This window comes from Paenibacillus sp. tmac-D7 (assembly GCF_006519665.1).
Classification (GTDB): domain Bacteria; phylum Bacillota; class Bacilli; order Paenibacillales; family NBRC-103111; genus Paenibacillus_G; species Paenibacillus_G validus.
This window is the reverse complement of record NZ_VIDW01000003.1, coordinates 1-57671: the sequence shown is the minus strand read 5'-3', so window position 1 is coordinate 57671 and position 57671 is coordinate 1. Positions and strand designations below refer to the sequence as shown.

Sequence of the window (57671 nt, the reverse complement as noted above, 5' to 3'; positions counted from 1 at the left end):
CGTCGGTAATATTCGTCAATTGCTGGATATTATACGGAATCCGCTCGTGCGGGTCGATGAACGTGGCAAACCGGCCGATCTCCTTGCCTTCCTTCATCTTGACGCCGGCAAGCTCGATAATCTTGTTGTTCGTAACGGAAAGCCCCGTTGTCTCGACGTCGAAAATGACATACTCGGCATCGGCTAACGCGATATCGGTGGCGTTCATCGCCACTTTCACGGAGTCGTCAATGATATTGGCTTCAACGCCGTAGATAACTTTAATACCATTCTTCTTCGAGGCTTTGTAAGCCTCCGGGAAGCTTTGCACACCGCCGTGATCGGTCACGGCAATCGCTTTATGGCCCCATTTGGCGGCCATTTTGATATATTGATCCACGGGCGTAATGCCGTCCATCGTGCTCATCGCCGTATGTAGATGAAATTCGACCCGCTTCTCTGCCGCGTCGTCCTTCCGGTCAGGGGGAGCTACGATTTCATTAACGTCGGACGGGATCATCACAAGCTCCGGAATTTGCATAAATCGGTCATACTCGACACGGCCGCGAAGCTTCAGCCAAGTACCGTTTTTGATCAGGCTGTAAATCTTCACGTCTTCCTTCGTTTTCGCGAACGATTTCACCATGATCGAGTCTGAGAAATCGGTAATATTGAACGTAAACAACGTGCTTCCGTTCCGCAATTCCTTCATATCCAGACCGAACACGGTACCTTGCACCGTTACTTTCTTCTCCTCGTCCTTCACATCTTGAATCGGTACGGCCGGTTCTTTAATATCGTAGCCGACCATCAGCTTGACTTCGCCATCAGGCACAGCCGCTTGCGCCGCCTCTTCCGCTTCCACGGCGGTCATAATGACGCTTGTAACTTCTTTCTCTTCGATCTCCCGCTGCTTCGTAAATTTCTCAAGCTCTTCTTCGCGAGAGTCGCTCAAAGCGTATTTCACTTGATAATCGACGCCAAAAAAACCGTTAAAATATTGGCGGATCCAGTCGTTAATATTTTTCTTCTTCGCGAGTTCCAAACCGAAGCTATCCAGCAAATGCAACGTCAGCACCTTGCCGTGAACCTCGATCTTGGCTTTGGTCATCCAGCCGTTGATGGACGCCGCTTCCCGCTGCACCCACTCGAGAAACATGCTCCAGTATTCGTGGGCCACGCTTTCCGGGTTCACGTCAGAAGTGTATTGCAGAACGAAACGGATCGTCGCGATATGCGCGAATTTGTCACGGATCATTTTACAAAACGAACGATAAATGTCTCCGGGCACGACCTGCGTCTTGACGATATAGAACGTCCATTCGCGGTTTTTACGGCTCGTTTCCACCTTGTCGATGTACCCGTCCGCGAAAAACGTCTGCACGACATCCGCCGGAACGTTCGCCTGCTGCATCAGCATCTCAAACCGATCCCGTTTTAAAGCCGTACTGCTACTGCTCATGATGCTCCTCCCCCATAAACAATCAAAGGGCAAAAGGAATTGAACTCCATCCCGTTTTGCCCTTATGTACCCCTATCTTAGTTCATGCTTTCCTGGTTAACCGCTTCTTAATAAGCTCGACCGAATACGACTGTATGCTTCGCATCTTCCCCGCACACGAGACATTTGGTCTTCCGTACAGCCGGTTCAAATGGAATGTTCCGGCTTGTAGCGCCCGTCTCTTCCTTCACGGTCGCCTCGCAAGCGTCGGAACCGCACCAGCCGGACAGCGTAAAACCGCGCTTCTGCTGCAGGAACGCCTTCAGCTCGTCCAATGTATCGGCTGCGGTCATGTTCTCATCGCGGAACTTCTTGGCTCGATCATACATTTCCTGCTGCGTTTCCGTCAACAGTTTTTGCACTTCTTCTACAAATTGGCTTTGCGCGACGACGCGCTTCTCCCCGGTGATGCGGGAGACGAGCACGACTTGTCCGTTCTCCATATCGCGCGGGCCAAGCTCGACGCGAACCGGGACGCCGCGCATCTCGTATTCGTTGAACTTCCAGCCCGGGCTTTGATCCTGACGGTCGTCCACCTTCACACGCACGCCGGCTTGCTTCAATTGATCGTACAGACCGTCTACGCAAGCGATCACTTGGTCGCGCGTCTTCGGAGGCCCGATCGGGATCATGACAACTTGCGTCGGCGCGACTTTCGGCGGCAGCGCGAGTCCCCGGTCGTCGCCGTGCACCATAATCAGCGCCCCGATCAAACGGGTGCTGACGCCCCACGAAGTTGTATGGCAGAACGTATGCTGATTGTCCCGATCCAAGTATTTAATATCGAAGGCGACGGCGAAATTCGTGCCGAGGTAATGCGACGTCCCCGCCTGCACGGCCTTCCCGTCTTTCATCATCGCTTCTATAGAGAATGTATCGACGGCGCCGGCAAACTTCTCCGAAGGCGTTTTTTGGCCCATGATAACCGGCATCGCCAAGAAATTTTCCACGAAATCGCGGTAAATTTCCAGCATTTGCATCGTTTCTCTCCGGGCATCGGCTTCGTCCTCGTGCGCCGTATGGCCTTCCTGCCAAAGAAATTCGCTGGTGCGCAGGAACGGCTGTGTTTTCTTCTCCCAACGTACCACGTTGGCCCACTGGTTGATAAGCAGCGGCAAATCGCGGTACGAGTTGATCCACTCCGAGTACATATGACCGATCATCGTTTCTGAAGTCGGGCGGATCGCCAGACGTTCTTCCAGCTTCTCGCCGCCGGCTTCGGTTACCCATGGAAGCTCCGGATTGAAGCCCTCGACGTGTTCCTTCTCCTTCTGAAAGAAGCTTTCGGGAATGAATAGCGGGAAATAGGCGTTGCGGTGACCCGTTTCTTTGAAACGACGGTCCAGTTCGCGCTGAATGTTTTCCCAGATTTCATAGCCGTCGGGCTTGAACACGATACAACCGCGAACCGGTGAGTAACTCATCAGGTCCGCTTTCTTGATCGTATCGATGTACCAGCGCGAGAAATCTTCACTTTGCGGCGTAATTTCTTTGACGAATTGTTTATCCTGTTTATCCTTCGACATGGTTCGAATGCTCCCCCTACAGACGGCGATTCATTTATCCTTTAATCAGCCTTAATATATCGTTGTATGTGACGGCGATCATCAGCAGCATCAGCATGGCAAAGCCGACGAAATGCACCATGCTCTCCCGGCTCGGATCGACCGGTTTGCCGCGCACCGCTTCTAACCCGAGGAAAACAAGGCGGCTGCCGTCCAGCGCCGGAATCGGCAGTAAATTGAACAAGCCCAGGTACAAGCTCATCACAGCCATCCAGTTGATGTACTGGGCCGGTCCGGCGCTTGCCTGCTCGCTTGTGAACTCGACAATCCGGATCGGACCGCCGAGATCGTCCATCTTCACCTGCAGGGTCGCCAGCTTGCCGAAGCCGTCCAAGATGAGCGTCGTAGCGGAAACCATGCTGCGCCACCCGTTGCTGATTCCTTCCCCGATCGTAGCCGGCCGGGTATCCGGGCCGAGCGAGACGCCGACACGAATCACGCGGTCTTTCTCATCCAGTTCCGGCTTCACTTCTTTGGTAACGAGCTGCTTGTTGCGCTCAACCACCCAGGTCATCGTCTTGTTCGGCGAATTTTGAATCAGCGTCGTCAGCTTTTTGCTGTCGCCGCCGATCTTCTCGCCGTTCACTTCAACGATAACGTCCCCGCCCATCAAGCCGGCGCGCTCCGCGGCCGAACCGGGCTTGGTGTCGGAGATGCGCACCCGATCAGGCAAAGGCATACCGGCCACGAAAACAACCGTGACGAACAAGATGAACGCGAGAATGAAGTTCATTAACGGACCCGCGAATATGGCCATCGCCCGCTGTCCCACCGTCTTGCTGCCAAACTGGCGTTCCCATGGCGCGATCTGCGTCTCCTTCTCCTTGCTGACGATAAGCGCGCGAGGGTGAACGGCAAAGCGCTGTGCCGCGCCGTCGACATCCATACGGACAAACAGCTGACGCTCCAAATCGATATCTTCCACGACACCTTCCAAAGCGCCGCGGCGGCTGTCGAAATCGTTCAAATAAATATGCGTAACCGTTTCATTCTCCAAGGCAACGGCTATCCGTTGTCCCGGATTGATCTGTACGATTTCGGGATCTTCGCCGGCCATCCGCACGAACCCGCCGATGGGCAGAAGCCTCAGCGTATACCGGGTTTCACCGCGAACGAACGAAAGCACCTTCGGACCGAAGCCGATCGCGAACTCGCGCGTCAAGATCCCCGCCCGCTTGGCGAAATAAAAATGCCCCCACTCGTGCACCGTCACGAGTACGAAAAACAAGAGCACATTCAGCACGATGATTTGAAGTACGTCCACCTAGTTCACGGCCTCCTTAAATACATCAATGTTCACATCTGCTAGCATGGGAAGGGCGCTATTCCATGTCCTTAGATTAACATTAATGACAAACGGAACACAAGCCGAGCCCTTGATATGAACATATTACCGGACGCGAACAAACATGCTTGCCAACCGTCCCGGGCAAGGACTTCAGCTTCGGCGGATTTGCGCCGCCGCCGACCGCGCCCAAGCGTCGCTCGCGACAATCGTATCCAGGTCAGGCCCGTCTATCGCCTCATGCTTCGCCATCACCTCGGCGATAATGCGCTCGATGGCGAGGAAGGAGATGTCCCCCTTCAAGAAACGTTCGACCGCGACCTCATTCGCCGCATTATATACCGTCGGCATCGTGCCGCCCTTTCGGCCGCTCTCAAATGCCATCGCCAAGCAAGGGTATCGGGCAAAGTCCATTTCCCGAAAATGCAGCTTGCCGATGTCGGCCAGCCTCAGACGCTTCGAAGGCGTTACCATCCGATTCGGATACGTTAAAGCGTATTGGATCGGCACCCGCATATCAGGCAAGCCCATCTGTGCAATAATGCTACAGTCGACGAACTCGACGAACGAATGAACGATACTTTCCGGATGGATCACCACCTCGATTTGGTCGTAGGATAACCCGAACAACCAATGCGCTTCGATCACCTCGAGCCCTTTGTTCACCATGGTTGCGGAGTCGATCGTAATCTTCGCGCCCATCGACCAATTCGGATGTTTAAGCGCATCCTCCACGGAAACCGAGGCCAGTTCTTCGCGTGTACGATCGCGAAACGATCCGCCTGACGCGGTCAGCGTAATGTTATGTATATGATCTTTATTCTCGCCGTTCAAGCACTGGAAAATTGCGGAATGCTCGCTGTCGATCGGCAACAGCGAAACCTGCTTCCGTTCCGCGAGCGCCGTTACCAAATGCCCTGCGCTTACTAACGTTTCTTTGTTGGCCAGGCCAATGTGCTTGCCCGCTTCGATGGCCGCCAGCGTCGGCTTTAAGCCCTGACTGCCGACAAGCGCCGTCACGAGCAGCTCGGCGTCCGTCCCCGCAGCGACTTCGAGCAGCCCTTCTTCGCCATAGAACACTTCGGTTCCCGCCGGCACATCGATTCTCAGCCTCTCGGCCAAATCACGCGTCGCCACCGCTACCTTCTTCGGGCGAAAGCGCCTGACCTGCTCCCCGAGCAAGCCGATATTATAACCGCCGGCCAAGCCTTCGACTTCGTAAGCTTCCGGATCATGCGAGATGACATCCAGCGTCTGCGTGCCGATGGAGCCCGTCGATCCGAGAATGCTGATCTTTTTCACTGCGGCCTACCCCCAGCACTCATAATTAAACATGCGGAATTAAGGAAACCACATGCAGAAACGGGAAGACGATCAGCCAGCTGTCCGTCCGATCGAGCACCCCGCCGTGACCCGGCAAAATCATGCCGGAATCTTTAATTCCCTTCACCCGCTTGTAAGCCGACTGCACCAAATCGCCAACCTGCCCGACGACTGCGATAACGAGGCCGATCCATACAGCCTGCGCGTACCCGAGCAGATCCGGCCGGCACCAGGCGAAACCGATCGCCACGATGACGGATAATACCGTTCCGCCTATGGCGCCCTCGACCGACTTCTTCGGACTGATCGTAGGCCAGAGCGGCGTCTTCCCGATCATCGAACCGGTGAAGTAAGCGCCCGAATCCGTTGTCCAGATGCACAAAAATACGAGCAGCGTCAAAAACAGCCCGTGATCCGGAATGGTGCGGGTTTCGATCATATAATGAAAGCCGAGTCCGACGTATGCCATGCCGAGGAAAGCCGTCGCTACGTGATCGATCGTCGTTTTGTTCTTCGTGATCACGGTGGCGGCCAAGAACAGAAACAGGAACAACCATATGCCCTGCGCCGACGACATGAAGCCAAACTGCCACGGCAGCGTCAACACGACGACTCCGATGTAACCGATGACCTGGATCACCCGGTTTCGATTCAAGCCGTTCATTCTCAAAAATTCGTCATACCCGATCAGCGCGAGCGCAACAATGAGTCCGGCAAACCAGTAGCCGCCCAAGTACAACATGATGAAAAATCCGAGCCCCGCCACTAATCCAGTAACGATCCGCTGCTTCAAGTCGATTCCTCCAATTGCCGCTACAATCCGCCGTATCTCCGGGCTCGCCGCTGATATTCTTGTATCGCTTCATAAAAGTGCGGCTCGGTGAACTCCGGCCAGCACAAATCCGTAAACCACAGCTCCGAATACGCCAGCTGCCACAGCATGAAGTTGCTGATCCGCAGCTCCCCGCTCGTCCGGATAAGCAAATCGGGGTCCGGCAACGGATCGGTCAGCAAATATCGCGAGAACAGATGCTCATTGATTTCTGCCGGGTTCACTTTCCCGTCTTTTGCGTCTTGAGCAAGCCTCTGAATACCGGAAAGCATCTCTTTGCGACTCCCGTAATTTAAAGCAAAATTCAAGATAAGGCCCGTATTGTGTTTCGTTTTGTCGATCGCGTCCTGAACGGTTTTCAACGTATAGTCAGGCAACCCTTCAGGCCAGCCGGTCATACGTATTCGGACGTTGTTCGCAATCAGTTCTTCGATTTCTTTAGGAAAAAACTCCAGCGGCAATTTCATCAAGTACTCAACTTCTTCCTTCGGCCTCTTCCAATTTTCTGTGGAAAAAGCATACATCGTCAGCACTTTCACCCCGATATGATTCGCCGCCATCGTTATTTTTTTCACGTTTTTCATCCCCGAATGGTGACCCGCAACCCGCGGCAGCCCGCGTTTCTGCGCCCATCGGCCGTTGCCGTCCATGATGACGGCGACATGATTCGGTATATTATCGGAATCGAGCGCGCTTGCAGCCTCTTCCCCTTCCGACTTTCCTCCGAACCACTTTCTGAATGGTTTCATTGCCAATCCCCCGTCAGGAAAGACTAAAAGACTAAAAACCCCTCAATTAAGGGGGTCTTTACCCGTTACACTTCCATAATTTCTTTCTCTTTCGCCTGCAGCACTTTATCGACTTCACCGATAAATTTATCCGTAAACTTTTGAATATCTTCTTGATGGCGGCGGGACTCATCTTCCGAGAGGCCGGCCGACTTCTCAAGCTTCTTGATCTCGTCGTTCGCATCGCGGCGGACGTTGCGGATCGCAACTTTCGCTTCTTCCCCGAACTTGCGCGTCATTTTCACCAATTCCGCGCGGCGTTCTTCCGTTAGCGCCGGAATGATGATGCGAATGCTGCTGCCGTCGTTGGAAGGCGTCAAGCCAAGGTCGGATTTCATGATCGCTTTTTCGATCGCGGATACCGAGCTTTTATCCCAAGGTTGAATCATCAAGGTGCGGGAATCCGGTGTATTGATGTTCGCCAATTGGTTCACCGGCGTCATCGCCCCGTAATATTCCACCTGCACGCGGTCCAGAAGCGCTGGCGTCGCGCGGCCTGCCCGCAAGGTCAGAAGCTCTTTCTTCAAAGAACCGATAGCTTTTTCCATCCGGTCTTCAGCGTTTTTCTTAATGGATTGAGGCATGTTTTATACACTCCCTTTTACAATCGTGCCGATCTTCTCCCCAAGCACGACGCGCTTGATGTTGCCGCTCTCCGTAATGGAGAATACGATCAGCGGGATATTGTTGTCCATACACAAGGAAGATGCGGTGGAGTCCATGACGCCGAGGTTTTTGTTCAACACCTCGAGATAAGTCAGCGTTTCGAACTTTTGCGCGGTCGCATCCTTGAACGGATCGGCGGAGTATACGCCGTCGACTTTGTTCTTGGCCATCAGGATGACTTCCGCTTCGATTTCCGCCGCTCTTAGCGCCGCCGTCGTGTCTGTGGAGAAGAACGGATTGCCCGTACCTGCAGCGAAAATGACGACTCGGCCCTTTTCCAGATGGCGCATCGCTCTTCGGCGGATATACGGCTCCGCTACCTGCTGCATCGTAATCGAAGATTGCACGCGGGTAGGTACGCCGATCGTTTCGAGCGCGTCTTGAAGCGCCAGCGAATTCATGACGGTTGCAAGCATACCCATGTAGTCGGCTGTGGCCCGATCGATACCCTTGGCGCTGCCTGCGATACCTCTCCAAATGTTGCCGCCGCCAACGACGATGGCGACTTCGACTTGAAGATCGACCACTTCTTTCACCTGTTGTGCAATGGAAGCGATGATGTCGGCTTCGATTCCGTATCCTTGCTGTCCGGCTAAAGCTTCTCCGCTTAATTTCAGTACGACTCTTTTAAATATCGGACGTTCCAAGCTGCATACCTCCGTTTCATCACTTACGCATTTCCTTCTCTATTTACAAAAGAGGGAACACATCGTGTTCCCGCCTTTGGAATTCCGTATAGGTCTTACAGTTTCACTTGGCTCATGACTTCTTCTGCGAAGTTTTCTTGTTTCTTCTCCAAGCCTTCGCCGAGCTCGTAACGAACAAAGCGGCGGATCGACAAGTTTTCGCCGATCGTAGCGATTTTCTCTTTCAACACTTCTTCAACCGTTTTGTCCGGATCTTTAATGAACGGCTGCTCCAGCAAGCAGTATTCTTCGTAGAATTTAGCAAGACGGCCTTCTACGATTTTCTCCACGATTTTCTCCGGTTTGCCTTCGTTCAAGGCTTGGTTCGTCAAGATTTCACGTTCTTTATCGAGCGCATCTTGAGGAACTTCGTCACGGCGAAGGTATTTCGGGTTCGAAGCAGCAATATGAAGAGCTACGTCGCGAACGAAAGTTTTGAACGTATCGTTCTTGGCAACGAAGTCGGTTTCGCTGTTGACTTCAACCAATACGCCAATTTTACCGCCAGCGTGGATGTAGGACTCAATCATACCTTCCGTCGCAATACGATCGGATTTTTTGGCTGCCGCGGCCAATCCTTTTTCACGCAAAATTTCGGAAGCTTTCGTCAAATCACCGTTTGCTTCTTCCAGCGCTTTCTTGCAATCGAGCATGCCCGCTCCTGTTTTCTCACGCAATTCTTTAACTGCTGCTGCACTTACTGCCATGGTAGGGCCTCCTTAGGTTTAGGGATATGTACCTTAAAAAAAGGGCGGTGAAAGGATTTTGCACCTTTAAACCACCCTTTTTTGTATTCGCCTGCTTAAGCTGTCGTTTGCTCGCCTTGATGCGCTTCGATCACAGCGTCGGCCATTTTGGCTGTCAGCAATTTCACGGCGCGGATCGCATCGTCGTTACCTGGAATGACGTAGTCGATTTCGTCCGGATCGCAGTTCGTGTCAACGATACCGACGATCGGGATACCGAGCTTACGAGCTTCGGCAACAGCAATGCGCTCTTTACGAGGATCGATGACGAACAATGCGCTCGGCAGACCCTTCATATGTTTGATACCGCCCAGGAATTTCTCCAGACGATCTTTTTCTTTGCGAAGAATAATAACTTCTTTCTTGGGAAGAACTTCGAACGTACCGTCGTTTTCCCATTTCTCCAACTCATGCAGACGGTTAATCCGTTGTTGGATGGTGGAGAAGTTCGTGAGCGTTCCGCCCAACCAACGTTGGTTGATGTAGAACATGCCGCTGCGTTCCGCTTCTTCTTTCACGGAATCTTGCGCTTGTTTTTTCGTGCCGACGAACAAGATTGTACCGTTCTCTTCGGCTACGGATTTGACGAAGTTGTACGCTTCCTCAACTTTTTTGACCGTTTTTTGCAGGTCGATAATATAAATGCCGTTTCTTTCGGTGAAGATGTAACGATCCATTTTCGGGTTCCAACGACGGGTTTGATGACCGAAGTGTACCCCAGCTTCAAGCAGCTGTTTCATGGAGATTACTGCCATCCTCACGCACCTCCTCAAAATTAGTTGTTTTGGTACCTCCGCGCGATATCATCTTCTCGGTGAAACTCCCAGATTATTGTCAGCCGCTGCAAACTTTGTCGCAGCCCGCTGCAACGCGGAAGCACGCTCACCGGAATTCATCGGCGTGTGGATTTTTACACCGAGAATTACTATACCATAAGTAACATGAGGTTGCAACTAGCGCCCCTTTTCGCCATAATCAAACAAAATCAGACCCCGGAACCCCGGAGTCTGTTCGGTTACTTCTCGGTCAAGCCGGTAATGACCTGTTCGAGCGTTTGCGGACCTTTAAATACGTGTACGCCAGTATTTATGCTGCCGGCAAGCCGACGTTTTCTCATTTCTTCCTCAAACGTCTTCTTATCGGCAATGACCCCGCTCTGATACAGCAAGTCCGAAACTTGCCAAAGCACAAGGCCGCTGGTTACGTTGATATAAACTTCTCGGACAGGTTCTACCGGTTTGGCCCTCTCTTTCTCCAGCTCTTCGTTCACGCGCTGCTGGACTAAGGCGTCAACCTGCGGCTGCAAATATACTTTAACATCCTTCTCATACACGTTGAAATATACGGAGGCCTTTTCTTTGATTTGTTCCCGGGTCATCGTTTCCGCTGCCGGCTGCTGTAAGTCTTCTTTGGACAGCCCCTGGTTTGCGGCGGGAGCGAAACTCATCAGCTGGAGCAGCACGGAACCGGCGATCATCCCCGAGCCCAGTCCGTACAAGAGCGATTTTTTGTTGGACATCAGGGGCGCTCCTCCTGTTTCGCAAGCAGCAGGATCAAGCTGATCTCGCCTTTATTCATCCCGAGCTTCTTGGCGATGAAGTCCATCGACTTGCCGAGCTCGTACAACTCGAACAATTCGGCGTACCGCTGCTTGATATTCATTAATGCAACAGGTTCGTTCGGCTGCTCGCGCGTTGCCGCCGGCTCCTGATCCGCAACAGGGACAGCTTGAAGCGGCGATTCGGAACGGGCAGGATCCGCATTCGTTGACAAGGAGCCGGGCGCAGACGCCGGGGCAGGCTCTGCCTGAATCACGGGCGCAGACGGAGCCTGGTGCTTCTGAATTTGTTCGGCGACAAAACCGACCCGGTGAAGCTCGGATTGGAGCTGCTGATTATGCTTCTCAAGCGTTTCGACACGGGAAGCAAGCTTGGCGGCATGAACCTCGTAATCTTTTTTGGTTTCCGTAAAGAGCTGAATGATCGTTTTATTCTGCTCTTCCAGCTCGACGGCAAAGTGATCCATCGCGCTTTCCACATCTTTCATCGTGGTCGGAATTTCCGCGCTATGCTCGGCTTTTTTCGGCAAAAGCTTGGCGTAGACGATGATCACCAAGCCGAACAAGACGATATATACCCAAGGTTGGTTCAACGCGTTCACCTTTTTCACAGCTTAATGTCAAAGCGATAAATCGATATGATGCCCTTTAAACGGATGATCATGGCGGGAGATCGGCGCTTTCTCCGGTTCTTTGGCTTCGGCCGATCGCTTCGGGGTTCCGGATGTCCCCCGCTTCGAAGAACGTTCGCCGTTATCCTTGACGGATGCGCGGGCAGATTCCTCGGTTTTCGTGCTCTTATGGCGTTCCTCAACCACTTGCTTGGCCGCCGCTTCCGAAAGCGAAGCTTGGTCGGATAACGGTTTCTGGGTCAGCTGCTGCTGTTTGACTCCGACCTCTTCGTTCTTGTGCAATGCAAACTGCAATTCGACCGCCTTCAAACTCATTGAACTTCCCCTCCCGTAACAGGCTGTTGCCTTGCGTTATTGAATCGGAAGCATCGCAATATCGCCGTCCACCAATTGAAACTTTACGCGCTGGGAAGTGTCCTTGATGAATTTCGTGTAACGACCGAGGACGATTTTCGTACCGCTGTACACGCTCGAGATGACCTCGACCTTCGCCCGCTCCGAATCTTCAAGCGACTTCTCAATCTCCAGTGCACGTTCCTTCAATGAAGAGATCTCTTCCATAACCTGCTTCTTCGTATGGTTCAGCTTGATCCGCATCGCCACTTTATCCGGTCCGAGCTGTCCGGCCGCAGCCAATTGGTCGAGCAGCACGAGCGCTTTCTCCGTCTTGTCGAAATTCTCGATCAACGTCTTTAGATTCGTACGCAGCTGCTGCAGCTCGTTGCGCAGCTCCGGCAGCACGCCTACCTCGATGACGGTTGCCGTCGACATCGAGTTTCCGATCGTTCGCCCAATGACGCATTCGCCCGCTTGAATCATTCCTCCGACGATCAATCCTTTGGTTCCCTTGCAGGCGACCAGTTTACCGGCGCGAATTTGACAATGCATGATGCTTTGTCCCACGAGCACTTCTTCCCCGGCTTCGACCGTCGCATCCTGAATGAACGAGCATTTGACCCGTTTGCCTGCGCGAATGATCGCTTTATTGTGCCCCAGGATACCGACGGTGATCTCGATCGAGCCCCCCGCTTCGAGATCCGCGCCGTCGACATTACCGGTAATCCGTATATCGCCCGCGGCCTTGATCCGGAATCCCGGAAGCACGCTGCCGCGAATAACGACCGACCCGACAAAATCAATATTGCCGATATTATAGTCTACGTCGCCGTTCACTTCAAATATCGGGAAGACGTTGATTTTTTCGCGGTCCGTCTTCGTCACCATCCCATCGATAGCGGCGTAAAGGGCAAGCTGATCCGGATCGGAGACGACATTTTTCCCGGGCTTGAAGCGAGCTTCCTTCCCGTCCTTGGCGAATATGGTTTCCCCGGTGACCGCACGTCCATCCGTTCCTTTACCTGCCGGTATGCGTTCTGCGATCAACTGTCCTTTACGGACATTGTTGATGGCCGTCACTTCTTTATAGTCAACTTTGCCGTCTTCCATTTCCAGCGGACGCTTGGATTGACCGTCCAAATCGAACAATAAACGTATTTGACCGTCCTGTCCATGCGCCGGGGGTTGACCGGTTGCAATCGCGGTTTTCGTAAAGAAAAACGATTTCGGATCTCTCACGATCGCAAGGAGCTTGTCCTCGTCGATACCGTGCACGATATGATGCGATTTGATCAGTTCGTCCAGCTGTTCTTTAGTTACGGCAAATTTATCGTCGCAGTTCATAAACTGCAGGTAGGCGGTCAGTTTATCATCGGATAAGGTAAGGTCCAAATAATAACTTAACGGCATCGCCAGGTCGCCCATATTCATAACCCCGCTTTCGTAGCTTAGTCTTGAAATAGATGCGACTTATGCCGGCTTAACGAACCCCTTAAGCGCAAAATCGCCTTGGAATGCAGCTGTGAAATTCTGGAAGGGGATAAACTCATAACTTCAGCAATCTCGCTAAGTGAAAGTTCTTCGTAATAAAACAACGAGACGACGGTGCGTTCTTTTTCAGTAAGCCGTTCAATCGCTTGCGCGAGCGTATCTTTCAAGTACACTTCTTTTACTTTCGATTCCGGATTTTTTGCCTTTTCGTCAATCAATAACGAAAGACGGGTCTCCGCTTCTTCTTCACGGATAGGATCGTCGATCGAACATACCGTGGTGACCGCAATATCTTGAACCATCTGTTGAAAATCGCCTTCGCTTACCTGCAAATAAGCGCTCATCTCCGCATCCGTGACGGAACGCAGGTATTGCTGCTCCAGCTTCTGGTAAGCTTCCTCGATTTTCTTCGCCTTCTCGCGTACGGAACGAGGAACCCAGTCCCCTTGCCGGAGTCCGTCGATCATCGCTCCGCGAATGCGCCATGAGGCGTACGTTTCGAACTGCAGTCCGCGTTCGTAGTCAAATTTCTCGATAGCGTCGATTAACCCCATCACCCCGTAACTGATGAGGTCTTCCCTGGATACGTTTTTGGGAAGTCCAATGGAAAGTCGGCCGGATACGTAGTCCACAAGCGGCAAATAGGTTTCGATCAGCGTTTGCTTGGCTACAGTATCGTGTTCTTCTCTCCACCTCTTCCACATCTCGATGTTCGCTAAATGAGATTTTTGCCCGATCATGACGCTCTTTCACCCCCTTATTCTTCAGTCATACGGCGAACCGCTTGAGCCAATTCCTCCGGCGTTTCGCTGAACTTGGTAGACAATTTGGGCGGGTTTAACGGAGAGAACGTTTCCTCTTCCGGCATAGGAGCGTCTACTTTCTTTTTCAGCATTTGATGAAGCTCCTCATCTTGATCCGGGGGGGTGACGGCATCGAAAACAGTTCCCTTCGTGCCGTCCGAATCCCCTTCGCCTAGCTCCGTTTTGTTCGAGTTCCATTGATTAAAGCCGGCAAAGGTGCCGAGCAGCCAACGACAACCAAAGACAAGTATAAAAAGGACAGCAAAGCTGTAGACGCTCCGAAGGAGCGTCGTCAACCAAATATTGTTCCCGACAGAAAACATAAAGGTGAATATAAAGGCAATAGCGCCGATGATAAAGTTCCACCGTATCGATCCAATCATGGTTACAGTTCCTTCACTCCGTGTTGTACGCTGCGGATGAGAAGAGTTCCCTTCTCGCAGTCGAATTCAATCGTCCTGCCGTAATTGGAGCCCGTATCTTCCGCCAGAAGCGGAATCTTGAAACGGGACAGCTGCTCCTTGCACGACTCCACATTACGCGGTCCGATGCGCATCGTATCGGACTGGCTGCCGAAAGCGAACATTTGTGCGCCTCCGGCCATTTTCGCTTCCATTCTGCGAATTTGTGCACCCAGCGCTTCCATTAACCGTATCAACTCCGGAATCGCCGTGTCCGCATACTTTGCAATATTAAGCTGGCCCTCTTTGGCTATATCCGAGTTAGGAAGCATGACGTGAGCCATACCGGCCACCTTGGCTTTCGCGTCATATAGCGTGATGCCGACGCACGAACCAAGGCCGGTCGTCTTCAGCACGCCGGTCTGGCGGGCAACGTTGAGATCAGCCATTCCGACTTTGATCAAATTGTCTTGGATCATGGAGTTTGCACTCCCAGAGCGATAAAAATTTTCTCAAACGATTCGGGATCGGGAATGAGAAAGAAATGCCCTTCCACTTCATCCTTCCCATTCAGAAACTTCGTATCGATCAAGAGCGCTTGATCTCCCATTTGACCGAATTGGAGAAGGCCGTAGCTCAAAATCGCTCCCGCCATATCGATGGCAAGAGAAGGAACCGTAGGCTGCATGTTCAGCCTCGTAAAGTCAGCCAACGACGATAAATAGGAACCCGCCAAGATGTTGCCGATCTCGCTTAGCGCGGAGATTTCCATCTCCGTATATCCCTCATCGCTGACAACTTCGATTCCTAACAAATTGCGCAGCAGTTTTTTGGCCGATTCCTGCTTAAGAATGAAGAACAAGTTGCCCGGCGTCTCGCCTTCTACTCGCAAGAAGATCGCAATGACAACCTGCTCCGCTCCGCCCACGCTATCCGCAATCTCTTCAAATGGAACCATCCGCACCTTCGGCACGAGCATGTCGACCGGCTTATCAAGCAGCTTCGATAATGCGGTGGCGGCATGTCCGGCGCCGATATTGCCTACTTCTTTGAGGACGTCCATTTGAAAATCGGCAAATGCGTTAAATGATTCCACAGGATCTACTCCTCTATGTTCTCCAATTGGACAATCTCGCTCTTATTGAGCACTTCTTTCAAATTCAGAAGCACGAGCAGCCGGTTATCGTCGATTTTTGCAATACCGTGCAAATATTTAGCTTTAATGCCGCCCACGATTTCAGGCGGATCAGCGATATGGTCGGTGTCCACATCGATGACATCGTTAGCGGAATCGACGATTAATCCGACTTCGATATCGTCCACCCCGACGATAATAATCCGCGTGTTCTCGGTGTATTCGCTCTCCGCGAAACCAAAACGGCCGCGCAAATCGATGACCGGGGTCACGACCCCACGCAGGTTGATGACTCCTTTTACGAAGTCAGGCGTTTTGGGAACGCGCGTCATCGGCTGCATCCGCTCGATGGTTTTTACTTTTTCAACTTCAACGCCGTATTCTTCATGCGCCAACGCGAAAACGATTACTTTCATTTCTTGTCCCATACCCTCGTCCTCCTCAAATTATCGTGCAGTAGATCAATCGCGGTTATCGTTATTTGATTAAAGCGTTCGTATCGATAATCAAGGCGACTTGCCCGTCGCCGAGAATCGTCGCACCGGAAACGGCGAACAGGTTGGTTAAGTATTTCCCCAGCGTTTTCAACACAATTTCCTGTTGGCCGATGAACTCGTTGACGACGAGTGCGGCCATCTTCTCCCCTTTGCGAATAACGACGATCTGGATATCCGCTTCCGATTCGTCTTCGCCCTGCGGGACGTCGAACAGCTTGGCTAACGGGATCAGCGGAATGACGCTATTCCGGTAGTCGACCATTTGATTGCCGTGTACGATTCGAACTTGCTCCGGGCGAATGGCGGCCGTTTCGACGATCGAAGAAAGCGGGATCGCGTATTTCTCACCGTGAAGACGAATCAACATCGCGGAAATAATAGACAGCGTCAGCGGCAGCTGTACGGACCATTTCGATCCTTTACCGAATTCCGAATCGACGTGCACTTCGCCGCCCAGACTTTCGATCTTCGTCTTCACGACATCCAAACCTACGCCGCGGCCGGAAATGTCGGAGATTTTGTCTGCCGTGCTGAAGCCGGAAGCGAAAAGAAGCATATACACTTCCTTGTCCGTCATGCGCGCCGCTTGCTCTTGGGTGACGACGCCGTTCTGGATTGCTTTGCCAAGCACCTTGTCCCGGTTAATGCCGCGGCCGTTATCTTCGATTTCAATAAACACATGATTTCCGCTATGGTATGCGCGAAGATGGATGGTACCCGTCTCGGGTTTGCCCAAGGCGATACGCTCCGACGTCGGTTCCAGACCATGGTCGACGGCGTTGCGCAGCAAGTGTACAAGCGGGTCGCCGATCTCGTCCACAACCGTACGGTCGAGTTCGGTTTCCGCTCCCGTAATAATCAAATCTACTTTCTTGTCCAGCGTTTTGGCGACATCGCGAATCATCCGCGGGAACCGGTTGAACACGGTATCGACCGGAACCATCCTCAGTTTGAGCACGATATTCTGCAGGTCGCTGCTGACGCGGGCCATATGCTCGACCGTTTCCGTTAATTCGTTTTTGCGAATTTCACTGGCCAGCTGCTCCAGCCGGACGCGATCGATCAACAGCTCGCTGAATAAATTCATCAAGAAGTCCAAACGTTCGATATCGACGCGAATCGTCCGGTTGGCGACCGGAGCTCCCGCCTGCGCAGCCGGCGGTTTCTTCACTTCGGCTTTAGGAGGTTCCGGCGTTACTACGGCTGCAGCGGCAGCAACTTCCTTTTGTGCCGCTCTCGCGGCCGGCAGCATGCGCTCAGCCAGCTTCTCTTGATTCAGCACGACCAATTCGACCTTATCGATTTCAGATACGCTGGAAATTTGTTTATGCAGCTGGTCATGATCGATCTGGGATATGTAATACACCGCGAACGATTCGCCGAACTTCTCCTGCTCGATATCTTCGACCGAAGGGCTCGCTTTAATGACTTCCCCGTTCTGCTCGAGCACATTAAACACCATGTAAGCGCGGGCGGCTTTCAGCACGCAATCTTGACGAACGGTGACCTCGATCCAGAATACCGGAATCCCCGCTTCGATCGATTGCTGGACAATCGAGAGCTGGAATTCGTCGAGCTCCGCTTTGGTTTCGTCCTGCCCATCAGCAGGCTTGGCCGATCCCCCCGCAGCGCCTTTCAGGTAATCGCCGGAGACTATGGATTTCAAAGCCGCTACAATGTCCGAAACGTCGGCTTTACCGGTGCCGCCTTGAATAATGTCTTCGACCATCGTCTCGAGCGAATCGGTGCTTTTGAACAGGCAATCAAAGATGAATGAATCCATTTTCAACTTATGATTGCGCACAAGATCCAGCACGTTCTCCATCTCATGCGTCAGCGAGGCGATATCCTCGAAGCCCATGGTAGCAGACATTCCTTTTAACGTATGTGCGGAACGAAAAATGTTCTGGACAATGCTGATGTCTTCCGGATTGCTTTCCAGGCTGAGCATATGTTCGTTAATCGCTTGCAAGTGATCTCTGGACTCGTCAATAAACATCGAGAGATATTGATTCATTTCCATAACCGTACACCTCCATCAGGATCGTTTATATGTATAAGGACTAAGATAAGGCCGATAAACCGATTGCGGATATTAATTTGCCTGCAATTTCTTGCTGCTTCAGCACATGCATGACACCTTTAAGCTCGACCGCTGCTCGGGGCATACCGTAGACGATACAGGTTTCTTCCGATTCGGCAATCGTGGTTACAGCTCCCGATTCTTTCAGAGCCAGCATCCCTTTGGCGCCGTCCGATCCCATGCCGGTCATGATCACGATATGACGCTTCAACTCCTTGAGCGGAAGCAGCGATTCAAAAAGAACATCCACGGACGGTCGATGGCCGCTGCGCGGCTCTTCTTTGCTCAGATGGATGCGATAAGCGCCCGGCCCATTGCGGGCGACCGCCATGTGACTTCCGCCGGGAGCGATGTAAGCCGTGCCGTTCTCAAGAGGCATGCCTTCCTCCGCTTCGACCACCTTCAGACCGGATATCGAATTGAGCCGTTGAGCAAGCGATCTGGTAAAATTCGGCGGCATATGCTGCACGATCACGACCGGAGCCGCAAGCTCCGCCGGCAGCTCCGACAATACCTGATGAAGCGCACGCGGACCTCCGGTGGAAGTTCCGATCGCGACCAAGTGCCCGATGCCCGCTTGCGATCGGTCAACCGATCGCCTCTCAGCCTTTGGAGACGGATTCGATGGCGCTGCAGCCGCTGTCGTGCGGGCCTGCGGTATCGGCTTCAGCTCCGGTTGACGTGGAAGGATCGGGCGCTGCAGCCCAATCTTGTTCACATTCATTCTCACTGCGATATGAAGCTTCTCCAGCAGCTGGGTTTTTACCTTATGAAGATCGAGCGAAATTGAGCCCGACGGCTTGCCGACGAAGTCGACAGCCCCCCATTCCAGTGCCTTTATCGTCTCGGACGCCCCTTCTTGCGTCAAGCTGCTGAGCATAATGACCGCAACCGGGCTTTCCTTCATAATGACGCGAAGCGCCTCAAGTCCGTTCATCTCCGGCATTTCGATGTCCATCGTAACCGCATGAGGCTGTAGTTTCTTCACCTGCTCGACGGCTTCTTTCCCGTTCCTGGCCGTCCCGACTACCCGCAGCATCGGATCCTGCGAGATAAAATCCGAGATGATTTTTCTCATAAATATGGAATCATCGACCACTAACACATCAAACGGCTGCTGCATAGCTTCACTCCTCTACGTTGTCACTGAGCTAGAAGGTCAGAAGTTGTTCCTGTTCACCGGGCCAAATCAACATCCCTGCTCGCTATTGCTTCAGCAAACGAATCATTCGGCTCAGGAAACCTTTAACCGAACCCGCTTGATTGTCGGCCGGCAGCTGGTTCAACACAAAATCGTCGGTTAATTCGCCCAGCGACCTCGAAGCCGCGCCTTCCGGAAAAGCGATCGTAAAGGGGATTTGCTTTTTCACCGCTTTGGAAACCGAATTGTCATCCAACACGTATCCGATCGTCGGAATGTCCAAATCCATAAACTGCTTGGCTACCATTCTGATTTTATCCGCAGTTTGCCGCCCTTCCTTCCAATCCGTCACACGGTTGACGACCAACCGGAATTTCACGTCGTAACTCATCGAGTGAACCATTTTGATAATCGCATAAGCATCGGTAATGGAAGTAGGCTCCGGCGTTGTCACCACAATCGTTTCTTGTGCGGCGAGAATAAACTTCAACGTTTCTTTGGACAAGCCCGCCCCGGTATCAAAAATGATGAAATCGACATGTCCGTTCAACTGATTCACTTGTTCCGCGAAATAGTCAAGCTGCTCATCCGTTAGACGAATTAATTCGTTAAAGCCCGAGCCCCCGGCGATGAACTGTATATCATTCGGTCCTTTGTGGATGATATCCCAGACCGTTTTTTCCCGTTTCAACAAGTGGTACAAATTATATTTTGCAGAGATGCCCATCAGCACATCAATATTGGCGAGTCCGATATCCGCGTCGAAAATGAGCACCTTGAACCCTTTTTTCTGGAGCGATAGGGCAAAATTCAAGGTGAAATTCGATTTGCCTACCCCTCCCTTCCCGCTGGTTACGGTGATGATCCGGGTCGCCTTTTCCTGATCGGCGCCCTGATGTTTAATCAGATTCCGCAGCCCTTGGGCCTGATCACTCATGATTATCGTCCTCCAGAATCAGATCGATGATGAATTGTTCTTGCAGCACTCTAATATCGTCGGGGACACTTTGTCCGTTCGCGATATAGGAGATCTGGAGCCCGAATTCGCGAACCAAATTCAGGATTGCGCCGTAGGAGTCAGTTTCGTCCATCTTCGTAAACAACACCTTGTGCAGCTTGAATTTGCTGAAGTTGCTCGTAATGGCTTTCATGTCTTTATATTTGGTTGTCAAGCTGAGCACAAGGAACGTTTCGCTTTTTCCGCTTGATTTCAGCAGCGCATTTAATTCGGAAACGTACATTTCGTTGCGGAAATTGCGTCCGGCCGTATCCATGAAAATAAGATCGCAATCCTTCAAGTTGTCGAAAGCTTTAGTTAAATCCGAGGGCGAGAATACAACTTCAAGCGGTACGTTCAAGATCGTCGCGTACGTTTTCAATTGCTCGACGGCCGCAATGCGGTACGTGTCCGAAGTGATGAAACCGACTTTGCGGTGGTGCTTGAGCACCTGCTCGGCCGCCAACTTGGCAATCGTCGTCGTTTTGCCGACTCCGGTAGGGCCGACAAAATGCGCAATGCGCGTATCGGCCGCTATGGACTTGCTGCCTTCCATTCTCAGCATCGCGAGCAGTTGGCGCTGCAGCGACTGCTTCACGAACGTCTCTGACAATTCAGCCGCCGAGATTACTGCATCTTCCAGCACCTGGGCAATCAGTTCCTGAACAAGATGAGGTTCCACCTCTTGTTCAAGCAGACGCTGCTCGAACCGCTGAACCGCGGGATTCAGTTGTTCGGCACTTCCATGCTGCTGTGAGAGTCTGCGCATCATTTCTTTCATCTGCTTTAATTCTTCCAGGAGCATGTCTTCCTTCGCTTTCACCGGAGCTGCCGCTTGAATGCGCTGAACCGGCATGAGCGGCGCGGGCGCCGCCGTTTGAACCGGTACGAATGATGCCGCCGATTCCGGCGGAAGCACGTCCGGCACTTCGGGAAAAGCAAGAACCGGCTGTTTCTCTTCCCGCAGCGTCTGCGCCCCGTAAGCAGCGGCTACGGTCTTTTTGGCAGACTGAGCGAAGGGCGGAGCCGCAAAGGGAGCTGTCGACTTTGCAGCAACAACGGCAGCCTCGCCCGCGGGCGTCCTGGCTCCTGCGACGGAACCGCCGGGGGAAGCGGTATCCATCGCTGCAATGACTTCAATTTTTTTCTTAGAGAACATCCCCAGAAATCCGCCGGTACGAATTTCTTTGGTGTTGATGATCACTGCGTCATGGCCTAAGTCGATTCTAATCTTTTGCAGCGCATCCGGCATTGAATCCACTACGTACCGTTTCACTCTCATAGATTAACTACCCCCATGCTCTGGATTTCCACGTTAGGCTCCAACTCGCTGTAAGACAATACCGGAATATCCTGCATCGTGCGCTCAAGCAGCTGGCGCAGGTACATGCGGATCGTCGGCGATGTCAGTACGATCGGCTGCTGCCCGGATTGGATCAGTTTGGTCACCTGATCGCTAAGCCGTTGATAGATCACTTGCGTAGAAGTCGGATCGAGTGCCAGGTAGCTGCCTTGATCGGATTGCTGCACCGATTCGGCTATCTTTTTCTCCAGATTCGGGCCTACGGTGATCACCTTTAACGAGTCGCCGATCGACGTGAATTGCTGGGTGATTTGCCGGGATAACGCTTGCCGCACGTATTCGGTCAAAATATCGGGGTCCTTCGTATAGGTGCCGTAATCCGCTAAAGTCTCTAATATCGTAACGAGATCCCGGATCGAAATTTTTTCACGCAGCAGCTTCACCAGTACTTTTTGAACGTCTCCTAAGGAAAGAACATTCGGGATGAGCTCGTCCACCAGTGCCGGGAAGCTTTCCTTGACATTCTCGATAAGTGCTTTCGTTTCTTGCCGTCCGAGAAGTTCGTGAGCATGCTTCTTGATGATTTCCGTTAAATGCGTCGCGACCACCGACGGCGGATCGACCACCGTGTACCCGGAAAGCTCTGCGCGTTCTTTGGTTTGTTCGTCGATCCAGAGTGCCGGAAGACCGAAAGCCGGCTCAAGCGTATCGATCCCGGCAATCGAATCGTCATCGATGCCCGGGCTCATCGCCAAGTAATGACCGAGCAGTAAATCGCCGCGAGCGACGATATTGCCCTTGATTTTGATGATGTATTCATTCGGCCTCAGCTGAATATTATCGCGAATCCGAATAACAGGAACGACGACCCCGAGCTCCAGTGCGCACTGACGGCGAATGAGAATGATCCTGTCTAACAGATCGCCGCCCTGCTGCGTGTCCGCAAGCGGGATAAGGCCATACCCGAATTCGAATTCAATCGGGTCCACATTGAGCAGCCCAATAACGCTCTCCGGACTTCGCACTTCTTCAATTTGCTGCTCTTCCTCGAGCTGCACCTCCTCCGCTTGCTTGCGGTTCACGATTTGCTGCATCCGATAAGCGGCAAAGGCAAGCAGACCCGCAATCGGAAACGTCGTCCAGAAATGGATCGGGGTAAAGAGGCCAAGCGCCGTCACCGTACCTGCCGCGATATAGAGCAGCTTCGGGTAGGAGAAAATTTGCGTTGTCAGGTCATGCGCCAGATTGCCGTCGGACGCAGCCCGGGTAACGATAATACCTGCAGCCGTCGAAATAAGCAGCGCCGGAATTTGGCTCACCAAGCCGTCGCCAATCGTCATAATCGAATATTTTTCGCCTGCTTCGGCGAAAGACATTCCTTTCATGGCGACCCCGATGATCAAACCGCCAATGATATTGATGATCAGCATGATGATGCCCGCGATCGCATCCCCTTTGACGAACTTGCTCGCCCCGTCCATCGCACCGTAAAAGTCTGCTTCGCGTGAAATTTTCTCACGGCGTTCCTTCGCTTGATGTTCGTTGATCATGCCGGCGTTCAAATCGGCGTCGATACTCATTTGTTTGCCGGGCATCGCATCCAATGTAAACCGTGCCGCAACTTCGGCAACGCGCTCGGAACCTTTGGTAATGACGATAAACTGTACGAGTACGAGAATGATAAAGACGACGAAGCCGACAACCAGGTTGCCTGCCGCGACGAATGAACCAAAGGTTTCGACCACATTACCGGCATCGGCGTGTGCCAGGATGTTCCTGGTGGTGGAGACGTTTAGGGCGAGCCTGAACAGGGTTGTAATGAGAAGAAGCGAAGGAAAGATTGAAAATTGCAGCGCATCGGTCGTATTCATCCCGACCAGAATAATCATAAGCGCCAGCGTAATATTCAGGATCAACAAAAAGTCCAACAACCAAATCGGGAGCGGAACGACCATCATGAGAATGATGCCGATGATGCCGATCAATACGACAAGGTCTCTAATTTTCAAAGCCGGTGCCCCCTCTACTTAGTTTTCGTTCGCTATCTTCAGGCCAAGATCACAATGCCTTGCCTTTAAGTTTGTATACATAGGCTAATACTTCGGCCACGGCTTGGAACATGTCGGCGGGAATCGCTTCTCCGATTTCCACCTGAGCGTACAAAGCCCGGGCGAGCGGTTTATTTTCGATCGTAGCGACGCCATGGTCTTTGGCGACTTGTCTGATCTTGAGAGCGACGAAGTCGGTCCCTTTGGCAATGACGGTCGGAGCCTGCATCTTCGAACCGTCGTACTGGAGAGCCACGGCAAAGTGGGTAGGGTTCGTAATGATAACGTCGGCCTTGGGCACGTCCTGCATCATACGCTGCATCGCCATACGGCGCTGTTTCTCCCGAATTTTCCCTTTGATCAGCGGATCCCCTTCCGACTTCTTATACTCGTCTTTAATGTCCTGTTTGGACATTCTCAAATTCTTCTCATGCTCATATTTCTGATACAAAAAATCGAAAATGGCCAGTATGATCAAAATGCCTCCGATTTTCACGCCAAGGTTCAACACGAGCGAAGAAGTAAAAGTCAGAATCTCCTGAAGAGGGAGATGCGCTAGCTGCATAATGTGCGCTTTCTCGCCCCATAAGACCGAATACACGACATAACCGATAATGCTCATTTTCAACATGGACTTCAGAAACTCAACGACCGACCTCATCGAAAACATTCGTTTCGCGCCTTCAAGAGGGTTCATTTTGCTGAATTTCATCATCAGCGGATCGCCCGTGAGGAGGAAGCCGAATTGCAAATAGTTGCCGAGCACGGCTATGACGACCGCGATTACGAAAATCGGGCTTAATATCAGCAGCATCTGCAGCGCCAGCTGCTCGTATAACACCATCATATTGGGCGATGTGAGGTCGACCAGCAGGAAGTCCGTATAGATCGATCGGAAAACGCCGACCAGATGTCCTTTCATGAACCCGCCGAACAAGTAAAACGCCAGGAAGGAAAAAAACAAGATAAAGGCAGCGGGCAGTTCCATACTTTTGGCCACTTGTCCTTGTTTTCTTGCATCTTGTTTCTTCTTGGGCGTCGCGTCTTCCGTCTTTTCCCCGGCAAACAGCTGCAGGTCGAGTTGTAAACGAAGTGCCGCCACGTCCATCCCCCCTTAGGTTTGAAACAATCCGAAGTAGCTCTTGATCGATTCCATCATTTTGGCGAAAATATTGCTGAACAGAGACTCGTAACCAGGAAATAATAAAACCAACATAATAAGGCCGAGCAACAGCTTGACCGGAAGCCCGATCACAAAAATATTGAATTGCGGCGCGACCCTCGCCAGAAGCCCGAGACCGACGTCCGTCAAAAACATCGCAACGATAAGCGGTGCGGCCATTTGGAAACTTAACGCAAATACGCTTGAGAATGACTTCAACATAAAGTCTGAAATTTGCCCGCCATAAAACTTGGCGAACGTCTCGTTGTTTAACGGGATCCATTCATAGCTTCGCATGATGGCTTCGAGCAAATAATGATGACCGTTTAGCGACAGAAACAGCATCGAGGCGACCATAAATTTCAGGTTGCCGATCACCGGGCTTTGCGTTCCCGTCATCGGATCGATGACGTTCGCAATACCGAACCCGATTTGAATGTCAATGAACGATCCTGCAATTTGCACGATTGTGAAAAACATATAGGCGACAAAGCCCAAGCATAAGCCGACCAATATTTCCCGTATAATCAGCAGCACGTACATCGAATCCATAGCAACCGGCGATTGGGTGCCGGCCCCGACAAAAGCGATAAACGCTACGAAAACCGAGATCCCGATTTTAAACTGCGCAGGCACATTTCGACCCGAAAAAATAGGCGCGACCACAAAAAACGAAGTAATTCGACAAAAAAACAGCAGAAATCCAGGGAGATACTGTACGAACCAAGCCATCTACATGTACCTACCCGACGAATTTGTAAAGATTGTTCATAAGATTATAAGTAAAATCGACGAGCGTATTTAGAATCCAGGGTCCGAAAATCAGAATCGAGACGAGCACCATCACGATTTTCGGTACAAAAGCCAGCGTAGCCTCTTGAATTTGAGTCGTTGCCTGAAAAACGCTGATAATCAAGCCGATGACAAGAGCGACCACCATCATCGGAGCGCTGGCCTTTAACGTTGTATAAACCGCTTCGCCGGCCAACCCGATAATAAACTCCGAGCTCAAAGCAAGTCCCTCCTTTTCGGGTCTCGATTACGAATTGAAACTGAGCAGCAGTGAGCGCACGACCAAATACCAACCGTCAACCAGGATGAACAGCAGTATTTTAAAAGGCAGCGATATCATGACCGGGGGAAGCATCATCATCCCCATCGCCATCAAGGTGCTCGCGACAACCATGTCGATGACTAGAAACGGAATGAATACCATAAAGCCCATTTGAAACGCCGTCTTCAGCTCACTAATCGCATAGGCCGGAACGAGCGCGGTCAGCGGCGTATCTTCCACGCCGCTCGGAGGCGCGGCTTTGGTATAGTCGAGAAACAGCTTCAAATCTTTCTGGCGCGTATGCTGAAACATAAATTGCTTCATCGTAATCGACGCTTTATCCAATGCGGCGGTTTGCGTAATTTCCCCCTTCATATAAGGCTGGAAAGCCGTCTCGTTTATTTCACCTAACGTCGGCGCCATAATAAAGAAGGTTAGAAACATCGCCAATCCGATCAGTACTTGATTCGGCGGCATTTGCATCGTACCCAGGGACGTTCGGACGAAACCGAGCACAATGATAATCCGGGTGAAACTTGTCATCATGACGAGGATGGCAGGCGCAAGACTAAGAATCGTAATCAGGAGTATGATCGTAACGGTACCCGACGCATTGTCCGGACTGTTCGCTGTCCCGATATCGATATTAATACCCGGAATCGGATCCGCCGCGAACGCTTGGCCGGAAACCGAGCAGAGCATTCCGGCAAGCAGAAGCAGCGGTAATAATTTGATGAGCTTTTTCATGGTTTATCATTCAACCGATCTGAATTATTGTCTTGCTGGAGCAGCTCCTCCATCATCTTCTTACGGTCCGTCATCTTGGTCTGGAACACGTGCTGGAACGAGGTTGCTTCAATGTCAAGCTCTTCCTCCACCTCTGGCTTCTGTCTCAGCTTTTTCAGCCAGCCGCCAAACGATTCGAACGCCGGCGCCGTCATAGCCGGACCCGCAGTCATCATGTCGCGAATGAGCGCGACCTCCGCTTCGTCTTCAATCTTCTCGAGCAGTTGGATGTTCTCGCCAACCCCCACGATATAGAGCGACTTCCCGATCTCAACGACTTGGATCGATTTGTTTTGTCCGAGAGGCAAACCGCCAAGCGACCGAATGGATCTTCCTGTGAAGTACTTATTTTTTTGAGCAATGATCTTCATAATCACAAAGAAGATGACGATAATGAGAATAAGAAAAAAAATGACTTTGACAATCATCCCGAGCGTGTCTCCGGCTGAATAGATGTTGTCCGGTGAGTCAAAAGGACTCGAACCGGGCGCATCGGTCCCCGTTTCCCCGAAACAAACAGCAGCTAACCACGCCGCTGTTTGCATCCATAGAACGAGAACGGCTAGCAACGTCTTGGTTGCGAGTCTCTTCAAGTGCTCACATTCCCTTCAATTCGTGAAGTTTCGGGTTACCCCAACGTTTTCTTAATGGCTTCGATAACGCGATCCGCTTGAAACGGCTTCACGATAAAGTCCTTGGCACCGGCTTGAATCGCATCGATAACCATCGCCTGCTGCCCCATCGCGGAACACATGATGACCTTGGCGTTGGCATCGATTTTTTTAATTTCTTTCAACGCTTGGATACCGTCCATCTCAGGCATCGTAATGTCCATCGTGATTAGATCGGGACGCAGCTCTTTGTATTTCTCGATCGCTTGTGCGCCATCGTTCGCTTCACCGCAAACCTCGTAACCGTTTTTGGACAAAATATCGCGGATCATCATTCTCATAAATGCTGCATCGTCTACAATCAGAATTCGGTTTGCCATGGGTATACAGTCCTCCTAGAGCGCTATGGTTTAGTATTGTTGCAGTTTTTGAATCCGGTCCCACTGATTTACGATATCCGTGACACGAACACCGAAATTTTCATCGATAACGACGACTTCGCCTTTTGCAATAAGCTTGTTATTGACGAGAATATCAACCGGCTCTCCTGCGAGTTTATCAAGTTCGATAATCGACCCTTGCGAAAGCTCCAAAATGTCCTTGATCACCTTATGCGTGCGACCGAGTTCCACCGTTACTTTCAATGGGATGTCCAAGAGCAAGTTCAAGTTCGTATCTTCGGCAGGCGACAGCTGCGGCGGCGTGAAATTCGAGAACTGCGCAGGCTGAACATTGACGTTACGCCCTGTCGGCATCCCGTAAGCGGCAGGCTGCGGCGCATAGCCCGGCGGCTGCATCATCGGGGGCTGTTGATACATCGGCGCTTGCTGGTACATCGGCTGCTGCATCGGCGGTTCTTGATACATCGGCGCTTGCTGGTACATCGGTTGCTGAACCTGCGGCTGCTGGTATGCATCATTCGAAGGCGCCGCAGGAGGCGGCGTAAGCGTGTCCTGCGCCATCGAGCCCGGAGCAGGCGGAGCAGGCGGAGCCGACGGCGGCGGAGCGGCCGTTTCCTGCATGTCTCCGCCGCCCATCAGGGTGGAGACCATCTCCCGCGCGAACGCGACGGGCAGCAGTTGCATGATCGTGGAGTCGATCAAGTCGCCAATCGTCAAGCGGAATGAAACCTTGATAAAGACGTCTACTTGCGGAATCGATGAAGGTTCGCCGCCCTCTGCCAAATCCAAGATATCGATCCCCGGCGGCGAAATGTTGACGAATCGGTTAAATATCGTCGACATTGAAGTAGCGGATGACCCCATCATTTGGTTCATCGCTTCTTGTACGGCACTGATATGAATTTCAGACAATTCCATATTTTGCCCCGTACCGTCTCCGCCCATCATCAAATCGGCAATCACTTGCGCATCGCGCGTCTTGATGACCAACAGGTTGATGCCGTCAAATCCGTCGACATAGTTAACGTGGACAGCGACATGCGGCTTAGGAAACTCTTCGACCAAGTCGGCTCGGGCAATCACAGAAACTTTTGGCGTGGTGATATCGACTTTCTTACCGAGCAAGGTCGATAAGGCTGTCGCGGCGCTGCCGAATGTGATATTGCCGATCTCGCCTAACGCATCTTGTTCCAGCGACGATAAGTAGTCTTCTACTCTTGGACTCGAGCCGCTCGAAAAACCACCGCTTGACTCGCTTTCGGAAGACTGTCTCAGCAAGGCGTCGATCTCTTCTTGAGACAAATAATCCTTATTATTCGTCATTCTCTTCTACTCCTTCACTGACAATCTCACTGATTTGTATAGCCAGCTTACCGCGGGTCGTACCCGGACTGCCATAAAACTTCAACCTTTCCCCTATCCGTATATGCAGCGGCTCATTTACCGATTTGTTCAACGTAATGACGTCGCCTGCATTTAGGCTGAGAAACTCGCGTACGGATATTTGGGAAGCGCCCAGCTCTGCGATAATCGGCAGCTTTGCCTTATGAAGCCGATTCTGCAAAGCCGTCTGCTCTTCCGGGGCACTCGTCTTCTTCTGGGACACAAACCAGTGATGAACCGACAATCTCGGCATAATCGGCTCAATGACGACGTGTGGAATACATAAGTTGATCATCCCCGTCGTATCCCCGATCTTGGTGCTTAACGAAATTAAGGCAATCGTTTCGTTAGGCGAGACGATCTGCATAAATTGCGGATTTGTCTCCAAAGCTTCCAGCCTTGGGGACAAATCAATGACCGTCTTCCACGCTTCCTGCAAACTTTCAAACGCTCTGCTGAAAATCCGCTCCATGACGATCGTTTCGATCTCGGTTAAAGCGTTAATTTTGGTTGGCGAGGTACCCGATCCTCCCAGCAAACGATCGAGCATGGCAAAAGCCACGTTCGGATGCACCTCGAGCACCATTCTTCCTTCCAGAGGCTCCGCTTCGAAAATGTTCAGGATGGTCATTTTTGGAATGGACCGTATGAATTCATCATAAGGCAGCTGCTCGACCTGGACAACATTTATTTGTACAAAGGTCCGGAGCTGTGCGGAAAAATAAGTCGTTAAATAACGGGCAAAGTTTTCGTGAATTCGAGTTAAGCTGCGAATGTGGTCCTTGGAAAACCGCACTGCGCGTTTGAAATCATAGGCTCGAACTTTTTTCTGAGTTTCTTCCTTTTTAAGTTCTTCCGCATCCATTTCACCGGATGAGAGCGCCGCTAGCAGGGCGTCTATCTCATTCTGCGAAAGCACATCTACCATCTGCGTCACCTCCCGCTTGCTTATTCGCGAATATCCCTCAATCTATTGGAGAACGATATCGGTAATAAGGATTTGATTCAATTTACCTTCGTGTAGCAGTTCATTCATTCTATTCATAAGGGCTGAAGTGAGATTGTCAAAGCCTTTTTTGCCCGAAACTTGTTCCGGCGTCATATCGGCCAACGTTTCAATTACGATTGCTTTCATCCGGCTTTGCTGGAAATCAAACTCTTCTTTAGCCTTCTTGTTTTCAAGTTCAAAGGCAAAGCTTACTTTCACGAACTTCGCGCTTGCCCCGCTCGCCGTGGCCAGGTTTGTCAGAACGTCTTTCATTTCGACCGTATTTTCTTTCACTTGTACCGGTGTTAATTTTTTACCGGATTTTACTTCCCGTACCAATTGCTGCGCTTGGTCTTGGGGATCGGAACTGGATTTATCCATGTAATTCCAGAGAACGAACGCTGCAGTTAAAATTAAAGTTATCGCAATAAGTATAGCTACGACCATGATAAAAATTTTACTTTTAAACAACTTACGACCCCTCCGAATTCAGGCTCTTTATCGTTCCGCCGATGAGACCTACGGTCTGCAAAAAGCGCTGTACCATGGCGACAACTTCCGGCACCGGTTCGAGCACCATTATTTTTTTTCCGGTCACCAAAGTAATCATAGTATCCGGAGTCTCTTCAATCGTCTCAATCAGTAAGGCATTAACCATGATCGGTTTGCCGTTAAGCCGGGTGAGCGTTACCATCGGCTACCTCCGCTTGGGATAGGATCGGGGGAGACCGGCTCCCCCGTTTACTGATACTGAACGTTACTATCTTTTTAAGTTGACTACTTCCTGAAGCACTTCATCTGAAGTTGTGATGATTCTGGAGTTCGATTGGAACCCCCGCTGTGCGATAATCATTTCCGTAAATTCGCTCGTTAAGTCCACATTGGACATTTCAAGCTGACCGGAGATGATAGCTCCCGTTCCCGTCTCCGGATTCGCGGCAGTAGCGGCGCCCAGATCGAGTTCTTCCGTGTTGGAGTTCGGCGTCATCCGGTACATGTTACCCCCGATTTTCTCAAGACCGGCAGGGTTCGTCACTTTAGCAACAGCGATAAGCTGTCCGGTCGGAGTCGCCGTTCCATCGGCAGCAACCGAGATAATCTCCCCGTTCTGGGAGATGGAGAAAGCCGTAACGCCATCCTCCAACGTGACCGCTGTGCCTTCGGTATTCAAGACGAACATCCCGTCCGCATTCACGAGGCGATTCAATGCATCCAGCTCAAAGTTACCGGCACGAGTCAAATATGGGCCGTCGCCTCCGTCTACCATCGAGGAAACCGCGAAAAATCCGTCGCCGTCGATCCGCAGGTCGGTCGGTTTGTTCGTCGTCATCGCGCTGCCCGGCGTATGAATCGTATCAACCGCGGCAACCGTAACGCCAAGACCGATCTGCTTCGAATTCACGCCGCCTCTTTCCTCCGTCGGAGCCGAGACCCCGGCGACCGTTTGGCTCAAAATATCTTTAAACATCACGCGTCCGGTCTTGAACCCGACCGTGTTCACATTAGCGATGTTATTCCCGATAACGTCCAACTTCGTTTGAAATCCTCTCATACCCGAAACACCGGAATAAAGAGATCTTAACATCGATCGATTGCCTCCTAAAGGCTGAACTCGTCAGCCTTGCTTAATGGTGTTACTGGTTGTTTCAGTCGGTCCACAACCAAGGCCTCCGAACTCCGGGCCGGCCTGTTCTTAAGAAATGATCATGGCGCTGTCAATTTGCGTAAACAAGTTGTCTTTCATTGATGCTCCGTCCATTGCGGTAACCACGGTCCGGTTCTTAATGTTCACGATTAAAGCCGTATCGTTAATGAGCATCAACGAATCTTTGGCGCCTTTCGTTGCCGCTTTGTCGATGGCGGACTGGATCTTCGCCAGTTGTTCGGGCTGGAACTGAATGCCTCTTTGGCGCAACCGTTCTTCCGCATGATGACTGAAGCGTACGAATTGGTGGTGCAAGATCGAATCAAACGAAGTCGATGGCGCTTCCCGTCCAGTTCTCGTTTGAGGCGGCTTCGAGAGCGCAGGCGTAACGCCATTCGGAAATAGCTGACCTACCGTCATCCGTTCCGTCATGGTGCCTCTCCCCCTGCAGGTTCCTTTGAAGGAGCCGGGTTGCCGATCTGCGAAATATTTTCGAGCGCGACCTCTTCGCCGTTCACTTTTGCAAATTGCTGATGATCTTTAACGGTAATCGACTCGACAACCCCGGTTTTGGAGTGAGTCGTGCCCTCGTTATCTGCGTAAGACCAAGTAATTTCTTTGCCGATCAGTCCCGATGCGAAGCCTAGAGACTGGCGCAACAATTTCATTTCGCTGCTCATATTCGTCAGCTGCTCGACCGAAGTAAACTGCGCCATCTGCGCGATAAACTCTTTATCCTGCAAAGGCTGAGTCGGATCCTGATTTTTTAATTGTGTAATTAATATTTTCAGAAATTGGTCTTTGCCGAGCTCGCTGCCTTCCGTCTTCTTTTCTGCGCGGTCGACGTTCGCTTTCGAATAATAAGGCCAAATATTTTTCGTGCTGATGTTGGAATCGGCCATGTTGTTCACCTCCTGCTTCCCGCTTATCTCCAACCGCCGTACAGCGCAACTTAGGCGATGACGTCAATCGAACCGTTAACGCCTGTCCGATTGTCTCCTACGCCGGACATCCTTTCCGTCTCTCCAAGTTCATCTAAAGAAGCAGCTTTATTGCTGCCCGAATTTTTCTGCTTGGACGGTTGCTGCGATTGCTGTTGGCGTCCTTCCTGGAACATCCCGGATTGATAGCTTTGGCTTTGACTGACCTCCAGCTTATCCACTTGAATGCCTTGCGTCTGCAAGGTGTTCTTCAATTGGGAGAGCTGTGCCTCCAACATTTCTTTGCCCGCTGCGCTGTCCGCTACGAATTGGGCGATCAGATGTCCGTTTTGCATCGTCAGCTTGACTTCTACATGACCCAAGTGCTGCGGATAAAGAGAAATTTTCGCTTCTGTCAAGCCGTCGGCCGTCGTCCCAAGTACGAAGGAGCTGACGATAAATTGCGTCATATCCTCAGTGAAGGACGAAGCAGGCATATGCAGCGACGCTGATTTCGAAACCATCTGCCCGTTCTGTACTTGTTTCATGAAATCGTGCATCGTCATCGGCTGGGAAGTTCCCGATTGACCATCCTCCGAACGAAGCGGTTCGAATAAAGGCGCTTCCTCTTCGCTGCCGCTTAGTTCGCTCGTCAGCTTTAAGGCATGCTGTGCCAAAGCGAGCGCTTCGAGTTTGTGCATCGGATTGGAAACAACCTGAACTAGCGGAGCGGTTGAAGGATTCTCCGAATCCGTACTCGCTTTCGCTGAAACAGCGGTTTGCACAGCTTGTTGCGTATCGCTTTTCGCTTTATGTAACTCGCCGAATGTTGCGGCCGCCGACAATAACGCAGACGGCAACTCTTTCATCGCTTGTTGCAAGCTCGGATGCAGGGGCCCGCCGGCCATTATTTCTTTAAGCTGCTTTAGTATCTGTACGACTTCGGCTGAAGACAATAACTTCGACTGAGCGTTCGCCGCAGACTCCGAAGCGTCTGTAGCGACTTGCGTCAATAGCGGTATGAACAATTGCGGATTTAACATTTGTTCTTCACCTGGATGAGCTTTTTCTCCGGCCTGCTTCGGATGCTCAGCCGCTTCGCCATCCTTACCGGCACTTGCATCTGTCGATAGCAGAGACGCAAGAAGCGCTTGAAGTTCGGCAAGCCAAGCTTGAAGATCCGGATTGCTTAGCAGCGCGTCGACGTCTTCCTGACGCTCCGTCTGCTCCAGCAATTGAAGGAGACCGTCAATTTGCCCGGCCTGGAGTTCGGTCGACTGTTCGTTCATAACGGAAGCGGCCGCCGCTAACGGGTTGAGCCATTGAATCAAGGCGCTTAATCCGTTCATCCCGCCCTTGGCCTCGCTGCCGGCTTGATTCGCTTCTCCGACAAGCATTCCGGTTAACGTCGTCAAGAACGCACTCCCGCCTGAAGCGGAGCCTTGCGCAGAACCCGCTGAATTGGCGCTTCCGCCTGCAGATGCAGTGCCGCCCAGGGCCACAGATTGAGCTTGAATTTCCATCTTTTCTTTTCACCTCCTTTCAAGCTTCTATTGAGCGAGTCGGGCCGAAATTAAAGCCGCCGTTTCTTTCGATTGATCCGAAATGGCAGAAAGAATTTTCGACCTGCCGGCATTGTCCATGGAATTCAAGATGGAAATGACTTTATCCGGCGTCGTCTTTTGAAGCTCCAGCAGTACCGTCGCAGCGCTTTTCGGCGTCATGTTGGCGAAGGTCGATCCCAGATCGTCCTTGCTAAGCTTGTCGGTCTTGGCTGCCGGCGCTTGCATTGCTTGCAGCCTTTCTTGAAGAGCCGCAAGTTCCGTATCGCGAACGAGCTTCTGATCCTTGATCAAAATGGAAGCTTCCGCCGCCTTCTTCGGATCCATCTTTTCCAAAATTTTCACGCGTTCGTCGTTCTTCATCATACTCAGCACCAGCACTTGTTCGTTCAACGTCAAGTTCTCCAGGATCGGTGCCGATTTACTGGGGGACATCTTCGCATACAGGCTTGCCAGCTGCTGAATTTGTGCCTTATATTCTTCATCCGACTGTGTCTTCGTTTTCATTTGTTCTTCAAGCGAGCTGTTCTTCAACTGAAGCTCTTTGATTTGTTGATCCCGTTGTTGAATCGCCGCCTCCGCTTTTTGCAGATCCTGATCCTTCTGCTGGACGGATGACGTCATTTGCGCAACCTGATCATCCTTCGTCGGGTCGGCCCCCTCCTCTTGGGCCTTCGCCGCCTCAGTCTGCGGTTTCCCGCTATCCGTATCCGACTGAGGATCAGGAATCACTTGGTTGACGACGGGTATTTTATTGGCCGTTTTCAACACATTATTCATCACGTCGTAATCGAAAATCGTCAGCAACACCCCGAGCAAAACGGCCGTAAAAACGAACGGAATGAGGAACCATATCAGAAAACGCTCCATGGCGCCGTAAGATGCGGTTTGCTCTGTGTCTGCGTCTGCCATCTACCGTCACCTCCCCTGCTTAGGCTAAGAAAGCCGTTTATACCGGTTCGTCGCCATTTCATCCAACTGGTCCTGTTCACGCTTCAGCAGATCGGCGGTGAACCGTTGGTACGCCTTCTCTTTCGCTTTGTTCCATACTTTTTCTTCGAGCATCTTTCCATTCAAATCATCCTGTCTCAACTGCACGACCCCTCTCGCCTGCTGAACGTCGCGGTGTTTCGCCTGAATTCGGCCTTCAATGTGATCGACATAACTTTGCAGCAGCATGAGATTGGAAACCGTTGTCCGTCGACCGGATGCTTCATGCAATTGTTCCTGGATATCCGTTTTGGACTGTTGAAGCTCGGAAAGCTTCGACTCCTCTTTACGCATTTGACCGATCGCCTCAGACAAAACCCATTCCGCTTGAGTTTTCTCGTTCTCTTTCAGATCCACGATTTTTTGAAAAGCGTACCGAAAGCGCATCAGTGGTCTCAACCCCTATAAAATTGTTGAATTAATTGCTCCGTTGCTTCCGCATAGGTCAACTTGTCGTGTACCCGCTGCTTCGTATAGTCCCAGATCGATTGGATCGAATCCATGGAGAGGTCGATTTCCGGGTTCGACCCTCTCTGGTACGCCCCTATATTGATCAAGTCTTCCGAATCTTTATATACAGCTAACAAACGCTTCAAGTTTTCGGCTGCAAGCTGCTGTTCTTGAGGCACGATTTCTTTCATGACCCGACTGACGCTCGCAAGCACGTCAATGGCCGGATAGTGACCGCGGTTCGCGATACCTCGATTGAGAACGATATGACCGTCCAAAATACCCCTTACCGCATCCGCAATCGGTTCGTTCATATCGTCGCCGTCGACCAGCACCGTGTAGAACGCTGTGATCGATCCTTTCGGCCCGGTTCCGGATCGCTCCAGCAGCTTGGGCAGCGTAGCAAAAACAGAAGGGGTGTAACCTCGCGTTGCAGGCGGTTCGCCAACGGCAAGACCAACTTCCCGCTGTGCCATCGCAAAACGTGTAACGGAATCCATCATCATCATGACGTTAAGTCCGCGATCGCGGAAATACTCGGCAATGCTAGTGGCGATCAAAGCGCCTTTGATCCGAATTAGCGCAGGCTGATCGGAAGTAGCGACGATAACGACAGAGCGGGCCAGTCCCTCCGGTCCGAGGTCGCGTTCGATAAAATCAAGCACCTCGCGTCCACGCTCACCAATAAGGGCAATGACATTGACGTCCGCTGACGTATTTCTTGCGATCATTCCCATCAGCGTACTTTTCCCGACGCCGGATCCTGCAAAAATACCGACGCGCTGACCTTTGCCGATCGTTAACAAACCGTCGATACAACGCACGCCGACACTAATCGGCTCCTGAACCCGCGGACGCTTCAGAGGATTGCTGGGGACGTTGTTGGTCGAATAATGGGTCATTCTTGCCGGCAAGAACGTTCCATCGAGCGGTTGTCCGAGACCGTCCAGCACTTTACCGAGCAATTCGTGACCGACCTGCACGGTCAGCGGCTTGCCCGTTCCGACTACGTCGCAGCCGGGACCGATGGAATTCAGCTCGCCGAGCGGCATCAAGATCACTTTGTTATTTTTGAAACCAACCACTTCCGCCTTCAAGGGCTGATTCGATTTAAACGGATAAATGTAACAGACGTCGCCGACGCTCGCATCCGGCCCCTCGGATTCCACCGTCAGTCCGATAACTTGCGTCACCTTGCCGTTAACGCGAATCGGATCCATCTGCCTGAGATGATCAATATATTTTTGAGCGGACGGGCTTTGCATCAGGTTAGCCTCCTTCGTTGCGGATGGCGAGATCTTGCAGCGCTTGCTTAATTTCGTTCAACTGCGTATCGATTCTTGCGTCGATACTGCCGAAGGATGAGCGAATGACACAGCCATGATCTTGCACCGAACCATCCGGAATGATTTGCAGCTCGGCCTGGGAATCGATATGCAGCAACAGCTCGTCCCGCGCGTCTTGAATATAGGAGAACTGGGAAGGGGAAACACAAAGCGCAATCATTCCCTTTTCCCTGCGACGCGCAAGCACCTTGCGAATCATCTCCGTCACCCATTGCGGTTCCAGCGACAGCTGGCGTCCGATAATTTTCTCGGCGATCGAACAGCTCATTTCAATAAGAAACGGTTCGGATTCCTGAATGATCTCTTGCTTCAATATATACGCTTGCTCCAAGGTTTGAGCCGCCTCCTGCAGCATCTGGTCGTAACGCTCGCGGAGCTCGGCTTCCGCTTGCGCCAAGCCTGCCTCATAGCCTTGCAGATAGCCTTGCTCTTTGTTTTCCTGCAGCACGCTTTCGTCCAGCATCCGGCGTTCTTGCCACCAGGCCTCGATCTCGGCCTGCGCCTGTTCTTTTAAGACAGCCACCTCGTCCATCGCCGCGCGAACTTGCTCTTCGGCAAAACTTTGCGCGTCTTGAATGATTTGCGCTTTCTCACGGTTCAGCTCGTCGAGTTCCTGCTGCTGTTCGGCCGTGCGGCCTTCCTCAGCCGTTTCTTCAAGATCCGGCAACGGCGGCTTCGGTTGTTCGACAATTTTCGTGTCCTCGACAGGAACATATTGAAAAAACTTGATGACATTAGACAATAATATCATCTCCTCCGCCACGTGCGATGATGATCTCACCGGCTTCTTCCAAACGGCGGATCGTCGATACAATGCGCGTTTGTGCTTCTTCTACGTCGCGCAAGCGGACAGGACCCATGAATTCCATTTCTTCGCGGAACGTTTCGGCCATCCGTTTGGACATGTTCTTGAAGATGGCTTCACGCACTTCTTCGCTGGCAACTTTAAGCGCAAGCTGAAGGTCGGCGTTCTCGATATCGCGAATAATGCGTTGAATCGAACGATTGTCGATGTTGACGATATCTTCGAAGACAAACATGCGTTTCTTGATTTCTTCGGCAAGCTCCGGGTCTTGAATCTCCAGGGAGTCCAGAATGGTCCTTTCCGTCCCGCGGTCGACACCGTTCAAGATTTGAACAACCGAAGAAATCCCGCCTGCATTCGTATAATCCTGTGTCACGGTAGCGGACAGTTTTTGCTCCAGCACGCGTTCGACTTGGCTGATGACCTCCGGCGACGTGCTGTCCATCAGCGCAATCCGCTTGGCGACATCCGCTTGTTTATCTTGCGGCAGCGAAGAAAGAATGATCGACGCTTGCTCCGGCTGCAAGTAAGAGAGCACAAGCGCGATGGTTTGCGAGTTTTCGTTCTGGATAAAGTTTAAAATTTGGGCCGGATCCGCTTTGCGCGCAAAATCAAACGGCCTGACTTGCAGCGTCGCAGTCAGTCGGTTTATGATGTCGAGCGCCTTCTGGGAACCGAGCGCCTTCTCCAAAATTTCTTTGGCGTACGAGATACCGCCTTGCGAGATAAATTCTTGCGCTAGGCAAATTTGATGAAACTCAGCCATAATCGCGTCTTTTTCGGCATTATCGACTTTTCGGACATTGGCTATTTCCAACGTAAGCTGCTCGATCTCTTCATCCCGCAAATGTTTAAAAATTTGGGCCGATACCTCGGGTCCTAAGCTGATCAGAAGAATAGCAGCTTTTTGCCGTCCCGATAAAATGGGTTGCTGTACTTTAGCCAAGCACTGTACACCTCTATTCGTCTACTAACCAAGTACGAAGCAGATTAACGAACTCGTCCGGTTTCCGTTTAGCCAACTGTTCCAGCTGCTTGCGTATTTGGTTTTCATTATTAACATTGTCGATATCAATAGTCGGGAATTCCACTTTCGGTGCCGCATCTTCGAGCAGTGCAGCTGCTTCGGCTTCCTCTTGCGCTTTGCGTCTGCGCCGCATGAACCAGAAAGCCCCTCCCGCGAGTAACGCCAATGCCAATCCGCCCAGGCCTCCGTAAAGGAGCATTGCGTTGGAAGCGGTAGCTTGCGATTCGTTCGTTTTAGCGAACGTATGGGGAAACACCGTTACTTTTTTAGCTAAATCTTCGTCGGTCAGCGTCACTTTGCTGTCTGCCAGCGCCGCGCGAACAATGTTGACAAGAATCTGGCGCACCGCTTCCGTCGTTTGCGGAGTTAATGAATTCGGATCTGCCGGATCGGGTGGTTCAACCCCGACGTTAATGGTTAAATCCTTTACAGTGTATGGTGTAGCTACGATTTCTTCCGTGATGCGGTTCACTTCATAGTTTACGGTTCGCTGCAATTCTTCGGAATTGGACGTGCCGCTGTTGTTACTGCCTGGATATCCGGGTACATCGGTTGCACCGGTTCCCGGTACACCGGCGTTTGCGGCGCTGTTGTCGCTGTTATAATTTTTTTGAATTTCCTGAACGGAAATTTCAAGTCCTCTTTGATCGACTTCATTGGGAGCCGTCACCAGATTGCGCTTAGAGCTCGTTTGATCAAAGTTCATTGTAGAGAACACGCTGACGATAACCTTGTCTCTGCCAAGGATGGCACTGAGCATCTGTTGCACGTTCCGCTGCACATCATTGCGGAATTGGTTATTGATTTCGAATTGGTCTTTCGCCAGGCTGGACGAACCGTTCGTCTTTCCTTTGCCTTTGGAGTATTCCAGCAAGTCCCCGTTCTGATCGGAAATGGTAATATTTTCGACCGGCAATCCCTTCACACTGTGGGAAACGAGGTTGTACATCGTATCTACTTTTGCTTGATCCAGCGTGTATCCGGGTTTGATCTCAAGAACGACGGATGCGGTAGCTTTCTCCGGCTCGGCGCCCTTCGGAAGAAACACGCTTTCTTTAGGCAAGCTGATCAGAACCTTGGAACTCTGGATGGCATTGTTGGAATTGATCAACTGCTGCAGTTCGCCTTGAACGGCATTGACGTATTTCACGTCGAACTCGCGATCCGTTGTCCCGAATGTGCTGCTCTGGTTAAATGCGCCGTAACCGACGTTGCCGGTTTTGTTCAAACCTTGCGATTCGACCGCCAATTTGACGTTGGCCACTTCGCTTCGGGGGACGCCGATGCTCTTCCCGTCATCGCTTAGCTGATACGGGATTTTAGCCCCGTCCAAATATCCTTTGATCGCTGCCGCATCGCTAGGTTGCAAATTCGTATAAGCCAGTGCGTACTCCGTCTTGGAAAAATTATAACTGATGATCCCTACCGTCAGTATGATCAAAATCACAGTGGCGATCAGTGTAAACTTTTGTGTTTTGCTAAATTGATTCCAATATTGTCTAATGCGGTTCCAATATTGGAGTACATTCTCGTTCACCATTTCACCCCATTCAACCTGAACATCACGAAGATAAATCAAGTAAGATTAGACCTGCATACGCATAATTTCCTGATAGGCCTCAATAACTTTGTTTCTTACTTGAACCGTTAGTTCCAATCCGAGCGATGCTTTTTCGGAGGCAATCATCAGTTGGTGAACGTCGGAAATTTCACCTTTAACGAATTGGTTGTTCAATTTATCTACGCCAGCTTGCTGGGCGTTCAAATCCGCAATCGCGCCGTTTAAAAATCGACTGAATTGGTCGGACACTTCAGCAGCGGTCAAGGTTTTCGGCTCAGCGGCTTTGACCGTCATTAACGGTTGCAAGCTCAGCTTATCAATCATGTTCGTAACCCCTTTTACCCAAATGGCTTGTCGTTTTTATCTACCGATTTCGAGCGCTTTGGTCACCAACGCCTTGGAGGCGTTCAAAGCGGTAACATTCGCTTCATAGGATCGCGTTGCCGACATCATGTCAACCATTTCTTTCAGAATGTCTACGTTCGGCAGCATGACAAATCCGTTCTCGTCCGCATCGGGATGCGTCGGATTGTATACTTGCTTAAGCGGTGAAGTATCTTCAATCACCTGCGCAATTCTTACCCCTTCGCCTGCCCCGGCATCCTTACCGGACATTGCGTTTTGAAGCGTGTAGGCAAAACTTTGCTGCTTCGGCTCCATCGTTACGAGCTTTCGTTGATAAGGTACCCATTTGCCGTTCACCATGCGCGCGCGCGTCGAGTCGGCGTTGGCAATGTTGGAAGAAATGACATCCATTCGAAACCGCTGAGCCGTCAGGGCGGAAGCACTTATGTCATATCCGTTCGTTAATCTCATCGATTACCGTCCCCCTATAGCTGTTCTAACCTTTTTGATATCCGCACTCACTTGCTGCACCATCGTATTGTAGCGTAATTGGTTCTTGGCCATTAAGGCCATTTCATAATCGATGTCGACATTATTCAGGTTATTGTTGATTAATGTTTGATTGTCCCGTATCAACTGCGGCTGGGGCTGACTGGGACGCCCAATTTCAATATGCCGCGGATCCGTCCGAAATCCTTGGATTGAACCTCCGTTTATTTCCTGCTGCAGCAATTCTTCAAATCGAACTTCCGATCTCTTAAAAAATGGCGTATCGACGTTGGCTATGTTATCGGCAATAACTCTTTGCCGTAAGGTGGCCGCATCCAACGAGCGTTCCATCATTTGAAAACCGGGCTTATTCAGGATCATCATAAGAAAAACTCCTACTTTCGCACGAAATAATCTGAGAGTAGTAATTCAACAAGGGAGGGGTAATATCCTCCTTTCTTCGACAATATCTTTTAAAAAAATAATAACAACCATGGCATATATTGTAGTAACCGAGAACTATATCTATATTGAAGAAAGATGGAAATGATTTCAATAAGAAAAAAGCCCTATATTTTCATATAGGACTTCAAAAAACGATGTTATTTTGTTAATTTCGACACATTTCAAAAAAAATTTATAATTTCACGCTCTGTATACCGGCAAGAAGTTGATCATTCAGGACTCGAATATACGTCCCTTTCATCCCGAGGGAGCGCGTTTCGATGACGCCGGCGCTCTCCAACTTGCGCAGCGCATTGACGATAACCGAACGCGTAATGCCGACACGATCGGCGATTTTGCTGGCCACGAGCAGCCCTTCCATGCCTTCAAGCTGCTCGAAAATATGCTCGACCGCTTCCAGTTCGCTGAAGGACAGCGAGGCTACCGCTACCTGAACGACCGCCTTGCTTCTTGCTTCCACTTCGATCTGCTCCGCCTTTTCCCGCAAAATCTCCATCGCCACGACCGTTGAACCGTATTCAGCCAATATTAAGTCGTCGTCGATAAATTCGCGGCCGCGCTTCGTCAGCACGAGCGTCCCGAGGCGTTCCCCGCCTCCAATAATCGGGACAAGCGTGATATGAAATCTCGGCTCATCCGCATGATCGCCGAACACGTCATAAGCGGAACCCGCTTCTAAATTCGACGACGTTTCCGTCACCTGCATGAGAAGTTGATTATATTCGTTCGGAAAGCGATTTTCTTGCAGAACGGAAAGCCTCGTCCAAGCCTCCTGCCCCGACGTGGTAAGCGAACTGCCCAGCACCTTTCCCCTCCGGCTGACGACAAAAATATCAGCGGACAAAATATCGCCGAGAACGGCCGCCATATCCATAAAGCTGACCGGATTGCCCGCTTCTTTTTGCAACAATTTATTCAGCCTTCTGGTTTTCATCAAAAGTGTCATGTTCGTGCCTCCAAGTCAAACGATTACAGTATATATTGGCTCAAATCCCGATTCTGAACGATATCGGACAACTTCTCGCGCACATATTCGGGAGAGATTACGATTTGCTCCAAGGTAAGCTCAGGCGCTTCAAAAGACAAGTCCTCCAGCAGTTTCTCAAGTATCGTGTGCAGACGGCGCGCACCGATATTGTCGGTGTTCTGATTCACTTCTGCGGCAATCCGCGCAATTTCAAGAATCGCCTCATCTGAAAATTCGACACGGATGCCCTCGGTCTCGAGCAATGCGGTATACTGCTTCGTCAGTGCGTTTTTGGGTTCTTTCAAAATCAGTACGAAGTCTTGCTGGGTCAGGCTGCTTAATTCGACGCGAATCGGAAAGCGCCCCTGCAGCTCGGGAATTAAATCGGAAGGCTTGGCAATATGAAACGCCCCAGCAGCCATGAATAAAATAAAATCGGTTTTGACCGGTCCGTACTTCGTCATAATGGTCGAGCCTTCCACAATCGGCAAGATATCCCTTTGCACGCCCTCGCGTGATACGTCGGGCCCACCGCCGCGGCCGGAACTGCAAATTTTATCGATTTCATCGATAAAAATAATGCCGCTTTGCTCCGCGCGAAGCACCGCCTCCTGAATGACTTCGTCCATATCAAGCAGCTTCTGCGCTTCCTCATGAAGCAGCGTCTTGCGCGCCTCCTTGATCGGCAGCTTGCGCTTTTTCGTACGCTTCGGCAATAAGCTCCCGAACAGCTCCTGCATATTCATGCCCGCCTGCTCGTTACCTTGGCCGCCCAGCATGTCGAGCATTGTCGGACTGTTGTCCTCCACCTCGATCTCAATCACCTTCTGCTCAAGCTCGCCTCGCTCAAGCTGCTCCTTCACTTCTTTGCGTCGGGCGATAATCGCGGCGTCATTCTCCGGCTCCGTTTCGGCCGCCGGATTTCCTTGATTGCCGAACAACATTTCGAACGGGTTGCGTTGTCCTTTCGATTTCGAGGGGCTCGGCACAAGGATCGCAGCGATACGTTCGACGACCATTTGCTCCGCTTTGTCCTTCAATCGGTCCGTTTTCTCCGCTTTCACCATCCGGATCGACGTTTCGACCAAATCGCGAACCATCGATTCGACATCGCGTCCGACATACCCGACTTCCGTAAATTTGGTCGCTTCGACTTTAATAAAAGGCGCCCCGACAAGCTTAGCCAGCCGTCGGGCGATTTCCGTCTTCCCAACGCCGGTAGGTCCGATCATAAGAATGTTTTTCGGCACAATCTCATCCCGGAGCGATTCTTCCAATCGGCTGCGGCGATAACGGTTGCGCAAGGCAACGGCGACTGATTTCTTAGCCTGCCGCTGGCCGATAATATATTTATCCAATTCGGCTACGATTTCTTTCGGAGTCAAGCTGTTTGCAGGCACGTCCGCCACCTCCCGGATTATTCGATCTCTTCAACGATAATGTTATGGTTTGTGAATACGCAGATGTCGGCAGCCATCGTCAAAGCCGCCTTCGCGATTTCCTTGGCACTCATGTCGGGCGCGTACCGGTGAAGCGCTCTACCCGCCGCAAGCGCGAAGCTGCCTCCGGAGCCGATCGCCAGTATGCCGTCGTCCGGTTCGATAATTTCGCCATTGCCGGAAATCAACAGCAGGCCCGTACGATCCATGACGATCATCATCGCCTCAAGACGCCGGAGCACCCGGTCTTGACGCCAATCTTTGGCCAGCTCCACCGCGGCCCGCTGCAAGTTGCCGTGATGCTCCTCAAGCTTGGCCTCAAATTTCTCAAAAAGGGTGATCGCATCCGCCACCGAGCCTGCAAAGCCGGCGATGACGTTGCCGCGGTACAATCGGCGTACTTTCTTCGCTTGCGACTTCATCACCATACTGTTGCCGAACGTCACTTGACCGTCCCCGGCGATGGCGCCTTTCCCCTGATGCCGGATCGCGAATATCGTCGTCGCGTGAAATGTCTCCATAAGGCGAATTTCCTCCTCTATTCAAGACGAAAACTAAGCTTAATTACAAGCTTAGTTTCCGTGAGTTTCCGACCCATGACCAAGGTACATGCATGATAGACGGGTATATCGTAACATAGTACAAGTTTCATTGACAAGCCGAATTGTGTGTGTTTTGTGAAAAATTCTGAATTTTCGCAATTGCTCGTTCAGCGATTTTCTCGTACTTCAGCTTCTTGTTCTTGATTCGTTCTTCCAGCGGCGGAAATAATCCGAAATTTGCGTTCATCGGTTGAAAATGTTTAAAGTCCGCCGTCGTAATATACTGCGCCATACTGCCTAATGCCGTATCTGCCGGCAATACGACGCATTCTTCCCCCTTGGCGAAGCGCGCTGCGTTCATGCCTGCGATCAAGCCGGAAGCAGCCGATTCCACATATCCTTCCACCCCGGTCATCTGTCCGGCAAAAAACAGGTTGTCGCGATTGCGGAATTGATAGGTCGGCTTTAACAAGCGGGGCGAGTTGATAAACGTATTGCGGTGCATCACGCCGTATCGGACAAACTCCGCATTCTCCAGACCGGGAATTAGCGAGAAGACGCGCTTCTGCTCGCCCCATTTCAAATGGGTCTGAAATCCGACCAGGTTGTATAAGGTGCCCGCCGCGTTGTCCTGACGGAGCTGAACGACCGCGTGCGGCAGTTCTCCCGTATGGGGATTGACGAGTCCGACAGGCTTCATCGGTCCGAATAGAACGGTTTGCCGGCCGCGCTTCGCCATGACTTCGATCGGCATGCAGCCTTCGAAATAAATTTCCTTCTCAAATTCCTTCATCGGCGCCGTCTCCGCCGTAACAAGCGCATCGTAGAAACGGTTAAACTCTTCTTCGTTCATCGGACAGTTTAAGTAGGCGGCTTCGCCTTTATCGTAACGCGAGGCCAAGTACACTTTGCTCATGTCGATCGAATCTTTCTCGACAATCGGAGCGGCCGCATCGTAGAAGTACAAATATTCTTCGCCGAATAGCTCCTGCAGATGCTTGGACAAGCCTGGAGACGTTAGCGGCCCTGTAGCCACTACGGTAATCCCGTCCGGCAGCGTCTCCAGCTCCTCGTTGCGAACCTCGATCAGCGGGTGATTGCGCAGCATCGAGGTGACCTCGCCCGAGAACCCTTCGCGATCGACGGCAAGTGCACCTCCGGCAGGCACCGCATGTTTGTCCGCCGCACGTAATATCAGCGAGTTCATGATACGCATTTCTTCCTTCAGCAAACCAACAGCGTTCGTCAAGCCGTTCGCTCGCAGCGAGTTGCTGCAGACAAGCTCCGCGAATTGATCGGATATATGCGCCGGTGTCTTGCGCACCGGCCGCATCTCATATAGAACCACCGGGACGCCCTGCGACGCGATTTGCCAGGCGGCCTCGCTGCCCGCAAGCCCCGCCCCGATGACGGTCACTTTATTTCCTTCAGTCAACGTTCGTTCCTCCTGCATGTTCCGCATCAACGCCTCCGCTAACCGCTGTCAGCGATAATGCGGTTACTCCATTTCACTCTCGTTCTCGTTGTCCTTCGCTTCTTCCTTGAAGTCGCACGAGACGCATTGAATAAAGACACCCGACTTGTTGCGCTTCTCGATCAGCATCCCGCTGCACTTCGGACAAGGCTGGCCGATCGGCTTATCCCACGAGACGAATTCGCACTCGGGATAGCGGTCGCAACCATAAAATATGCGTCCCTTTTTGCTGCGGCGTTCGATGATTTTTCCTTGATGACAAGTCGGACACGGCACGCCGATATCTTTGACTATCGGCTTCGTATTGCGGCAGTCCGGAAAGCCTGAGCAGGCAAGAAACTTGCCGAATCGACCCATCTTGTATACAAAATTGCGGCCGCACTTCTCGCAAATTTCGTCGGAAACCTCATCCTGGATTTCCACCTTCTCCATTTCTTCTTCCGCAACTTCCAGCCTTTTTTCGAAAGATTCGTAAAATTCGCTCAATACCTGAACCCAGTCTTCCTTGCCTTCCTCGATATGATCGAGTCCCTCTTCCATATGCGCGGTAAATTCGACGTCCAGGATTTCCGGGAAAAACTCGATCATCTGCTGGATCACAAGCTCGCCGAGCTCTGTGGGAACGAACTTCTTATCTTCAATTGCGACATACCCGCGCTTCTGGATCGTTTCGAGCGTCGGCGCATACGTGCTCGGTCGTCCGATGCCCATCTCCTCGAGCGCTTTCACGAGGCGCGCTTCCGTAAATCGCGGCGGCGGCTGTGTGAAATGCTGCTTGGGATCGATCTGTTTCTTTGTTACCTGATCGCCCTGCTTCAGCGGAGGCAGCAAACGATCGTCGTCATCGCCGGAATCGGCCGCGTCGTCATTGCCTTCAACATAAACTTTCATAAAACCGTGGAACTTTATCTTGGACCCGACCGCCCGAAAAACAGCTTCGCCCGCCGTTAAATCGACGGTCATCGTATCCAGCACGGCCGAGGCCATCTGGCTTGCGACAAAGCGTTCCCAAACGAGCTTATACAAACGGAATTGATCCCGGCTCAAATGCGATTTGATGGAATCCGGGTCGCGAAGCACCGAGCTTGGCCGGATCGCTTCATGGGCATCCTGCGCGTTGCTGTTTTTCTTGACGTAAACACGCGGCGTCTCCGGGTAATACTCCGCCCCGAACTTATTCACAATGAAGTCCTTCGCTTCTTCTTGCGCCACCGGCGAAATACGGGTCGAGTCGGTTCTCATGTAAGTGATCAACCCGACCGTGCCCTCCGGGCCGAGATCAATACCTTCGTATAGCTGCTGCGCAACGGACATCGTCTTCGAGGCGCGGAAGCCGAGCTTACGAGCGGCCTCCTGCTGCAGCGAACTTGTGATGAACGGCGGCGAAGGATTGCGGTGCCGCTCCTTCTCTTTCACCTCGCTGACGACAAACTCCGACTTGCTTAACCCTTGAAGAACTTCATTAACCTCGGCTTCATTCTTTAAATCCTTCTTGTTGCCGCCGACGCTGTAGAACTTCGCTTCGAAATCGGCTTTGCCCGTAGACAGCTTTGCCGTAATCGTCCAGTATTCTTCCGGCACGAACGCATTAATTTCGTTCTCCCGGTCGTAAATGAGCTTGACAGCTACAGATTGTACCCGGCCTGCGGAAAGTCCTTTTTTCACCTTTTTCCAGAGCAGCGGACTGATCTTGTAACCGACCAACCGGTCCAAAATACGTCTGGCTTGCTGCGCATTAACCAAATCCTGATTGATTTTGCGCGGCGTCTTGAACGCGTCCTTCACGGCTTGCTTCGTAATCTCGTTAAACACGACGCGGCAGGGGTCCTGATCGGAAATTTCCAGATAGTGCGCCAAATGCCAGGCGATCGCTTCCCCTTCGCGATCCGGGTCAGCCGCCAGATATACTTTTTTTACGCGTTTGCTCGCGTCTTTCAATTCTTTCAGAACCGAGCCCTTGCCCCGAATCGTAATGTATTTCGGTTCAAAGTTTTTTTTGATCTCAACGCCGATCTGGCTTTTTGGCAAATCTCGAATGTGCCCCATGGAAGCTTTTACGATATATTTACTGCCCAAGTATTTACCAATCGTTTTGGCTTTTGCGGGTGACTCCACAATGACTAACGAATCGGCCATAGGTGTCCTTCCCCCTTCAATATATATATATGTATACAAATCAAGGTATCGTGTAGGCTGATCCCGGTAGTTCTACGATTCGTCGCATCATTAGTAAATTTATCAGAACTGCGTGCAAATGTCCAAAGTTAAATTGACTTTGCCCCAAGAGCTGATCGATCGTTTTCGGACCGGACTCCAGCAATTCATAGATTTTCCGTTCATCTTCAGCCATAATTCCCAGTGTTTCCTTCGTGTCTTTAATGTATGCGGAATGCTCCGAGGCTATCCGGCTCGTAAATTCCTCCATAATATCGTCCGGGCTTGTAACCATTTTGGCCCCATCCTTGATGAGCTTCAGCGTTCCTTGACTCTTGGCCGAATGAATCGGCCCCGGAATCGCAAACACGTCGCGCGAGTAGTCGAGCGCAAGGTTGGCCGTTATCAGCGATCCGCTTTGAAGCGCCGCTTCCACCACGACGACGCCCACGCTTAGCCCTGCAATAATGCGGTTTCGCTGCGGGAACAAGCCTGCGCGCGGCAGCGTACCGAGCGGATATTCGGACAAGAGCAGCCCTTGCTCCGCGACCCGGTGAAACAACGCTTTATTTTCCGGCGGATACACCGTGTCCAGCCCGCAGCCAAGGACGGCGATCGTACCACCCTTTCCCCTTAAAGCGCCTTCGTGCGATAGGCTGTCAATCCCCCGCGCCATGCCGCTGACGACGCAAACACCGGCATTCGCAAGCGACTCGCCAAGCCTTTCCGCCGTTAGCTTGCCGTACACGGTCGGCGTTCGCGTCCCTACCAACGCGATACATAATCGCCCGCTGAAAGAGAAGTCGCCCTTGCCGTATATAATCCACGGCGGATCGGCCGTTTCTTTCAGCAGCGCCGGGTAATCCGCATCCCAGACGGTCAGCCAGCGGATTCCCTCGCGTTCATACCTCGCGAGCCAGTCCTCCAAAGTCCGCTCGGACAGCTCCCGCAATGCGGAACTCATCTGTCCGGCCCGGCCGGGTGTGAATCCGAACTGCGTCCATTCGCGTGGTTCCAGCGTTCGCATATCGTCAAGCGTTTCGAATCGGGATACAAGCCGTTGAATCGTCTTCCAACCGATGCCGGGCAGTTGATGAAGCGCAAACAAAAGGTGCCGGTTGTTCATATAGTATATATCACTCCTTATAATAGAAACAACTTTACTGAAACTCGGGGCGAATCCAACAAAAAAAACCTCTCATCTCCGTCATGCGGAGAATGAGAGGCTGCTTGCCGTTCTCGGGAATTATTTGCGGGTCGTGCACTTTTCGAGCAGACCTTTTTCTTGAAGCACGCTGACAAGCGTGGAGCCCATTTCGGAAGGAGTCGGTGCAACCTTGATGCCGCAGCGTTCCATCGTGGCCACTTTCTCAGCTGCCGTCCCTTTACCACCGGAAATGATAGCGCCGGCATGGCCCATCCGTTTGCCCGGAGGCGCCGTTTGTCCGCCGATGAAGCCGACAACCGGTTTTTTCATGTTCGCCGCGATCCATTCGGCCGCTTCTTCTTCGGCAGAACCGCCGATTTCACCGATCATGATGACCGCGTAAGTGTCCGGATCTTCGTTGAACAATTTAAGAATATCGATGAACTCGGAGCCTTTAACCGGGTCGCCGCCGATACCTACAGCGGACGATTGGCCGATACCGCGAGTCGTTAATTGATGCACGGCTTCGTATGTCAACGTTCCGCTTCGGGAAACAACGCCGACATGACCTTTGGTGTGAATATATCCCGGCATGATGCCGATTTTGCACTCGTCCGGCGTGATGACGCCCGGGCAGTTCGGTCCGATCAGGACGGTCTTCTTGCCTTCCATGTAACGGCTGACTTTAACCATGTCCAGAACCGGAATACCTTCCGTGATGCAGATGACGAGGTCAAGCTCGGCGTCAACGGCTTCGATGATTGCGTCTGCGGCGAACGGAGCGGCAACATAAATAACGGATGCGGTCGCGCCGGTCGCTTTTTTCGCTTCTTGAACCGTATTGAAAACCGGCAGAGAGACGGTTGTACCGTTCTCCAGCGTAATATCGATGTTCGTTCCGCCTTTACCCGGCGTTACGCCGCCAACCATTTGCGTACCGTATTCCAAACCGCCCTTGGTATGGAACAAACCGGTCGCGCCGGTAATCCCTTGTGTGATGACCTTTGTATTTTTATCTACCAAAATAGACATGTTTATGGTTCACATCCCCTGAATTATTTAGAAAAGGCTTTGCCTGTTTGCGTCGTTCGACTTATTTCACCAGTGCCACGATTTTTTGAGCGCCGTCTGCCATCGAATCGGCAGCCACGATATTCAGGCCGGATTCGTTCAAGATTTTTTTGCCGAGCTCTACGTTCGTGCCTTCCAAACGGACGACGAGCGGACGAGACAATCCCAGCTCTCTAGCCGCAGCAACGACACCTTCCGCGATAATGTCGCATTTCATAATGCCGCCGAAAATATTGACGAAAATCCCTTTGACGTTCTCGTCGGACAAAATGATTTTGAACGCTTCCGTTACTTTCTCCTTGGTAGCGCCGCCCCCTACATCAAGGAAGTTGGCCGGGTCGCCGCCGTAATATTTAATAATGTCCATCGTCGCCATGGCCAGACCTGCGCCGTTAACCATGCAGCCGATGTTGCCGTCGAGCGCGATGTAGCTGAGGTCATACTTGGACGCTTGAATTTCCTTCTCGTCTTCTTCTTCCAAATCGCGAAGCTCAACAATGTCTTTGTGACGGAACAAAGCGTTCGAATCGAAGTTCAATTTGGCATCCAGAGCCATAACGTTGCCATCGCCGGTAACAACGAGCGGGTTAATTTCGGCGATAGAGCAATCTTTCTCAACGAAAGCGGTATATAACGACAGCATAAATTTAGCCGCTTTATTTACGAGCTCGTTAGGAATATTGATGTTATAGGCGAGTCTACGCGCTTGGAACGGTTGCAAGCCGATGGCCGGATCGACAACTTCTTTGAAGATTTTCTCCGGGGAATGAGCGGCTACTTCTTCGATTTCCGTACCGCCTTCTTCAGAGCCCATGATCACGACGCGTCCCGTACCGCGGTCTACGACGACGCCAATGTAGTATTCTTTCTTAATATCGCAGCCTTGTTCGATTAAAAGGCGCTTCACTTCTTTACCTTCCGGACCCGTTTGGTGAGTCACCAGCACTTTGCCGAGAATTTGCTCAGCGTATGTACGCACTTCATCCAGGTTTTTGGCAACCTTAACACCGCCAGCTTTACCGCGGCCGCCAGCATGAATTTGCGCCTTGACGACGACGACCGGAGTACCGAGCGACTTCGCCGCTTCCACCGCTTCGTCCACCGTGAAAGCCACTTTACCTTCCGGTACGGCAACCCCGTACTGCTTCAGCACTTCTTTGCCTTGATACTCATGGATATTCATTTAGCAAAATCCTCCTATCGGTATTGACTTGCTCTATGGAATCGACCCTTCCCTTCCGGTAAGAGTTGACCGCTAAAAATACGCGCGCTTGCCAAACAATAGCATGTCCGATCTGGCAAACCTTTATCATTGTAACACTTTTTTTAAGCGGATACCTTATTTTTTATGTTAAAATAGCGATATATTATTTTTATAGATTCACAAAATATTAGTTTTCGGAACGGAGCAGTTTTCTGATTCGACAAAATTAGACAAAGACGGAAGGCGGAGTGAAGTTGAAACGAATTGCTATTGATATGGATGAAGTCATTGCGGATGCCATGAGCAAATATTTGCGTTTGTATAACGAGGGCTTCCAGGAACAATTGACTGCCGCGGATTTGCACGGCGTTAAGCTGCGCGCATTGCGGCCGGAAAGAAGCGACGATATACATGAGATTTTCATGACGAACGACTTCTTCCGCGACCTGGAGGTCATGCCTCACAGTCAGGAAGTCATTCGCGAATTGAGCGAATCGTACGAAATCTTCATCACAACCGCTGCCATGGAAGTGCCGACGTCCTTTAATGCCAAGTATGCTTGGCTGAAGGAGCACTTTCCGTTCTTGTCGGATATGAATTTCGTGTTTTGCGGGGATAAAAGCATCATTCGGGCCGATTACTTGATCGACGATAATGCGAAGCATTTTGAACGGTTTGAAGGACAAGGCCTGCTGTTTACGTCTCCTCACAACATTCTTGAAACGGGTTACGTTCGCGTGAATAATTGGCTGGAGGTTCGAGACTTCTTCGCCAAGGCGTTAAACATGTAAAAACGCGCATTTCCGTCAAAGAAGATGCGCGTTCCGGTCTCAATAAATCGTATTGATGGAAGTCGATTCTCGAGGCTCTCTCTCCGCTTGTTTAATGAAGCGCAGCTCGTTTCCGGTGAATTGACACACCAGACATTGGATCGTCGGCTCCTGGCCTTCGATCGCTTCGGGTTCGGTCACCTGCTGGACCGTCCCGGTTATCGCGTCTTTCAGAAAACGCTGCGAGTAGCTCGATATGATGCTGAACTTAATACGATTGGACCGGCAATTCGGACAAAAGTACGGTTTTTCCTGCATCTCTCATCACCTCTAGCCCCATTGTCGCCAAAATTCCGGCGGTTCAAACGTCGTGTTACAGCTTCTGCGTGCAAACTGTTGCAAGCTTTGAAGGGAACGATTACAATACAATCATAATGAGGCGGATAAGGAAGCACCTTTAGCCATGGCAAATTCATGGGAGAGGTGTTTTTTGGCATGTACGGAAAAGTAACGAGCGCATGTTTGCACGGCGTGGAAGGCAGATTGATCGAGGTTGAGGTCGACTTGAGCAACGGACTTCCCCAAATGAATATTGTCGGTTTGCCGGACAGCGCGGTCAAAGAATCGATCGAGCGCGTGCGGGCGGCCGTCAAAAACTGCGGGTTTACCTTTCCGCTGCAGCGAATCACGGTGAACTTGGCGCCGGCCGACATTCGCAAAGAAGGCGCCGCATTCGACCTGGCTATCGCATTAGGCATTCTCGCGACAAGCGGCCAGCTGGAGCCGGAAGCGCTGGAGCGTTCGCTCCTGATTGGCGAGCTGGCTTTGGACGGATCGATTCGCCCAGTACCCGGCGTGTTGTCGATGATCGAATCGGCGGTTAAACGAGGGATCCGCCGGGTGATCGTACCGCGGGATAACGCCGAGGAAGCTGGCTGGATTCAAGGCTGTGAAGTCGTGCCGGCCAGCCATTTAGCGGAATGGAATTTGAGGCTGACAGCGGATACGGATGGCGGACGACAGGCTTTAGCCCCTGCGCTTGCACAAGCAGCGTCCCTTCAAGCGGATGCACAAGCCGACGATTACGCCGACGTTTGCGGACAGCAGCACGTCAAGCGCGCGCTGATGGTCAGTGCCGCGGGCATGCACAACATCCTGTTAATCGGGCCGCCCGGCACGGGCAAAACGATGCTTGCCAAACGACTGCCCACCATCATGCCGCCCATGAACGAGCAGGAATCGTTAGACGTAACTAAAATTTACAGCGCCTCCGGCAAATTCGCCGATCGTCGGCAGCTGGTGCGGGAACGCCCTTTCCGCACGCCGCATCATACGATATCGGCGGCCGGGTTAGTCGGTGGAGGCGGCGTGCCCAAGCCCGGCGAGATCAGCCTCGCGCATCGCGGGGTGTTATTTCTGGACGAGCTGCCTGAATTTACGAGAACGGTGCTGGAGGTGCTGCGCCAGCCCATGGAGGAACGATGGGTAACGATCGGACGGGCGAAAGCCGTCTATCGGTTTCCTGCCCATTTTCTGCTGGCCGCTTCGATGAATCCGTGTCCATGCGGATATTGGGGAGCCGATACGGGCGACGGGAACGATGCCTGCTTCTGCTCCCCCTTGAAATTGGCGCAATACCGCTCGAAAATTTCCGGCCCGCTGCTGGACCGGATCGACCTGCATGTCGAGGTGCCCCGGGTTCCCTTTGAGCAATTAGCCGGCCTGGAGAAGCCGATGTCATCGTCCGAAATGCGGGAACGCGTCGAGCAGGCGCACTTGACGCAGAAACGGCGTTTTCAGGGAACCGGCATACTGTTCAACAGCGAGCTGAGCGGCCGCCGTTTACGCGAATACGGAAGGCTGCAGCGGGACGCCTCCGCCTTGCTGGAGCGTTCGTTCACACTGCTCGGCTTAAGCGTTCGCTCTTATGACCGGATTATTAAAGTCGCGCGCACGATTGCGGATTTGGAGGGAAGCGATGAAGTGAACGCCCATCATGTCGCCGAGGCGCTGCAATACCGCAGTCTCGACAAGAAGCAAAAGCCGCAATCGCTCTCCCGTTAGGAAGCGTCTGCGGATCCTGCCCACTGTCCGACCTGTACGATGCTGCCTCAATCTATACTCGAATATCGCTAAGATTCAAGCGGACTTGGCGCGCATACCGGATGCCGGTACAAATCCGCCTTAGCCGTCCCGGCTAATAGCCGCTGCTATCGGCCGCATCATTTTCAACTAGGCGCTGGGGAACATAATATTGCATTCCGTACCTTTGCCCTGCTCACTCTTAATATCGATCTTCCCATTCATCTTTTTTATAATGCCGAAGGAAACCATAGTCCCGAGACCTGTGCCCTTTTCCTTGGTCGAATAATAAGGGGTTCCAAGTCTTTTGATTTGCTCGGCAGTCATTCCAATTCCGGTATCGCTAATGATGATGACAACATGATCGTACATTTTATAAGCCTTAATTTCCAAAAGACCTCCATTATACATGGCCTCAATAGCGTTCTTACCGATATTGATTAAAGCCTGTCTAAATTTATAGCGGTCTCCCACAATATGCAGGAGATGTTCTTTAGGCAATATAGCATTGATTTGTATATTATTGTAATTGGCATACGTCAGGAGAACATTCGATAAATAACTGATTTCCTCATGAATATGGATCTTTTCAATAATTTCAGGATCGGGTTTGGCCAGCGAGAGATAATCGGTAATAATGACCTGGGCACGATCCAATTCTTCCAAACATATCTTTTGATACAGTTGTCTCTTATCTTTATCTAAGTTTTCTGATCCAAACAACTGGATAAAACCTCTCACCGTTGTAAGCGGGTTCCGAATCTCATGAGCAACGGAAGCGGCCATGTCGCTGACCATATTCATTTTCTCGCTTTTGCTAACCTCTTCTTGCATGTGAAAATAGGTATTCAGAAATTCCACTAAATAAACGCATAAGCCCACGATTACACCTTGGATGGCATAGGTCTGCAAGGTTGCCATAGGGTTATTAATAAAAAGTTCGATTTGCTGCGTCATGAAGAGATAAGCGGTAAATGTCGTCAGTTTAATCAGGGTACATAAAAGGACGGCTGCTATGATTTTATGAGACAGCTTTAAATAGGCATACTTTCTAAGCGAGAAAACGATCACAATAAAACTGGGCAGTAACGCAATGGCGTAAAACAAATTGTACGGATATCCTGCAAGATAGCGGTATAAAATGAGGGTTGCGTATAATAAAAGGGAGACTTGCGTTCCGCCATACAGAGCTCCGACCGCTAAAGGAATCGAGCGAAAATCATAATTTAATCCATTCAGATTGATTGGAAAGGACATGGTGACTACTAAGGCAAACGCAAAGAGGATATACAACAGCAATCGGTATAGTAGAATTCTGCTTTTGGTTTTGTAAATATAGGGATAAAATACGAGCGGAGAAAAGATAATGAAAATATTTAACAAGAAATCTTTGAAATAAGCGATCATAGTTGCCTCCAGTTTATTTCTCCTGTTTTTCTCCACTTCCAGAAACAAAAACCATTTTTTGTATAGAATTCGACAACCCTTGTCGCTATCCTTCTATGCGTAGAGACCTTCCTGAAAATAAACAAATCGCCAAACGTCTGCTCCTTGACGCCGCCCGAAAGGAAGCAACAACGGTAGACGCCCCCTTGGCCAAGGCACTGCAATTCCAAAGTCTCGACAACATACAAAATCCGCAATCGCTCTCCCGTCAGAAAGCGTTGCGGATATGTTCCAGCTGTATGACGTTGTCCTCACGATCCATCCGGATTGCGACTACGTCGAACCGGACTTGACGGTCGTACACCCGATAACGGTGCAAGTATACTTCGGCCGTCTCCCGGATTTGGCGCTGCTTCCTGCCGTTGACCGATTCGGAAGGCGTACCGTATGTCTCGTTCAAATTTCGGCTGCGCACTTCAACAATAACGAGCGTCCCTTTCTCCTCCGCCACGATATCCAGCTCTCCTGTGCGGCAGCGCCAATTTCGTGCAACAATCGTCCATCCTTCGCGGTTTAAATAGGCCGCTGCCTCCGCTTCGCTCTTGGCGCCCCTTTGTTTCCTATTGGCGAGCCGATCCGTCAATGCTCACTCCTCCATTCCTTCGCCCGGGAATCCGAACGGTAAATGTAGGAGAGCACCTCCGCCACAAGCTTGTACAGCTCGGGCGGTATTTCCTGATCGATGTCCAACTTGGACAGCACCTCGACGAGCGAAGGATCCTCTTGAATCGGAACGCCGTTTTCTTTGGCTTTGTCCAGCATCAATTCGGCGATCCGGCCCTTCCCTTTGGCCACCAGCTTCGGCGCTGCCGTGCTTTCGGGCGCATATTTGAGGGCCACCGCTCTCTTTACGGCTCCAGACGGTTCGTTTTTACTCATACGCGTATATCCACCCCTTTATAGGGCTTGTGCGAGTAGACCGACGGAATTCCGTTCGATTTGGAATCTTTCCCCGACATGCGGTCTTCGCCCGATGCGTCGTTAATATCGCTTAACTTGGCCGGGTATGGACTTACTTTCATGGAAATAAATTGGTAACCAATCGATGCAAGACCTCCGGCAATTTCTTCGCGGTACGACTCCAGAAGCGCCGCGGTGAACGAGGAGTCATTATGCACATGAAGGCTGACGATTCGATTCACCACCTGAACGTCCACTAACGTATCGCCGAGCGCTTTCATCTGCAAATCGAATACGAGCCGGCAATTGTTCGCATCCAGACCGCCCTTCTTCCCTTTGCGGGACTGAATGTGTATGGCGGCCGTCTGCGTGCCGTCCGCTTGAACAAGCGGAACGAACAGGGTGACATGGGAAAAAAGGGCGTTCCGGTCTGGACTCAACAACAATTGCTGACCTGTAATTTGCTGCACCGCCTGCTGGGCGGCCTGCTTGACCTCTTCCGATGCGTCCGGCACTTGCGCCAGCTGCATCAGCACGCTCTTCAGCGAATCGGCTTGTCTATCTCTCGCTTCCGACGGCGAATCCGTCCCGAGCAGCTTGAACGCCTGATGCTCATGCTCGACGCCGATCGCTTTCATGATGCGCCCGAGCGCATGATGGCCTTCTTCGATCGGGCGCGCTTGTGCCGG

Annotated in this window: 61 protein-coding genes and 1 pseudogene (1 of these 62 running past the window's edge); 2 read left to right on the top strand and 60 right to left on the bottom strand. The window is 51.5% G+C overall.

Going from position 1 to position 57671, the window contains the following annotated elements; translation table 11 throughout:
* The 55 genes from FKP33_RS03005 to sucC form a co-directional block, all read right to left on the bottom strand.
* Positions 1–1441, bottom strand: partial view of a PolC-type DNA polymerase III gene (locus tag FKP33_RS03005; RefSeq protein ID WP_127604501.1) — the 5' portion only. It extends 2876 nt beyond the left edge of the window; 1441 of the gene's 4317 nt are visible here — the first part of the coding sequence; its start codon is at positions 1439–1441; its stop codon lies off the left edge, out of view.
* A 107-nt stretch (positions 1442–1548) separates the two neighbouring features.
* On the bottom strand, positions 1549–3006 hold the full coding sequence (proS, locus tag FKP33_RS03000; RefSeq protein ID WP_141333901.1) for a proline--tRNA ligase: 1458 nt from the start codon (positions 3004–3006) through the stop codon (positions 1549–1551).
* A 34-nt stretch (positions 3007–3040) separates the two neighbouring features.
* On the bottom strand, positions 3041–4309 hold the full coding sequence (rseP, locus tag FKP33_RS02995) for an RIP metalloprotease RseP (RefSeq protein ID WP_127604505.1): 1269 nt from the start codon (positions 4307–4309) through the stop codon (positions 3041–3043).
* A gap of 174 nt (positions 4310–4483) precedes the next feature.
* Positions 4484–5632 carry a 1-deoxy-D-xylulose-5-phosphate reductoisomerase gene (locus tag FKP33_RS02990; protein ID WP_054797004.1) on the bottom strand — a complete coding sequence of 383 codons (1149 nt, stop codon included), beginning with the start codon at positions 5630–5632 and terminating at the stop codon, positions 4484–4486.
* 25 nt (positions 5633–5657) lie between these two features.
* Entirely contained in the window at positions 5658–6446 is a 789-nt protein-coding gene (locus FKP33_RS02985; protein WP_054797003.1) for a phosphatidate cytidylyltransferase, read from the bottom strand.
* Positions 6447–6466: 20 nt separating this feature from the next.
* The gene (locus tag FKP33_RS02980; RefSeq protein WP_127604507.1) at positions 6467–7234 is read right to left on the bottom strand and encodes an undecaprenyl pyrophosphate synthase; all 768 of its coding nucleotides are present in this window, start codon (positions 7232–7234) and stop codon (positions 6467–6469) included.
* 65 nt (positions 7235–7299) lie between these two features.
* Positions 7300–7857, bottom strand: coding sequence for a ribosome recycling factor (frr, locus tag FKP33_RS02975; protein ID WP_127604509.1), 558 nt, complete (start codon positions 7855–7857; stop codon positions 7300–7302).
* 3 nt (positions 7858–7860) lie between these two features.
* Positions 7861–8586, bottom strand: coding sequence for a UMP kinase (gene pyrH / locus FKP33_RS02970; protein ID WP_054797002.1), 726 nt, complete (start codon positions 8584–8586; stop codon positions 7861–7863).
* Positions 8587–8681: 95 nt separating this feature from the next.
* A complete protein-coding gene (gene tsf / locus FKP33_RS02965; protein WP_127604511.1) occupies positions 8682–9332 on the bottom strand; it encodes a translation elongation factor Ts in 651 nt (216 codons plus the stop codon).
* Positions 9333–9427: 95 nt separating this feature from the next.
* Positions 9428–10126 carry a 30S ribosomal protein S2 gene (gene rpsB / locus FKP33_RS02960; RefSeq protein WP_127604513.1) on the bottom strand — a complete coding sequence of 233 codons (699 nt, stop codon included), beginning with the start codon at positions 10124–10126 and terminating at the stop codon, positions 9428–9430.
* A 260-nt stretch (positions 10127–10386) separates the two neighbouring features.
* Positions 10387–10890: a hypothetical protein gene (locus FKP33_RS02955; protein WP_127604515.1), complete on the bottom strand. Its 504-nt coding sequence runs from the start codon at positions 10888–10890 to the stop codon at positions 10387–10389.
* On the bottom strand, positions 10890–11522 hold the full coding sequence (locus tag FKP33_RS02950) for a hypothetical protein (protein ID WP_127604517.1): 633 nt from the start codon (positions 11520–11522) through the stop codon (positions 10890–10892). Before FKP33_RS02950 ends, FKP33_RS02955 begins: the two co-directional genes overlap by 1 nt.
* A 27-nt stretch (positions 11523–11549) precedes the next feature.
* Entirely contained in the window at positions 11550–11876 is a 327-nt protein-coding gene (locus FKP33_RS02945) for a hypothetical protein (protein WP_141333900.1), read from the bottom strand.
* 36 nt (positions 11877–11912) lie between these two features.
* Complete coding sequence (locus tag FKP33_RS02940) at positions 11913–13322, bottom strand: flagellar assembly protein A (RefSeq protein WP_127604718.1); 1410 nt, start codon at positions 13320–13322, stop codon at positions 11913–11915.
* 23 nt (positions 13323–13345) lie between these two features.
* The gene (locus FKP33_RS02935) at positions 13346–14128 is read right to left on the bottom strand and encodes a FliA/WhiG family RNA polymerase sigma factor (protein ID WP_127604519.1); all 783 of its coding nucleotides are present in this window, start codon (positions 14126–14128) and stop codon (positions 13346–13348) included.
* A gap of 17 nt (positions 14129–14145) precedes the next feature.
* Entirely contained in the window at positions 14146–14574 is a 429-nt protein-coding gene (locus FKP33_RS02930; protein ID WP_054796999.1) for a hypothetical protein, read from the bottom strand.
* Positions 14575–14576: 2 nt separating this feature from the next.
* Positions 14577–15071, bottom strand: coding sequence for a chemotaxis protein CheD (locus FKP33_RS02925; protein ID WP_054797011.1), 495 nt, complete (start codon positions 15069–15071; stop codon positions 14577–14579).
* On the bottom strand, positions 15068–15655 hold the full coding sequence (locus FKP33_RS02920) for a chemotaxis protein CheC (RefSeq protein WP_155614373.1): 588 nt from the start codon (positions 15653–15655) through the stop codon (positions 15068–15070). The genes FKP33_RS02925 and FKP33_RS02920 overlap by 4 nt, the downstream gene beginning before the upstream one ends.
* 38 nt (positions 15656–15693) lie before the next feature.
* Complete coding sequence (locus FKP33_RS02915) at positions 15694–16155, bottom strand: chemotaxis protein CheW (RefSeq protein ID WP_054796998.1); 462 nt, start codon at positions 16153–16155, stop codon at positions 15694–15696.
* Positions 16156–16204: 49 nt separating this feature from the next.
* Positions 16205–18247, bottom strand: a complete 2043-nt coding sequence (locus FKP33_RS02910; RefSeq protein WP_141333899.1) for a chemotaxis protein CheA — start codon at positions 18245–18247, stop codon at positions 16205–16207.
* A 40-nt stretch (positions 18248–18287) separates the two neighbouring features.
* A complete protein-coding gene (locus FKP33_RS02905) occupies positions 18288–19430 on the bottom strand; it encodes a protein-glutamate methylesterase/protein-glutamine glutaminase (RefSeq protein ID WP_127604525.1) in 1143 nt (380 codons plus the stop codon).
* A gap of 82 nt (positions 19431–19512) precedes the next feature.
* Complete coding sequence (locus FKP33_RS02900) at positions 19513–20385, bottom strand: MinD/ParA family protein (protein WP_127604527.1); 873 nt, start codon at positions 20383–20385, stop codon at positions 19513–19515.
* Positions 20378–21727, bottom strand: coding sequence for a flagellar biosynthesis GTPase FlhF (flhF, locus tag FKP33_RS02895; RefSeq protein ID WP_141333898.1), 1350 nt, complete (start codon positions 21725–21727; stop codon positions 20378–20380). Before flhF ends, FKP33_RS02900 begins: the two co-directional genes overlap by 8 nt.
* Positions 21724–23757: a flagellar biosynthesis protein FlhA gene (gene flhA, locus FKP33_RS02890; RefSeq protein ID WP_127604531.1), complete on the bottom strand. Its 2034-nt coding sequence runs from the start codon at positions 23755–23757 to the stop codon at positions 21724–21726. The genes flhF and flhA overlap by 4 nt, the downstream gene beginning before the upstream one ends.
* A 49-nt stretch (positions 23758–23806) precedes the next feature.
* Positions 23807–24904: a flagellar biosynthesis protein FlhB gene (flhB, locus tag FKP33_RS02885; protein WP_127604533.1), complete on the bottom strand. Its 1098-nt coding sequence runs from the start codon at positions 24902–24904 to the stop codon at positions 23807–23809.
* Between the two features lie 6 nt (positions 24905–24910).
* Positions 24911–25690, bottom strand: a complete 780-nt coding sequence (fliR, locus tag FKP33_RS02880) for a flagellar biosynthetic protein FliR (protein ID WP_127604535.1) — start codon at positions 25688–25690, stop codon at positions 24911–24913.
* A 10-nt stretch (positions 25691–25700) separates the two neighbouring features.
* Entirely contained in the window at positions 25701–25970 is a 270-nt protein-coding gene (gene fliQ / locus FKP33_RS02875) for a flagellar biosynthesis protein FliQ (protein WP_054796996.1), read from the bottom strand.
* A 27-nt stretch (positions 25971–25997) separates the two neighbouring features.
* On the bottom strand, positions 25998–26759 hold the full coding sequence (fliP, locus tag FKP33_RS02870) for a flagellar type III secretion system pore protein FliP (protein ID WP_127604537.1): 762 nt from the start codon (positions 26757–26759) through the stop codon (positions 25998–26000).
* Positions 26756–27391 (bottom strand): flagellar biosynthetic protein FliO, encoded by a 636-nt coding sequence (locus tag FKP33_RS02865; RefSeq protein ID WP_236595864.1) that lies wholly within the window; start codon positions 27389–27391, stop codon positions 26756–26758. The genes fliP and FKP33_RS02865 overlap by 4 nt, the downstream gene beginning before the upstream one ends.
* Positions 27392–27426: 35 nt before the next feature.
* Entirely contained in the window at positions 27427–27789 is a 363-nt protein-coding gene (locus FKP33_RS02860) for a response regulator (RefSeq protein ID WP_127604539.1), read from the bottom strand.
* 30 nt (positions 27790–27819) lie between these two features.
* Entirely contained in the window at positions 27820–29133 is a 1314-nt protein-coding gene (gene fliY, locus FKP33_RS02855) for a flagellar motor switch phosphatase FliY (RefSeq protein ID WP_141333897.1), read from the bottom strand.
* Positions 29123–30121 carry a flagellar motor switch protein FliM gene (gene fliM / locus FKP33_RS02850; RefSeq protein WP_127604541.1) on the bottom strand — a complete coding sequence of 333 codons (999 nt, stop codon included), beginning with the start codon at positions 30119–30121 and terminating at the stop codon, positions 29123–29125. Before fliM ends, fliY begins: the two co-directional genes overlap by 11 nt.
* A 42-nt stretch (positions 30122–30163) precedes the next feature.
* On the bottom strand, positions 30164–30652 hold the full coding sequence (locus tag FKP33_RS02845) for a flagellar basal body-associated FliL family protein (protein ID WP_127604543.1): 489 nt from the start codon (positions 30650–30652) through the stop codon (positions 30164–30166).
* Between the two features lies 1 nt (position 30653).
* A complete protein-coding gene (locus FKP33_RS02840) occupies positions 30654–30875 on the bottom strand; it encodes a flagellar FlbD family protein (protein ID WP_127604545.1) in 222 nt (73 codons plus the stop codon).
* Positions 30876–30941: 66 nt separating this feature from the next.
* On the bottom strand, positions 30942–31766 hold the full coding sequence (gene flgG, locus FKP33_RS02835) for a flagellar basal body rod protein FlgG (protein WP_127604547.1): 825 nt from the start codon (positions 31764–31766) through the stop codon (positions 30942–30944).
* A 108-nt stretch (positions 31767–31874) separates the two neighbouring features.
* Complete coding sequence (locus FKP33_RS02830; RefSeq protein WP_054796993.1) at positions 31875–32258, bottom strand: TIGR02530 family flagellar biosynthesis protein; 384 nt, start codon at positions 32256–32258, stop codon at positions 31875–31877.
* Positions 32255–32728 (bottom strand): flagellar hook assembly protein FlgD, encoded by a 474-nt coding sequence (gene flgD / locus FKP33_RS02825; protein WP_127604549.1) that lies wholly within the window; start codon positions 32726–32728, stop codon positions 32255–32257. Before flgD ends, FKP33_RS02830 begins: the two co-directional genes overlap by 4 nt.
* Before the next feature lie 50 nt (positions 32729–32778).
* The gene (locus FKP33_RS02820; RefSeq protein ID WP_141333896.1) at positions 32779–34269 is read right to left on the bottom strand and encodes a flagellar hook-length control protein FliK; all 1491 of its coding nucleotides are present in this window, start codon (positions 34267–34269) and stop codon (positions 32779–32781) included.
* A gap of 27 nt (positions 34270–34296) precedes the next feature.
* Positions 34297–35220 (bottom strand): MotE family protein, encoded by a 924-nt coding sequence (locus tag FKP33_RS02815; RefSeq protein WP_054796991.1) that lies wholly within the window; start codon positions 35218–35220, stop codon positions 34297–34299.
* 24 nt (positions 35221–35244) lie between these two features.
* Positions 35245–35685, bottom strand: a complete 441-nt coding sequence (gene fliJ / locus FKP33_RS02810; protein WP_127604553.1) for a flagellar export protein FliJ — start codon at positions 35683–35685, stop codon at positions 35245–35247.
* 8 nt (positions 35686–35693) lie between these two features.
* Positions 35694–37013: a flagellar protein export ATPase FliI gene (gene fliI, locus FKP33_RS02805; protein ID WP_127604555.1), complete on the bottom strand. Its 1320-nt coding sequence runs from the start codon at positions 37011–37013 to the stop codon at positions 35694–35696.
* Positions 37014–37017: 4 nt separating this feature from the next.
* Entirely contained in the window at positions 37018–37836 is an 819-nt protein-coding gene (locus tag FKP33_RS02800) for a FliH/SctL family protein (protein WP_127604557.1), read from the bottom strand.
* The gene (gene fliG, locus FKP33_RS02795) at positions 37829–38845 is read right to left on the bottom strand and encodes a flagellar motor switch protein FliG (RefSeq protein WP_127604559.1); all 1017 of its coding nucleotides are present in this window, start codon (positions 38843–38845) and stop codon (positions 37829–37831) included. Before fliG ends, FKP33_RS02800 begins: the two co-directional genes overlap by 8 nt.
* Before the next feature lie 13 nt (positions 38846–38858).
* Positions 38859–40505: a flagellar basal-body MS-ring/collar protein FliF gene (gene fliF / locus FKP33_RS02790; protein WP_244932866.1), complete on the bottom strand. Its 1647-nt coding sequence runs from the start codon at positions 40503–40505 to the stop codon at positions 38859–38861.
* Between the two features lie 6 nt (positions 40506–40511).
* A complete protein-coding gene (fliE, locus tag FKP33_RS02785) occupies positions 40512–40811 on the bottom strand; it encodes a flagellar hook-basal body complex protein FliE (protein WP_054799591.1) in 300 nt (99 codons plus the stop codon).
* Positions 40812–40847: 36 nt separating this feature from the next.
* The gene (flgC, locus tag FKP33_RS02780; RefSeq protein WP_054796990.1) at positions 40848–41303 is read right to left on the bottom strand and encodes a flagellar basal body rod protein FlgC; all 456 of its coding nucleotides are present in this window, start codon (positions 41301–41303) and stop codon (positions 40848–40850) included.
* 3 nt (positions 41304–41306) lie between these two features.
* A complete protein-coding gene (flgB, locus tag FKP33_RS02775; RefSeq protein ID WP_054799590.1) occupies positions 41307–41705 on the bottom strand; it encodes a flagellar basal body rod protein FlgB in 399 nt (132 codons plus the stop codon).
* A gap of 253 nt (positions 41706–41958) precedes the next feature.
* On the bottom strand, positions 41959–42732 hold the full coding sequence (gene codY, locus FKP33_RS02770) for a GTP-sensing pleiotropic transcriptional regulator CodY (RefSeq protein ID WP_054799589.1): 774 nt from the start codon (positions 42730–42732) through the stop codon (positions 41959–41961).
* Positions 42733–42755: 23 nt separating this feature from the next.
* Positions 42756–44153 carry an ATP-dependent protease ATPase subunit HslU gene (hslU, locus tag FKP33_RS02765; RefSeq protein WP_141333895.1) on the bottom strand — a complete coding sequence of 466 codons (1398 nt, stop codon included), beginning with the start codon at positions 44151–44153 and terminating at the stop codon, positions 42756–42758.
* A gap of 17 nt (positions 44154–44170) precedes the next feature.
* Entirely contained in the window at positions 44171–44713 is a 543-nt protein-coding gene (gene hslV / locus FKP33_RS02760; protein WP_054796988.1) for an ATP-dependent protease subunit HslV, read from the bottom strand.
* A 127-nt stretch (positions 44714–44840) separates the two neighbouring features.
* Entirely contained in the window at positions 44841–46169 is a 1329-nt protein-coding gene (trmFO, locus tag FKP33_RS02755) for an FADH(2)-oxidizing methylenetetrahydrofolate--tRNA-(uracil(54)-C(5))-methyltransferase TrmFO (RefSeq protein WP_127604565.1), read from the bottom strand.
* A 63-nt stretch (positions 46170–46232) separates the two neighbouring features.
* Positions 46233–48344 carry a type I DNA topoisomerase gene (gene topA / locus FKP33_RS02750; protein ID WP_141333894.1) on the bottom strand — a complete coding sequence of 704 codons (2112 nt, stop codon included), beginning with the start codon at positions 48342–48344 and terminating at the stop codon, positions 46233–46235.
* 40 nt (positions 48345–48384) lie between these two features.
* Entirely contained in the window at positions 48385–49488 is a 1104-nt protein-coding gene (gene dprA, locus FKP33_RS02745) for a DNA-processing protein DprA (RefSeq protein WP_141333893.1), read from the bottom strand.
* Between the two features lie 120 nt (positions 49489–49608).
* Positions 49609–50541: a succinate--CoA ligase subunit alpha gene (gene sucD, locus FKP33_RS02740; protein ID WP_127604571.1), complete on the bottom strand. Its 933-nt coding sequence runs from the start codon at positions 50539–50541 to the stop codon at positions 49609–49611.
* Between the two features lie 61 nt (positions 50542–50602).
* Positions 50603–51763, bottom strand: a complete 1161-nt coding sequence (gene sucC / locus FKP33_RS02735) for an ADP-forming succinate--CoA ligase subunit beta (RefSeq protein WP_127604572.1) — start codon at positions 51761–51763, stop codon at positions 50603–50605.
* 275 nt (positions 51764–52038) lie between these two features.
* Here sucC and FKP33_RS02730 point away from each other — a divergent pair, with 275 nt between their 5' ends.
* Positions 52039–52575: a 5' nucleotidase, NT5C type gene (locus FKP33_RS02730; RefSeq protein ID WP_054796986.1), complete on the top strand. Its 537-nt coding sequence runs from the start codon at positions 52039–52041 to the stop codon at positions 52573–52575.
* A gap of 39 nt (positions 52576–52614) precedes the next feature.
* Here FKP33_RS02730 and FKP33_RS02725 read toward each other — a convergent pair whose 3' ends face one another.
* Complete coding sequence (locus FKP33_RS02725) at positions 52615–52872, bottom strand: hypothetical protein (protein WP_054796985.1); 258 nt, start codon at positions 52870–52872, stop codon at positions 52615–52617.
* A gap of 177 nt (positions 52873–53049) precedes the next feature.
* On the opposite strand from FKP33_RS02725, the gene FKP33_RS02720 reads away from it, so the two are divergent.
* Positions 53050–54618, top strand: coding sequence for a YifB family Mg chelatase-like AAA ATPase (locus tag FKP33_RS02720; RefSeq protein ID WP_127604574.1), 1569 nt, complete (start codon positions 53050–53052; stop codon positions 54616–54618).
* Between the two features lie 168 nt (positions 54619–54786).
* Here FKP33_RS02720 and FKP33_RS02715 read toward each other — a convergent pair whose 3' ends face one another.
* The 4 genes and pseudogenes from FKP33_RS02715 to FKP33_RS26940 all read right to left on the bottom strand — a co-directional run.
* On the bottom strand, positions 54787–56043 hold the full coding sequence (locus FKP33_RS02715; RefSeq protein WP_141333892.1) for an ATP-binding protein: 1257 nt from the start codon (positions 56041–56043) through the stop codon (positions 54787–54789).
* A 247-nt stretch (positions 56044–56290) separates the two neighbouring features.
* Positions 56291–56665 (bottom strand): YraN family protein, encoded by a 375-nt coding sequence (locus tag FKP33_RS02710; RefSeq protein ID WP_054796983.1) that lies wholly within the window; start codon positions 56663–56665, stop codon positions 56291–56293.
* A complete protein-coding gene (locus FKP33_RS02705) occupies positions 56662–56961 on the bottom strand; it encodes an EscU/YscU/HrcU family type III secretion system export apparatus switch protein (RefSeq protein ID WP_054796982.1) in 300 nt (99 codons plus the stop codon). The genes FKP33_RS02710 and FKP33_RS02705 overlap by 4 nt, the downstream gene beginning before the upstream one ends.
* A pseudogene (locus tag FKP33_RS26940) lies at positions 56958–57671 on the bottom strand (hypothetical protein); the annotation flags it as partial. The pseudogene FKP33_RS26940 and the gene FKP33_RS02705, both read right to left, overlap by 4 nt.

Bases quoted from the DNA above. Each gene is read 5' to 3' on its own strand.
- proS (WP_141333901.1), bottom strand. From the start codon at position 3,006: ATGTCGAAGGATAAACAGGATAAACAATTCGTCAAAGAAATTACGCCG.
- FKP33_RS02980 (WP_127604507.1), bottom strand. From the start codon at position 7,234: ATGAAACCATTCAGAAAGTGGTTCGGAGGAAAGTCGGAAGGGGAAGAG.
- frr (WP_127604509.1), bottom strand. From the start codon at position 7,857: ATGCCTCAATCCATTAAGAAAAACGCTGAAGACCGGATGGAAAAAGCT.
- tsf (WP_127604511.1), bottom strand. From the start codon at position 9,332: ATGGCAGTAAGTGCAGCAGCAGTTAAAGAATTGCGTGAGAAAACAGGA.
- rpsB (WP_127604513.1), bottom strand. From the start codon at position 10,126: ATGGCAGTAATCTCCATGAAACAGCTGCTTGAAGCTGGGGTACACTTC.
- FKP33_RS02955 (WP_127604515.1), bottom strand. From the start codon at position 10,890: ATGTCCAACAAAAAATCGCTCTTGTACGGACTGGGCTCGGGGATGATC.
- FKP33_RS02945 (WP_141333900.1), bottom strand. From the start codon at position 11,876: ATGAGTTTGAAGGCGGTCGAATTGCAGTTTGCATTGCACAAGAACGAA.
- FKP33_RS02940 (WP_127604718.1), bottom strand. From the start codon at position 13,322: ATGGGCGACCTGGCGATGCCGTTAAGTTATTATTTGGACCTTACCTTA.
- FKP33_RS02935 (WP_127604519.1), bottom strand. From the start codon at position 14,128: ATGATCGGGCAAAAATCTCATTTAGCGAACATCGAGATGTGGAAGAGG.
- FKP33_RS02930 (WP_054796999.1), bottom strand. From the start codon at position 14,574: ATGATTGGATCGATACGGTGGAACTTTATCATCGGCGCTATTGCCTTT.
- FKP33_RS02925 (WP_054797011.1), bottom strand. From the start codon at position 15,071: ATGATCCAAGACAATTTGATCAAAGTCGGAATGGCTGATCTCAACGTT.
- FKP33_RS02920 (WP_155614373.1), bottom strand. From the start codon at position 15,655: ATGGACGTCCTCAAAGAAGTAGGCAATATCGGCGCCGGACATGCCGCC.
- FKP33_RS02915 (WP_054796998.1), bottom strand. From the start codon at position 16,155: ATGGGACAAGAAATGAAAGTAATCGTTTTCGCGTTGGCGCATGAAGAA.
- FKP33_RS02910 (WP_141333899.1), bottom strand. From the start codon at position 18,247: ATGGAAATGAATCAATATCTCTCGATGTTTATTGACGAGTCCAGAGAT.
- FKP33_RS02905 (WP_127604525.1), bottom strand. From the start codon at position 19,430: ATGCAGCAGCCGTTTGATGTGTTAGTGGTCGATGATTCCATATTTATG.
- FKP33_RS02900 (WP_127604527.1), bottom strand. From the start codon at position 20,385: ATGAGTGATCAGGCCCAAGGGCTGCGGAATCTGATTAAACATCAGGGC.
- flhF (WP_141333898.1), bottom strand. From the start codon at position 21,727: ATGAGAGTGAAACGGTACGTAGTGGATTCAATGCCGGATGCGCTGCAA.
- flhB (WP_127604533.1), bottom strand. From the start codon at position 24,904: ATGGACGTGGCGGCACTTCGTTTACAACTCGACCTGCAGCTGTTTGCC.
- fliR (WP_127604535.1), bottom strand. From the start codon at position 25,690: ATGGCTTGGTTCGTACAGTATCTCCCTGGATTTCTGCTGTTTTTTTGT.
- fliP (WP_127604537.1), bottom strand. From the start codon at position 26,759: ATGAAAAAGCTCATCAAATTATTACCGCTGCTTCTGCTTGCCGGAATG.
- FKP33_RS02860 (WP_127604539.1), bottom strand. From the start codon at position 27,789: ATGGCAAACCGAATTCTGATTGTAGACGATGCAGCATTTATGAGAATG.
- fliY (WP_141333897.1), bottom strand. From the start codon at position 29,133: ATGACGAATAATAAGGATTATTTGTCTCAAGAAGAGATCGACGCCTTG.
- fliM (WP_127604541.1), bottom strand. From the start codon at position 30,121: ATGGTAGATGTGCTTTCGCAGAATGAGATAGACGCCCTGCTAGCGGCG.
- FKP33_RS02840 (WP_127604545.1), bottom strand. From the start codon at position 30,875: ATGGTAACGCTCACCCGGCTTAACGGCAAACCGATCATGGTTAATGCC.
- flgG (WP_127604547.1), bottom strand. From the start codon at position 31,766: ATGTTAAGATCTCTTTATTCCGGTGTTTCGGGTATGAGAGGATTTCAA.
- FKP33_RS02830 (WP_054796993.1), bottom strand. From the start codon at position 32,258: ATGACGGAACGGATGACGGTAGGTCAGCTATTTCCGAATGGCGTTACG.
- flgD (WP_127604549.1), bottom strand. From the start codon at position 32,728: ATGGCCGATTCCAACATCAGCACGAAAAATATTTGGCCTTATTATTCG.
- FKP33_RS02820 (WP_141333896.1), bottom strand. From the start codon at position 34,269: ATGGAAATTCAAGCTCAATCTGTGGCCCTGGGCGGCACTGCATCTGCA.
- FKP33_RS02815 (WP_054796991.1), bottom strand. From the start codon at position 35,220: ATGGCAGACGCAGACACAGAGCAAACCGCATCTTACGGCGCCATGGAG.
- fliJ (WP_127604553.1), bottom strand. From the start codon at position 35,685: ATGCGCTTTCGGTACGCTTTTCAAAAAATCGTGGATCTGAAAGAGAAC.
- fliI (WP_127604555.1), bottom strand. From the start codon at position 37,013: ATGCAAAGCCCGTCCGCTCAAAAATATATTGATCATCTCAGGCAGATG.
- fliE (WP_054799591.1), bottom strand. From the start codon at position 40,811: ATGATTGATAAGCTGAGCTTGCAACCGTTAATGACGGTCAAAGCCGCT.
- flgC (WP_054796990.1), bottom strand. From the start codon at position 41,303: ATGAGATTAACGAACGGATATGACATAAGTGCTTCCGCCCTGACGGCT.
- flgB (WP_054799590.1), bottom strand. From the start codon at position 41,705: ATGATGATCCTGAATAAGCCCGGTTTTCAAATGATGGAACGCTCGTTG.
- codY (WP_054799589.1), bottom strand. From the start codon at position 42,732: ATGACACTTTTGATGAAAACCAGAAGGCTGAATAAATTGTTGCAAAAA.
- hslV (WP_054796988.1), bottom strand. From the start codon at position 44,713: ATGGAGACATTTCACGCGACGACGATATTCGCGATCCGGCATCAGGGG.
- topA (WP_141333894.1), bottom strand. From the start codon at position 48,344: ATGGCCGATTCGTTAGTCATTGTGGAGTCACCCGCAAAAGCCAAAACG.
- dprA (WP_141333893.1), bottom strand. From the start codon at position 49,488: ATGAACAACCGGCACCTTTTGTTTGCGCTTCATCAACTGCCCGGCATC.
- sucD (WP_127604571.1), bottom strand. From the start codon at position 50,541: ATGTCTATTTTGGTAGATAAAAATACAAAGGTCATCACACAAGGGATT.
- sucC (WP_127604572.1), bottom strand. From the start codon at position 51,763: ATGAATATCCATGAGTATCAAGGCAAAGAAGTGCTGAAGCAGTACGGG.
- FKP33_RS02725 (WP_054796985.1), bottom strand. From the start codon at position 52,872: ATGCAGGAAAAACCGTACTTTTGTCCGAATTGCCGGTCCAATCGTATT.
- FKP33_RS02720 (WP_127604574.1), top strand. From the start codon at position 53,050: ATGTACGGAAAAGTAACGAGCGCATGTTTGCACGGCGTGGAAGGCAGA.
- FKP33_RS02715 (WP_141333892.1), bottom strand. From the start codon at position 56,043: ATGATCGCTTATTTCAAAGATTTCTTGTTAAATATTTTCATTATCTTT.
- FKP33_RS02705 (WP_054796982.1), bottom strand. From the start codon at position 56,961: ATGAGTAAAAACGAACCGTCTGGAGCCGTAAAGAGAGCGGTGGCCCTC.